This window comes from Desulfosporosinus lacus DSM 15449, assembly GCF_900129935.1.
GTDB classification, from domain to species: Bacteria; Bacillota; Desulfitobacteriia; order Desulfitobacteriales; family Desulfitobacteriaceae; genus Desulfosporosinus; species Desulfosporosinus lacus.
In genome coordinates, this window is the sequence record NZ_FQXJ01000016.1 from 1 (window position 1) to 57,671 (window position 57,671).

Consider the following 57,671-nt stretch of genomic DNA (forward strand, 5'->3'; position numbering starts at 1 on the left):
CCTGACAGTGGCAGCAATCCAAAATCGACACTGGTGTCGATTTTGACCTACACTCAGGCACTCATCCTCCTCGGAATCCCGGAAGAGGAGCGGGAGGAATTTATCGAGAAACATGATGTCGAGAGCATGACCAAATCGGAACTGCAGCAGGCTGTCAAGGACAGGGATCAAGTCATTCAGGAAAAGAAAGACCTCCAAAAGGACCTGGACGTGAAAAGCAGCGAAATCACCCAATTAAGCGCTCAGGCCAAAAGTCTCGAAGAACAGGTGAACGACTGCCAAGCCAAATACTTGACTGAGCAGGAAAAAGTCACGTTAAAACTAAAGGAACTGGAAACCGCCAAGGAAGAGGCCCCCTCCGCTAAAGAAATCGCCGAACTGGAAAACAAGCTCCAAGCTGAGAAAAGCCAATCCTCCATCTCGAAGGCTGATGCACAATTCACCATTCACCGCGATATCATTCTCAATGCTTACAAAGAGCTTTCACAAATACTTTCCGCTTTAAACAGAATAGATCCTGAGATAAAGGAAAATTACCGAGAGAAATTGCATACCATGCTTCAAAACCTGGCTAAGCATGTGGAAGTGTGGCCTCCCATTATCACTTCAAATTTATCGATTAATACCACCCATTCCAGAAGGAGTTAACTTATCCACCTCTTGTGCAGGTAATGTTTCAGTTTCAAGGGCTATAGTATGTTATAGCCTTCCCTCCACAGGAATTACCCCGCTTCACAGGTACTATTCTATAATCCGACTTCCTAGAGCCATCCGCTTCCTCACTTTATTATCGCTTGTTACGCGTACCTCAGATAGACTCTGAGGAGCAACTAGGATCTCATGTGTTGCCGTAAAATATCAATGTATAGCATGCTGAGTTCTACGACCCCGGGGAAGCTGCGGTTTTCTTACCATAACGTTAACCGCAGTATTGCTTTCTGTTCTGACAACTACATCAGCCTTCCCGTTTTCCAGTATTTCGGAGCTCAATCGCTTCAACCTTTCGGCTTTCAGCCTACTATCTCGTTTGCCTACGCTTAAAGAAGTGAGTTACCCCACTTCCTCCAAGGCTAATTACGGGCGGTTGGTCTACCTTACCCGATGGGATTCCCACCCACTATATTTTACGACCTGGCACATCCGCACTGTCAGGCACCGGTAGCCTCCAAACCGACATATAGAGACTCAACTTTCACCTTACCAATACTCCTCCGCATAAAGTTTAATGCAGTTCAAATACTTCAAACTATATGGCACTATTAGAACGTGTTGATTATTTTGATTAGTGCCTTTGCTATTTTCATAACTTCATCCTCTGTATTGGAAGCACCAAGGGAAATACGGATAGTCCCTTTTGCATATTCATCGGGAACATCAATAGCTTGGATAACATGTGATTTTTGCGTTTTAACCGAATCACACGCAGACCCCATTGACACGCAAATTCCCATTAAATCAAGACGATGTAGCATTGCTTCACCTTCTACATTCTTAAAAGAAAGATTGATGTTTCCATGAAGCCTTTCTTCGCTACCATTTCTGATGTAGTCTATATTAGCAGCTGAGAGCATATTGATCAGAAGATTTTCCATGTGTAACAGTTTTTCTGTAAATATTGAGATGTTTTCGACGTTTTTCTTCAAGGCCGTAGCCATAGCTACAATTGCTGCTATATTCTCGGTGCCCGCTCGCATTCCAAACTCTTGAGAACCCCCGTCTGCATATGGATGAATTGCTGTACCCTTTCTAACATAAAGAAATCCAATTCCTTTAGGTCCGTTAAATTTATGGGCTGATGCTGAAAGCATATCTATGTCAAGTTCCCGCACATTAATTGGAATGTGCCCAACGGCCTGAACAGCATCTGTATGGAATAGAGCCCCAGACTTATGAGCAACCATTGCAAGTTCTTTGATAGGTTGGACTGTTCCTATTTCGTTATTAGCAAACATTATGGTCACTAATTTTGTATTATCACAAATATATTTTTGCAACGATTTCGCATGGACGATACCTTTTTTGTCAACAGGGAGATATACTACTGGGTAACCCATGCGTTCAATTGCTGCGCAAGCATTGAGGACGGCATGGTGTTCAATTGTAGAGGTAATAGTTGCTCGCGTATCTCCATACACCAACATAGTCCCTTTAATTGCCCAATTATTGCTTTCAGTTCCACCTGAGGTAAAGTATATTTCTTCTGGATAAGCGCCGATGCAATCAGCGATTATTGAACGAGATAGTTTCAGTGCCTTCTTTACCGTGCGCGAAAAGGAATATGGCTGAGACGCATTTCCAAATTCTTCGAGCAAAAAAGGTTTCATTGCTTCAAAGGCATCTATGTCAAGTTTTGTTGTCGCAGCATTATCAGCATAAATCATTTATTTTTACCTCGGTTCTTATTTAAACAAAGCACATCCTTCTTCTATGAATTCCTCGATTTTTTCTAAAAGTTCTTCAATTGTTGCATCCAGATAACCGGCAAGGCAATCCATGCAGTAGAAGGTAGTAACCTCTGTGCCAAGCATTTTTTTGTTTATTCCAATTGTGTTCTTATCCAAGTCTTTCTTTCCGCAAGATACGCATTCAATCTTCATTGCTTGTCTTCCTTACGGAGAATACAGGAACGTCCTTGCCTTTGAATTCTATATCTAAAATTCCCAACTGCTTCTTAATAATCTGACGCATTTTGGCAGCAGGACGAAGGCAGTACATTTGAAACTCTCTAATATCGACATCTTCGGCAGAGCGAACTTGGGGGAAAAGAAGCTTTAGGTATGAGGTTGTAATTCGTTTTACAGCCTCCGTGTCTCTGGTGTCAGCATGATCCGGAACAACTATCAGCTGATCAACAATTGCGCGATAACTGGCATCCTCGCGAAGCAGATGCATAATTGTACAAAAGTATTCTGAATTCAATGCCCACCCGGAAATCTTCAAGTCATCGTGCATACGAGGAATATCCCAGCCCTTGATGAAACCATGGAAACGGTCAATCAAGGCACTTTCGTGAAAAGCGCTTGGAAGTTCTGAAAACATACTCTTGTATTCATCCATGTTGCCTTTACTGATATTTCCAAGCAGAATGATTCCAGAATCAGCTGTACCCTCGTAGTTCCCTACGGTAAATACTCCGGATTCCATATATCCCTTTAGAGCCGCTCGCATTTCATCAACATCTGTAAAAGAAATGGTCTGAACCTCATCAAGTGCGATAAAGTCATTTCCACACACAAGTCCAGGTGTTCTCTTGCTTATATCATAAAACATTTTGGCTCGTGACATGACACCGCCAGAAGAGAGCCAACCAAATTTACTAACTCGCCCAAACAAATACGACTTGCCCGTGCCTTTCGGCGCAAGCTCAATCAAGTTTAAGCGTTTTTCAACAAACGGCAACAGACGAGTGAGCATAGTAAGCTTTTCATGCTCATCAGCATAACCATCGGCATTGTAGTCTATTGCTCCGAGGATTATGTCAATCCACTCTTTGATATTAAACTGTGCACGGGTCTCTTTGTAATAATCAAGGTCTACACTGTATGGGCAGAAATCGGTAAAGCTAACCAATTTGATACGCCCCGGTATTTTTAATTCCTCATCCGGCAGGCGATATCCAAGTTCAACTACGCCCCATGTCTCTTTTCCCTTTACCAACTCATCCTTACATTGGTACCATACATCAGATTCGATGATTGTTTCTCTATTTGTCAGCCCAAAATCTGGAAGTGCAAATGTTATCTCTTGATTTTTAATATTAATATCAACCGAAATTTTCGTAAGAAACTTCACACGTTCATTTTCAACAATGATCCGATTTTTGATGCTGATCCACTCATCCTTTTTTGGCAAATACTCGTGAATAAAGCTGGATACTTCTTCTATGTCAAATTTTCCATCTTCATTTTCAAATTTTTTCAAAAGCCAGTCTCTCAAAAAAGAAGGAAGACTGAGGGCAGAAAAGAAATTGCTCTTTTTTAAATCTTTATACACGACCATTTCATCAAAGTATTCTCTAAGCTTTTCTATCATGACTCAACCTCCTTACAATATCTTATTTTCCTTGAAGCCTTCTTTATTGGCAGTAAACTTCAAGTTTGATGCAACCTTATTGTTGTTTGAGTATACATCAACAGTATAATCACCAATTTTTCTTAGATCTGGCAATTTGACAATGAATGTCTGTCCGTCAGAAGTTTCAACATCATAATCTTTCTTGTAATCTTTTCCGCTAACGGAAACTGTAATATGACCCAGTTTGCTTTTTGAAAACAATCGGATCAGTGCATTCTTTTTCATTGTGCTGAATTCGATAGAAGGAGTACGCAATTGAACTTCAATTTCGACAGCACTATAAGTGATTTCAATAATCGGAACCGCGACTTCCTCCAATGTTGCTCCTCCGTGAACCTCAACATTGGCTTTTCTACTTCCCCTAAAGCGGTCATAATTAGCAAGAACCCAGTAGCCATTTTCTTCTGTTGCGCAAGTCGGACATTCGTTAATTTCGTTTTTCGGGCAACATCTGCCGGAATGCTTACCCTTTGTCGCCATTTCCCACTTGTTTTCACGATTACTAATCACTGAAAGTCGGCTTGCCCCATGGTCTGAAATCATAACAGCCTTCGAGCATTTACCAGTGATGAGTTTTGTTTGAATCTTTGCCAAGACCTCATCTATAATTTCGAGTTCTCGTGCCAAATGTAATGGCAACGGACTAACACGGTAATCGAAATCGTCTTGTCCGTGGTGCTTAATATCGTCCAAGGATTTGATACCGTTTTTGTCAGGAACAAGAGTTGCTCCAGCACTTTCAAACACTTCAATAAATTCTTTGTTGCAGGATGTTATGGACGGCAATTCACATCTGCAAACCGTAACAAATGCCAGCAGTCCTCTTTGACGGCATTTTTCCATAATAAAGCCAAGATACTCAACACCCATTGCATCCATAAAATACAAGTGTGTATCGGTCTTATCAATAGCTTCAGTCTTTTCAGTTCGGGACGGCAGTAGCAGGTTGAATTCTCGCTTTTCCGCCTGTTCTTCAACAAGGGCTTCGAATTCTGGGAAAATCTTGTTTATTACTTTCTCATACTTGTATGTCTGAAAATAATCAATTAGCAATTCGCTTTTGAAACGAAATGGAAGCAAATAAGCATAGATGTCAGGATAGACATTCTTTAATATGCTTACAATTTCATCTTTTTCGAATTCAAGCGCAAAGATATCCAAATTTTCAAAAATCAATGCCCGTTCCGCTAATGTGCTGTCAGTAAGGTAATAGATTGCATATTTATCTTTGCTTTTTACCATCGTACAGTAGTCAAGGACTTCTGCCGCAGGATTACCAAATGACCGAAGGAGGACTTTACGTTCTCTGTATTTACTCCAAAAATCAGTGTCATTCCATTCGACAGTTAATATGCTTCTGAACAAGCATCTGACCAGTCCCACTACGGATTTTGCTTCTTTCACAGAGGTATTTAGGCACCAACTATTGGGAGCGCCGTATAGTTTTAAAGCGATAAAGTACAACCATTTTTTGCTGTCATCAAAAATATGCCAGTTGCTTGCCGCCAATTCCAGATTTGAGCAGATTCCAAAAATACGTGTGAAATATGCAGTCCAAGAAGTGCATTTTGTCACTTCTCTTAATGCAGCGGCCCACTGATCATCTGTTCCAAAGGCAGCACTTAATTGGTTTGTGGCGGGATCTATCTTGCAAAGCACTTCAAATGCACTATTTTGCTCTGTAAGATGATATAGAGACAATGGGTATGCGGATTTACGCTTACGGGTTCTAACATATAACACATCTACTGTGACCGTTTCAATGGCCGTCGATACATGATGAACTCCATCAATCATGCTTCCATTCGTTGGCGATGGCATTTCAGGCGGAAAGAAAACCAATTTGGGTATAGGCGTCTTTTCGCCGTCTACCATATAAATAATTCTGTCAAGACGAATATCGGAAGTGACAAGCTGTTTTTCACACTGATAGCAAAGAATAACAATATGACAGGTGGTTGTCGTAGAGTGGATCAGCTGTGAAAGCTGTTTTCTCAACTCGACTTCACCAAGCAACCTTAGGTGAGATGTGAATCCAGCAAGAAACACTATGCCCTGTCTGTTACGAAGGTCGTTGAGAAGGGAATCCACACTCGGATTTTCATCCTTTTTGGCGTAATCCTCCATCTGAATAAAAGCATTATTTCCCACATGAAAATGCTGCTTAATTCGGTCAAGGTCACTAGCGTTTTGTACATTTACAAAACGAGGCTGAGTGTCGGTAGAACGCAAATATCTATCGATTCTTTTTATACATTCTTCGATTTTCATTCCGCACCTCCTTAGTTACCTTTGATAATCTCCATACCTACAATCATGTTATCGCGGATAAGCTCCTTCAAGTAACGCTTTACATCAGCAACATCCATGCCATCAATCTTCTCTAACGCTTTTTCACAGCCATTCTGGTTATATTTAAATTCAGCCATCTGGCACAATTGTTTATCAACTTCCGGCAATCCGAACCAATCGTATGACCTTGGTGTCATAACATCACTTAAATATTTTCTGACTTCATCAACAGCATCCAGCATCACATTGTACGATTTAATGATAGTAGCACAGAATGCTTTGTCTCGCTCTTCTTTGCTGCTTAATCTGTCAAAGAAATCTGCGTGTTCAAAAAACTCCATCGTTTTCTCGATAGAGGCTTTATCCGGCTGCTTTTTGCTGACTGTTCCAAAGGCCAGTCTTGCAGCCTGGACATCTTTATCAGGAACCATACAGAGAATAGGAGTAAGGTATTTATCAGACCAATCACGAGGGTTCTCTGTTCCGGTCTTTTCTTTCCAGAACTTCTTCAATTTAGCTGATCCCTGTTCACTAACAAATTTTTCAACGGTTGTTTGCACAGTGTTTTGATATGCAGCCTTTTCTGCCGTAAACATACCGGATGGCAACAGCATGAAAATGTCTTTAACTTCTTCATCTGTAAACTGGCCAACAAAGAAAGCACACGCTTTCTTAAATGTTTCAGTTTGGTTATTATAAAATGCGTTAAATGCAGAGCCATTTACCGAAACCTGTTCCAGAAATCTTTGTCTTTGAGCATCCAAGAGTTGCCCTGACTTTTTCATGTTGTATAAGAGTTCCATGAATTCAGACAATTCATCCCAGTTATTCTTCGCATACATATACGAGATACGAATGAGATTGCAACGGTCGCACCATTCGTGTATGGTTGCGTCAAAAGATATATTTTTAGGCAGCACCTTATTGCTGGCAACAATTATCTGGTATTCCAAAATCACTTCAGCAATCTTTTGATTTGCAGTATCGGTGTTCCATACCCAGTTTGCTGCATCGGCATCAAATTTCTTTTTTAACCGATTTATATACTGACCACCATCACCAATTTCACTCGCCAACGAAATAAGAATACCTTCGGCGTAAGTATGCAAATATGAGTCCATGCCTTCCGTGCATTTTTCCTTGGAAATCAGAGTAGTTGCGTCCTCAACAAGATTGACATTTTCAATGCAGAGTCTGCCAATATCCAGAGCGATGTCACTGTCTGACTTTGACGCACTGCTGTTGTTTGCGATAGCGGTGAAATTGTCAATCAGCTCTACAACTTTCTGCTTGTCCGTTTTTAAAGTTGTGGTATCCACAATGGATTTCAAGCACCAAATTGGGAATGACAGTTCCTTCATCTTCTGACGAATCCGCTCTCTTGTTTGCTCAACAGAGCTGCAAAGATTAAGCGAGATATCAAATATTTTAGATGACGACTCATTAAAAGCCTTTTCATTGGCAGTCATGGTGACAATGTATTTGTCCTTGTATCGCGGAATTGGCGTACCATTATGCTTAATGACTTCAACTATCATTTCTTTTAGTTTGTGAACAGAAAGCGCATCATTCGTAATTCCGTCACTCCAGCTAAAAGAACCATTCGTGTATTCCTTCAAAACAAATCCCATCACAAAAGCCGTGAGGTTACAAGGCATAAAGCCATACGGCTCTTCCTTAAGTGCATCGTAAATCTGCGCAATTGAGATTTTACGATCCATCTTGAATGCCGTTGCAATAATGTCCTCTACATATTGTTTAATTCTTGAGATTGGTAAATAAGGCTTGTCAGTCCAGTAATTTTCTTTCTGCCAAGCCTCATCACCGATATAGCTCTCCAATTTTGTTTGCGGGTTGCCGGAGCGATACTGACCAGAGGTGGTCTGATTAGCACCGCAATCAACACCTGCAGGGAGAGAAGTTGCCTGCCACATTGTTTCCGTTACAGCTTTGCCGGTCTCCAAGCCATTTGGATACAGTTTCTTGTTTATTGCAGACAGTTCACTGTAAAGCAAATCAAGCGTAGTTGCTCTTTCACCAACGGGCTTATCTTCTGTGTAAACGACAAACTCTCCACCGGTAATTTTGTTTTTCCACTTTTTCAGAACTTCTTTGGCATTGGCTTCATACTGTGCTGCCAGTCCTCTATCCTGCTTCAGGTTAATAACAGCATTGGCCATTGCCTCAACATACTGCTCCATAAGATCTCCGCCCAGAGGCGTGATAGAGGCATCAATAAACACCATATGGTAACTGCCATCTGCAATTGCTTCTTTGATTTGCTTTCCTATAATGGCGCTTTCTGCCTCATCCTTTGCAAACGTAACCACAGCCGCAATTCTATTTCCCAGAGTACCTTCCTGGTTTCGCAATAAATTGATAGTAGACTTAAAATCGCTTGCTGCAACATATTTTATGAAATAACGTGAACGCAGTGCGCCACCGAGGGAAATCGCAGAAGCAATATCGCCCTCGTTGATAAGCGCAGATATTGACTTCTTGCGTTGGTTTTCTTTTTCTTTGTCCAATTCCACAGCGTTTCCGGCATTTATCAATGCTGAATACTGGAACTTGCCACCGCTCATCTGTTTTCTAAAAAGGACATCAGGAATCAGGCTGTCCGCAATGCGGGCAGCCTCGTCATTTTCCAAGTCAGAGCCTTCAAAGGCGTTATTCACATTTTTCTCATTAGGGATAAACAGTTCAACGGTATCGCCTGTTTTTTGCGAAATCGCCTGCAAAAGCAATACGGTTTTAAGAACTCGCTGTTCATCTCGACCAAGATTCTTTGTGAATGCAAATGAGAAACAATCCAAAATCGAACGAATGTCGTGAGACAGATACTCCTTGCCTTTTTCGTAGAAGAAATCCCACAACATATCAATAGTTAGCAGAGGATTGGTGTCAAAAGGCCCGCAGTTGTCAATGAACCACTGGAATCCCTTGATTTCATCGCCACGATCGTTTTTGATGAAGTCAAACATACTGCGTTGGTTGGAATCAAACGCAGATGAAATGTGTTTCAAAAGCAGGGCGGTGTATGGATGAATCGGAAGAATTTTTTTCAGTTCATCGTCAGATATGTGAGCCTTATCTTTTACAAGCTGCCGGGAGTCATGTGTTCTTTCATACAACTCGTCAGCAGTTTCAATCCAGTCTGCCTGTACCTGTGTATCCTCGTTTTTTTCCATTGCTGCACCCATCAGTTGAAACGCCATATTTTCAGGCAATTCAATATTACAGATAGGGCTAATAAAACGACCAAGGATTTTCTTCCAATCATTGTCGGTTTCAGGGAAGATATGCGTAACATTGTGTGTTACCACAATTAGATAAAATGGGTCGCTGCCGCTGAGGTCTGCAATCTTTTGGAAGCCCGTCAAGGCTCTCATGTTGTTTCTGAAGTATTCAGTGAATTCATCCCAAATAAACACAATTGCTTTCAGGTTGTTTTCTTTTATGACTGCCTTAATCCATTCCACAAGGCCATCTATATCAAGCGTCAGTGCTTTGAACTGCTTTTCATCACCAACCTTCATAATCTTGCCCATGAGTTCCTGCAAGCTGTCTCCAGTGTATGTATTCAGTTTTTTGATAATGGCGTCAACGTCATCTCCAGAGAATAGCTCGGCATATTCAGTAGTGATCAGCGCATCAAAGGCATTCATTGCCCAAGGTTCGGACAGCCACTTAATAGAAGCATTCTTCAATGTGGCCTGTGCATTGCTTTTAATGCCCGCCTCTTTTAATGCATGAATAATACTGTCCTGCATAGCAGAAACCAGATTTCCGTCCCCACGAATGCTGGAAGAACCGTAGCGATGCACTGTTAGAATTCTCTGCTCACCGCTCTTAATCTGCTGAAACTGATTAAAAAGATCGTTGCTCAACTGATCCTTGTACTTATCAAAATACTCACGAGTATCCGCTTCGGATGCATCCAGCAGCTTCTTCAAGGTAAGCACTGCATGGGATTTGCCTGTTCCGTATGCACCTTCCACCCAAATGGAAACACGCTGCTTTCTGGATATAACACTTACTGTATCCTTCACAAGCTTAATGAATGTCTCATGAGGATAGAATGTTTTCCAAAGGTCAGGCTTATCATTTATGATTGCTTCATTAACCTGGGGAAAATATTCTGGGTTAATGTCAAAATAGTCACGATATTTATCTAACATTTCTCTTCCTCCTAAAACAGACTTAACACATCCTGCGACGATTTGTCGCTGCGGAGTGTTATATTATCAAGATCAAGTGTAAAGGATGCATTGATGAATTCCGGGTAGTTGATGCTCAGGCCATTCAGAATCTTTTCCATCTGCTCTCTGTCCAAGCCAAAAATCTCGCTTGGGCTGACACCATCACCGTCAATTTCGTGATTGAGTAATCTACTCAATGTGAATTGATAATAGTCACCGCAAGCCTCTGCAAATTTGAAGAGGGCATAGAGAACAACGCGAGGGTCTGGATTCTGCCATGGGGTACGGGTTATTGAAACAACGCGATTTTTCTCTTTCGTCGAAAAGCCCATTCCTACTTCACCGAATGGAAGTTCAACAAATCTTGAGAACGATCTGAAAATATCTACAGCAGCTCTCTCATTCGTGCCACTTTCAATCAATAGTGATGCTATATATTCTTTTTTAAGAACTTCATTCATGCTCAAATTTTTAACAAACCAGTTGATTTGAGGAGAATACGTAAGGTTGGTAAGAATGATAGCCCAGCTTGATGAATTATCTAATCCGATGTTTTCTATGATTTGTGCAGTAGGTGTAAATGTTTCACCGTTTATCAATTCAGCATCCCTTAAAAATTTCTTAAAAAAGCTGAACATTTGGGAACCAAGAGAGTTGTTAATAACAAAATCATTTTTCAATTCAAAATATTGGTTAATCCATTCGAGCTTCGGTGCATGAGTTGAGTAACGATTTAAACTTTTACTTTCCATTTTAGAACCTCCTTTAGGCATTTCCAAGGATTTATAAATAAGGCAACCTTTATCAACTTTGTGGCACTGTGAGCAATGTACACATTTATCACTGATGTGAAGTATTCCATTTTTCATGCTGATGCAGCCATTCTGGCAGTCAACCTCACACTCACGGCAACCAATGCAGCATGATGATTTATGAAAAACATTCTTCAGCAACTTTACAAAAAGCGGATCTGATTTTGCAAGGTGGCCCTCAATGTAAACATCATATCCATTTTGAACATCGACCACAGCAAATGAATACTCCTTATCCTTGAAAACCATTTTATAAGGTGATTCATCATTCAGTAAAACACCTACAGTTTTCATCCATTCTTTCCAATCTGTTTTAGGATTGCGTACTTTTAATATTTGATTATTTCCATCAGTTGTTTCTTTACATCCAATATTTAAAGATACATCGCGTCCATTCATCCTTGCTTTCCATCCCGTGTTTGATAAAAACTCTTTTAATCTTTCAGGTGATTGGATGCTCTCTTCATACATTGATGAAATCATGTCCATGTATACGTCAACATCTTTGGTGTAGCAAGCTCTTCTAAAAAAAGCGTTCTTTTCGGACACATTGGGGCAAACTAAGCAACCTGCTCTGTTATTCCCCTTTTTGTATGCCTCGTTTAAAATCAAATTTTCGGAATAAACGTAAAGATATAATTCGGCTGAATTCCATTCTAAGATTGGATTACAACCGTACTGTCCTTTATGCTTTTCGCCTAAACTGACATAGTCGTATTCGCCGCGAGAGGCACTCTCGCTTGCGCGAACTCCGATAAAAGCCATTCCGGTAAAATTAGTCTTACCCGTTTTCTCTCTAAGTGCAAGAATCTGTGGTGCTGTCTTATGAACGCTGCAACACCATCTTGTGACCTTTGCTGGCGGGCCAAACTGTCTCCATGTGTACTCCGGCGTAAAATCTGATTTTGCTCTAATAAAATCTATTCCGCACGAACTACAATTTTTCTCCGTGGAGTCGACAACTGTATATGTGTCTGGAAATTCCATGCCTGTATCGCCAAACAGCACCTTGAATACATTGTGCGGCAAAGCCCGCTGGACAATATCCAATGTAACGACGCTGTCTTTGCCACCACTGAATGCGACATAGAACACATCAACTTTGTTCTGGTAATCAATGTATGTGTTGTAAACCTTCTTGATGGTTTCCTGAACAAGTCCTTCTAATATAGTCTTATTCTTTTCCACCATACCTTGTATATCCACAAAGCTAAGCGGTTCTCCATTTGGTTCAGGTTCTTCCAAAATCACAATTTTCGGGGCAGTATAAAGTGATCCGCCTTTGGTTTGTGCCACTTTTCGTCCCCTATAATAGTAGCTGTTTGCTTCTGCCCACATATAGGGGAAAGTATCATTTTTTTCGTAGTTCCAATACTGGTCAAGGCCCAGAATATCGAGTTCCTTATAGTAGACGGGGCGAGGCTCCTTACTGAATCCAAGCGGTGAGCTGTTCAGCAAAAGTCCGCCCGTTGATTCATCAAATTCATATGAGTACATGGTGAGTTATCCTTTCTGTGATCTTTGCGCGTTAGCATTAACAAGGATTTGCTCGATGGCTGCGTAGCTTCTTCGTACCAAAAATCCATTGTCGCAAAGATATTGCAAAGCATCCTGCTTATTGAGAGAAATCGTACTGTCCGCCAATGCACTTGTGATAAGTTCATCGAAGTTCTCAAATTTCGAGGTGCGTTTGACAATCGCTCCTACAGGCGTTCCAGCGTTAAAGCCGGCATGCAAAAGTTTATAGGTTTTACTGTAATCTGATACATAGTGTTCCAATAAAAATCCATTCCATGGAAAGCAAGCGTATGGAAAAGAACCGAAGAGCCTAATTTCACTAATGGTTATATAATCGCCTACGCAAAAACGGTCAATTGCAGCGTCGGTTGCAATGCTGTCAAAATTTGCTTGCTCTTTAGATACGAAATTCTCTTTGTCAATACGCAGAGAATTGCGATAGACAGAATCAAAGTAAATGGGAGTATCCAATTCTGTTTTCAACGCATTAAGCTGTGTGATGGTGAAATGCGCATGCGATTTTGCGTAATCTGCGAACACATCGGACATCGACAAATCTTCACCAAGAGCGCTGATGATTTTTCCCTTAAAGGAAAAGACGTCCCGCAATTTATAGCCAATTACATCTCTCATACCAAGTTGTGTGAGATACGGATAGCGCTCCAAAATAGACGGATACTTGGCAGAGATTGTCTCAATTAGTTCATTGCCGCCTATAAAATCTTTTTCATTTATGGCGTTCTGAATCAGATCAGTGATATTGTCAAGCTCTGCTGTAGTCAAATCAACAATATCGGCGTGAAAATACTCCCCCTTCTGATTTCGTACAAATTCGGCGCTGTTGCTACCTGCAACTGCCCAGATGATTTTATCTCTCGGAATCTGCGAGAGGGCTTTCAACAAATCGTCCGTCTGCATAGGTGCCCCATAAGTGATAACATAGTCACGAACTTCATCAGTGGGATCAACTTCCACACTACGGTCAGTAGCAAGGTAACCTCTGTTGATTACATAGTTACCTTCGTTGGTATAATCCAGGTATGTTTTCAGCATATCAGCGTTGTTAACACGCTGCCTTTGAAATTCGATTTCAAACTCTTTGTACAGGGCGTCATAATAAATAGCGTTTTTTCCATTGGAGAAACAATGTTCAATATAGGCAAGTAAGCGCTGTTGTGTTTCAGCGTCAACCATTGCTTCTGGAAGGTAAACAAAGTCTTTGTGTTGAATGGTTAGCCGCCTGATGTATTTGCGCATAGTCTCATCAGTTTCTTCCAGCGGTGCGCTGTATTTAATCTCCCAAAAGTTTCTGAAACGCCGCATTTCAAGACTGGACTCAATACGAAAGCCCTTCTGGTATTTTTCAAAAAGCAGTTCTTCATACTGAGTCAAGTCGACTTGGGGTTCATCTTTCGCAGTGCAAATGGTGTCTTTGTCACCCGATATGAATTCCACATATTTTTTCATAGCAGCGCGGAAACGATTGCGTTGCTGATCGTTATAGTCTCGAAAAGCCGCATTACTCATTAAAACCTCTGACGCTTCTTTTACCACTCTGAAATCATTAGCTCCATAGAATTGCCCAACGTCCAGATTGTGTTCTTTTGAGAAGCTCTCACAGTTGTTAATTGCAGAGCAGTAGCTACGGGCAGTGGTAGTCGCCATCCCTTGTACTTGCGTCAGCCAAGTATAGAATTCGTTGCTCGCTGAATTATTTCTTCTACAATGGATAATCCCTTTTGAATAAGAATTTGTTTGTGCAGTGACCAATGGTTCTCCAGTGTGATACTCTAAAAATCTTCTCAATGCAGCGCTAAACCGATTGTGTTGTTGCGCATTATACGAGCAAAAATCATCGTCACCCATCAAGGTGCTAACAACAGTTTTAACCACTTCTGCGTCATCCGTTTTATATAGTTGCCAAGGTTCAATGTGATGCTCTTTTGCATATTTTTCACAACCAGCTACAGCAGATACATAGTTATGTCCGGTATTCTTGGACATCCCTTGCACAGTTGTCAGCCAATCAAAGAAATCTGCACCGTCTGCTGAATTTGCCCGTCGGCGAGTTGGAACAACTGATTCGTCTTTTTGAGCAGAATCTTTTTTAGCAGTGTATGCAATTACGATGTTATCATAATCAACATTGCATTTATCTAAAATCAGTCTGATTTTATCAACAATATTTGATGCACTAAGATTTGTCTCAACGTACAAGCCATCAGCAAACTGTTTTGGCGCAGCCATTCGGCATATACCAGCGGATCCAGAAATATCTACACGGCCACGCTCGCTAAGGCTACACCCTTTCAAATCATATATAATGTTTGAGTAATTTTTTAAAAGACATTGTAGTAGCTGGATATAAAGATGCGTCCAGTTATTTATTTCATCATATCTTTCGCCGAAGTATTGAAAGTATTCAGTGCTGGTGAAAGCATAAGATGTGGGCTTTCTAAAATCAACAAATAACAAATATTCGACGTTTGTCGATTTCAAAGGATCATTTTTATCAGAGATATTCTCCTGCCTATTCTGGATAGGTACAATAATTTCAGTGTCATCTGGAAGCGTGGATGTTACGGCTTCTTCACTAAGCGGATTCTGATTATCTTTAATCCAGCTATAGTAATACTTCATTGCAGAAGACATTTTTTGCAGCTGGCTTTTGTGCTTAAAGCGGAAAACCATGTTTGATTCAATAGTTTGTTTTACTGCTGCTACAGTCTTAATATCAGTAGTTTCAAATAATGGCTTTTTAAGTACTTTTATATGCCGACAGAAAGATTCAACCTCCGAATAGGTAAAATATAGTTCTGACATTTGATCTGGAGACACCTGAGTTGATAACCATGAAATATATTGATTTTGCATTGAGCTTTCATTGTCAGCCATATTTTTTGCCTCCATAAGTATTTTATCAAATGCGAGTCTGTCGTTATTATAAAGTTCAGCCATATCTTTAAAAAGTTTTGAAGCCCCATGCAAACCGCTTTTTTGGTGATGTATTAAGCTACTAATTATAGAAAACTGCATTGCGATGCCATTTTCATTTCGGAAAACATCATCAATCTCAATGCCTTTTTGAGCAGCCCGATTTCTAAGGGTGGTTGATAAGCCTCGGATGACTTCTTTTTTAGTGATAACACCGGAGTCGTATTTTTGACAGGATTCAATTAAGAGTGCTGTTTCATGTTCATCCCAAGGAACTCGGATTGCCATCCATCCACCTTCTCACATTTTCATCGGACACACTTAATTTTTGTGATGATGTTTTTGCAGCAGTACCGTCTAATTTTAGAATATAGCCTGTCTAACAAAACTGACTTACTGCTCTCCACATTGTCCATCGTGAATGTTGACTGGTAAACATGAACTTTCTCAAATTCATCTTCCCAAACCTCAACTACCTCTAACTTATTCACCTTTGTTTTTGCCAATCGCAAACTCTTATTATTATTGTTTTTAGCTCGGACCACAACATCTAGTCCATGAGTTATGCAGTGGTTAATCCATACGGAATTACAGGCCAGAGCATCATAAACGACAACATCGATTAAGGTCTTATGACTCTTCCCTACGCCAGAAATCAGCCTCTTCCCGATGTTTAACTCTCCTTCGTCCTTTGAAGCAGAATCTTGTTCTGGCTTGTACATTTCAAAGTCGATTACCAATTTGGGACCCAACCCAATCGTGGACATGACAGCTCCACTATGGAAAGAATGAGTCATTTTACCTTTGGTGTTTTTCAAACATTCTGAACAGCTTTTCTTATGGCTTCCGAAGAATTTGGTTCCATCGATCGCAACCACAGTATATCCATCAATGGTTCCGTGATCAAAACCTTGTTCTCCACTGCCTTTTTGATAATTTGTCGATTGACTTGTTTAAGTCCGTCGAGATCAATGACTTTGAGTGTATCTCTGAAGGCATCAACTTTAGGCAACTTCGTTCCTCTGGAACAACTTGACTAAATTCATGATTCTTGATCATAACATTCAGTTTATTAAAACTTCTTATCCTAAGTAAAAACCCAAATAACACAGGCAAAATAACTTGACCCGTTCTGTACGTTGGGTTTACTCTTTGGTCAGTTTGTCTGCACAAACCACGATTAATACTGTAGGCATCCTTCATGTACTTAACTAATTTTGCAAAGTAGTTTTTCTCATTTCAACCTCTCTCCCATACTTATTTTAGCGGAAGGAGAGGACTGATTGAAGATTAAAAACTCCGAATTTGATACACTTTTGAAATCGGATGAAATACAGCTATTATCAACGGATTGACTATGATTGAGGCTAAAGTTCTGGATACTTGAGGCATTTGCGCAAATACTATTGTCCCATATGTCAGCTAATGCAATTTCTAACGTATAACTAACGTCCCTTAGAGAATTCACAAAGTTCCTTTAATTATTTTAACAATCTCCCATTCTCCATCTACTCCGATTTAAATAAATTTCTCATAAGATTGCAAATGTATCTACTTTTTCAGTAGGATACTGAATTTAACTTCCCATAAGTATTCGACATTTAATAACACAGACCTCTTTTTTTACAAATAATGTGATTAATTTTCCATCCCTTACTTTTTTAATTCTAAAAAATATTGATAGAAAAATAGATTCTTCCTCTATTCTATAATCTTCTAAGATTAGAATAACAGATGCATTAGACAAAAAATTGCATCACTTCTCAAAATCTTTAAGTGTTCCTTTGTTCATAATTGTTCACCTTATCTATACAATAGCTGCTTTACCTATAGATAATTCTCCATTCAACCTTACAGATCTAAGAAATGGGTTTAACCCGATTCAATAGACATATTAAACGCACAATAGCTAGCTCTTTCGTATTCTTGCTTAATGTTTTATTGTTTTTCCACCCAGGTCTATCTCACTTCCTATTTACCTGATTGTCAAGGGCTTGGCGAAGCGTACCCTTGATTATTAGGTAAATAGGAAGTACACTCACTGGCGGTGGAATAACATTGATCCATCATGCTGCCTTAATTACTTCCATTGGTACTTCATATTCATTGCTCGAATGCGAGCGCTGTCGATTATAAAATACCTCGATGTACTCAAATACTGCATCTTTGGCCTCGGCACGAGTTTTAAATCTTCGTCCATAGAGCCATTCTTGTTTTAACTTGCCCCAAAACGATTCCATAGGGGCATTGTCGTAACAGTTTCCTTTACGACTCATACTGCAAATAAATTGGTTCTTTTGTAGTATCGATTGATATTCATGACTAGCGTATTGAACCGCCGCGATCTGAATGAACTAAAAGTCCTTCTTTGGACCCAGTTATGACGAGGGATTTTCTCATATGTTCTGCCATAGAAAAACCAACAATGGCCCTGCCACATAAATCCATGACACCTGCTAGATACAGCCATCCTTCATCAGTAGAGATATAGGTAATGTCGCTTACCCACTTCTGGTTAGGTTTATCTGCGGAAAAGTTACGGTTTAATAAATTCTCAGCAACAGGAAGATTATGATTTGAATTCGTAGTAGCTTTATATTTTTTAACCGTTTTGGATCGGATTCCGTTTTCCCTCATAAGCCTATAGACCCGATTCTTGCTAGGTGAACCATCTGTTCTAAAAGCTTTTGTTGTACTAAACCGCTGCGCGGTGGCTTTTGGACGCTCTAATTAGTTTCATGATATCATCTTTTCTGTTTAATTCTATTAAATTTGAAAGGATGATTTTTCATGTCTCAGACTGCTCAACCACTTTCCTCTCATCTCCAAAAGATGAAGATTGAAATGGAACTTCGAGGCTATTCACCACAGACCCAAAGACATTATCTCTGTCATTTAAGGCAACTTGAAAAGCATACCAACAAGCTGCCCTCCAAGTCTCTCCTGACGAACTCAAAATTTTTCTTCATTACCGTATTAAGTCCGGCATCAGCTACAGTAATACCAACATTTCTTGTAATGCGTTTAAACTCTTTTTTAACAAAGTGCTCAATTACAACTGGTCCGACGATGTTATTATCCGTCCTAAACGTCCTAAAAAGCTTCCTCATGTACTTTCCAAAGACGAAATTCTCTCTATTATCGATCAGGTGGTTAATCTTAAACACAAAACAATTCTACTGACGACGTATTCGTCTGGCCTACGGATTAGCGAGACGCTTAATCTCCGCATCTCAGATATTGATTCTAAGAACATGTTGCTCCGGGTTAATCATGGTAAAGGCAACAAGGATCGTTTAACGGTTCTATCGCATGAAAACCTTAAACTGCTCAGGCTCTACTGGCACCATTACAGACCCGCTGATCTTCTTTTTCCCGGTCTTGTTGAAGGCAAACCTATCGTTGCCAGAAATATTCAACACGTCTTTCAAGTGGCTAAAGATAAGGTTGGCATTACCAAACCTGCTACCGTCCATACGCTTCGTCACAGCTTCGCAACCCATCTCCTTGAAGATAATGCTGATCTTCGGACAATTCAAGTTCTTATGGGACATAGCGATATTTCTACGACTTCTAACTATATCCACCTATCAACTCCAGCATATTTCCTCTGTAAGAAGTCCTCTCGACGGACGTGATTCGGATGCCTGAACTTCAGGATATTTTTAAACACATTCAACTTAAGCGTCTTTCTCCGACTCAGGCCAAAGCGTTTCATATGATTCGACTTTGTCGAACCTCCACCCTTGGTTCCCACGCCCAGGTTTGCACGGAATGTGGTGTTAAGGAGGTCTCTTTTAATTCCTGTCGTAACAGACATTGCCCTAAATGCCAACATTCTGTCCAACAGGAATGGGTTGAGGCTCAGATGTCCAAGCTTTTACCGGTCGGTTACTTCCACGTCGTGTTTACGATTCCTCAGGAACTTAACACCCTTGTCTTACAAAATCAGAGGCTTCTTTATTCCCTCTTAATTAAATCGGCAGGCCATACCTTGATGGAACTTTCTAAAGACCCTAAATTTCTCGGAGCTACGATCGGCGCTACATCAGTCCTTCATACATGCGGACAAAACCTCTCGTTTCATCCCCATGTTCATTGTATCGTCCCTGGCGGGGGACTTTCCAATGACGGACTTCGCTTCGTCCGTTCTCGTAAGAAGTTTTTTATTCCTGTTAAGGTTATTTCAAAGAAGTTCAAAGGTAAGTTCCTCAACCTTCTTAAACAGGCCTATAACCAGGGGGAACTTGCTTTCTTTAACGAGGCTACCAAACTTGCGTTAAGAAGCAACTTCCTATCCCTTGTCGACAATTTATATGGCATGAATTGGGTTGTCTTTTGTAAAAAACCATTTAAATCCCCGGTGCATGTTGTTCGCTATCTTGGCCGCTATACTCACAAAGTTGCGATTAGCAATTCTAGGATTCAAGCCTTAGATGGTCAATCTGTAAGTTTTGCTTGGAGAGATTATAAGGATGGTAATAAGTCCAAAGTTATGACTCTTGATGCTGCTGAGTTTTGCAGACGGTTTCTTCTTCATGTTCTGCCTAATCGTTTCATTAAGATCAGACATTATGGTCTTCTTTCCAGCCGAAATATTAAGACAAAGCTTTTTAGATGCTTTAGGCTTACTGGGAACAATTTGCCCCCTCCATCCACGATTGCTCCCAAAAATACTAAAACCTGCCCTAGCTGTGGCAGTCCTTGTCTTATACAATTTTTACCTATTTGTTCGAAGGCAAGTCCCTAATAGTGTTAAAACTGAATCGTTCTAGAAATCGACCTAGTACGGGGAGGGGGAAAGTATACCCTTTTTTGGGGCTTTACGTTGCTGTTTTTCAACATGGGATGGAAATTCTTTCTTGTGACATCTATACCTGGAGATTTTTTGCCCAGTTAGAAAACATTGAATCCCCATAGGTACACAGACTGTCGATCTGCAGACGGTTCAGTACAACAGGAGATTCATAAGGGTCTATTTTCTCTATTGAATTATTACTTTCCTTTTAGCTATTGATTTTAATTAATAGCTTTTTCTCTTTCTATGACCCTCATAAATCTCTAGAAGTTATGCGAGGATATCCATAAATTCAATGACTTCGCTTAAATATTGATTTAATCTTTTCTAGAAGCTGTTCATTAGCTATTGCTCGATTGCTTTTAGGTCTGTTTAAGTAGGCATAAAATCCGCTCTTGGACACATCGAGAACTTCTGCCATCTTCACAACCCGAAATTTCGAGCGGTGTGCTTCCATAAATTTAAAGCGTTCTATTTCTGGTTTTTTGCGAAGTAGGCTGCCGCCTTTTTTAAGATAGCATTTTCTTCTCTCAAATCCATGATTTCCTTACGTAACTTGCGAAGCTCATCATCGGCTTCATACAGGTGACCGCTGCCAGGAAATGCGTCACTACCATGCTTACCGAACTTGTTTATCCACCCATGCAACGTATTAGAACTTAAATCCAATTCGCGGGCTACCTCAGTAACAGTCTTTCCGCTTTCCTTCACTCGATTGACAGCCATTAACTTATAGTCCTTATCTAACGTATTCTTCATTATGAACACCCCCGTGATTTTATTTTATCACACGTTCAATGTGTCCATAAAACCGCGGTAAGGTCATTTGCTTGATAATACGTCTCAAATAATATCATCGTTTATAGGCAAATTAGTATTATATGTCTATAATCGAACCTTTAACGATGCCTATACTTTTTAACTAAAGGTTGGGTTTGTACTCAAGGGGGGTGTATCTCTTAACGATAGGCTGCCAAAAACAAAAAAAGCACCGTACAAAACGATGCTATATTACCTCTATAACGCTGAAAAGCCCGACGATAGCGGATACAGCCGTTATCTATTCTGTCAACTCAACCCTGCCTACTCTTGGTATTGTTGATATGTTTCCTTGACATAAAAAACAGGGATCCCCCAGCATGGTAGTCACCGATTTCAAACTGGCAACATATCTCAAATACTCAGAAACACCTTGATTAAAGGCTTTTCTATCCTATTTATTTTCTTCACGTGACATCAAGACAACACTCTCAACGTGCGTGGTTCAAGAGATACGGGATCCTCATATCACGTTCAGATTTTCGGAGTATTACTTTGTCTCAATTGTGTTCAGCAGCAGACTGTCACTCTTGAATTCTCATTTATACAATTAATTAACTTTAATTAACCTCTTCCTAAAGTACTCCTCCAACCTCTGATCACACGACCCAACAATCCAATCCTTCTCTTCCTGCGTCATCCTCTTCCAAACATGCCGATTAAGCTCAACATGCTCAATATCCCTGCCGATTCATAAATGCATATCCTTAAACCGCTTAAAGGGATAGCTGCGAGAGGTTTAGTTGGCGCTTAGCCATCGGATGAACTTATCTTTCATATTGGCAGGATTGATCATCTCCCAGCCGTACTGTTTAGCATAGCTCTCTGCGGTTGCTTCCTTAAAATATTTAAAGCTCCTTCTATCCCCCAAGGGCATCTCTAAATCTGGCGTTATCTTACCTTCACGCAGATACCGTTCAATGGTTTCCGATTGCACATCGGCCATTTCTCACGAACTCAAGCTGAGATATCATCCCCCTTTCACTTCATCCTGCCAATTGAATGGATCAATCAGCTCATAATCCGCAGCATTCACTGGAAAATCCAGATAAACAGACGGTTTTTCCCCTCTGGCGATTAAATCACTGTCCAGCTCAAACTGTTTCTGAGAAGCAACTACGTACTCTTCCGCTCTATAATCCTTCAGGTTAAACATCCTGTTCAGAGAGTAAGGCATGTTAAACAAACCAGCATTATCAATAAAATCATAGACCATTAGGTAATCCTTACCTGCACAATGCGTATCCCTCAACCCAGTTGCTGAACATAAAGTGTCTTGGAAAGCGGCGGTCTGCCATAACAAGACTTTTGTTTACCTAAATAAATATCTTGTTATTTAAATATCTGTTGTTCACCCTGTTGACGAAGAAATTCGATATAATCTAAATACTCCAAAGCCTTTTTTGCTTGCTTATTTTTGCTTTGTCCTTTTTTATATGCTAGTGCTATTAGTGCATATTCATTTTCTAACAAGGTGTCAAAGACACCTTGGTCATCAGTGTTAATGGATACACTAAGCGATACGCTATTTCCAGGTGGTGGATTAAATTTGAAAATAGGATGCTCCTCGTATCGATCGATAGTGCCAATCAAATAATTAGATGAGGGATTGGCTTCTATAGCAATGCCTTTTGCTGCAATTTCTTCCATCATCTTATTCTGCACATGACTTACCAGGTCATCGTACTGTTGTGGAACATGAAAGATTTCCAGTTCGTTTCCTTTTTGCCGTACATCATAATTATAATAGTACAGATAATTTAGAGATCGATATAGCTCATTATCCCGAAGCGTTTTATCTATATGCTGGTTTAAACGATATTGATCCTTCGGAAGAAAGGAATTCCCTCTTAACAAATCGTCTTCAAATTCCTTATTGCTCAGTAAATAAATTTCAGGGCGATCCCCTCGAAGTTGCCAACTATTATAATAATCGCAAATTTTAACCTTTTTCTGATCCTTATTGCAGTAAATTATTTGATAAATTTCCTTAAAAAGTTTCTCTAATTCAATGCGTAATTTGGACGCAATATGAATCTTATATGACTTTGCCTTTTCTAATAGCCAACAAATATTATCCAACAGATCTTGCCTTTTTAAAATAAGTTTCCCGTTTTTTAAATAATAATATCTTTGCGGATTGACACCAAGTGCAAGTGCATGCCCGAGTCGGCTTCCTTTTCCAAGACCACAGAATAACATAACTTCATCAATCGCTCGAAGTCCGTCAACAATGTCAAGAAAATCCTCGCCAACATGATAGGTGGTGTGCAATTTACGAGGGGGAGGAGCCTGAAGTGTTGGGAAAGCATATTCGTAATTACAATGAAGGTCTGTAAGCCTTCGAAAACTTTCAGCAAACACTTCAGGTCTGCAGTCAATTTCATTAGCACAAGCATCAATACCCTTGACGCGATCACGGCAAAAGTGATCTCTTAGCATCAAATCCATAATCCCCTTCGTTCTTATATATACATCACTACGAATATCCCTACCACGTACACTAGGAAAATTAAATTTTTTCTCTAATCCTACGGCGGCTTTTGGAAAATGAAGCACATAGAAAAGTTCTTTTGGAGGGGTGGGCTTTGGAGGCGATTGTTTGCTCCATATATCTTGAATCCCTTCTTTTGCTTTAATAGAAGCATAATTATCTATACTTTGAATTACTTTGCAATTATCGGCTCCGGTTTTCTTAGGGCAGATACGCGCTTCCAGTGATATAATTTTCTGATAATCAAGAGTGGCGTTTACGGCGAGACGGACAAGTTCATATTCATATTTAGGCGATTCAAGAAAAATCTCTTTCCTCTTTTGATAATTATCAAAATTTTTAAACCCTCTTTGCCCATTAACTTGGACAAGTACACTTCGGAACCGAGTGCGCAGCAACAAATATGCGTAGAAGAGATTTTTCTCACATTCGGAGAAACTTCCGTTAAATGCGCAAGTATAACAGTCATACAGTAGCTTACGCTCTCCGGCTAATACCCGGTTATTTCCATCATTATGGTGTGCAATTGAATCTGTTGTATATGCATAATCCAGCACACCATTTTGAGATTTATGCCCGAAAAGACCAATGCCCGCGTTTATACGGTTTTGTAATTCATTCAAGTTAGAGGCGGCATCTAAATCTGGAATACCTGGCTTGCCCAGACCAAAGAACTCACCTAGTTCTTGGCTTAACTTTCGATCTTGTATTCTTAAAAAGAAATAATACCGCAGTAGGGCAGCATATTTACAACGATATAGATGAACGTCCTGGCAATTGAGCGCCTTGAACTGTTTTGAGCGACCGAAGATATGATTCATTAGAGAGATCCAATTCAAAGTGAAAATTTGTGTGGAACCGTTCAAATGAAAGTGATTTTCCGCTATTCCTCTAGCCAGGATCTCGTGTAATTCATGATTATCGGTTTTAATAATAGCTGGCCAACTGAAATTTGTTCTTTCTATACCTTTTTTATAATCCCACCTAGCAAGAAAAGCTGTAGTAAGTAAATCCTGTCCCAAATGAAAAGATAAGTCCCTCCACCGTAATAGTTCCTTGAATTGGCAAAGTATTTCTCCTTTGTTTATAACTAGCCATTGTTTTGATATTTTGTAAATTATCCCAAAAACCCCATGAGGATTATACAATTTATCACGAAGTTGTATACAAATGTTATCCCATTCATTTTGTGTATAGTTATGGAATACTTCATTTGCATTTCCTATGAATGTTTCATCACTTATAGTCTTATAACTATCGAAAATTGACTGTTCTGATGGTTGAGGCTCTCGACAAGCAGTCTCTATTATTTGCTCGGGGTTAACTTTTGTAAATAAAAGTTTGAGGCAACTTCTTTCAATATCCATTGCATACTTCCCTTTATTTCCTACTATTGTCAATAGTATTAAGTATTTCTCTTGCACAACCGTTATATCTACCTAACATTGCAGAACTAATGATCTCGCTATTTCCTTTCTCCATAACCATAAGTGCACTTTCTACGTAGAGATCCTGAACCTCTATCTTAATACTACTGGAGAATTGAATTGGTGAAGTTTTTGATTGTTCATGGAACGCAATATTTCTTGCTAGGTTTAAATCGTGGTTTCTCAGATAAAGTACGGTACATTCTTTGGTGATAACTCTTATATCTTGTAATTTTCCGGTATATGGATTTTCCAATATGCTATTAATTTTATTTATATATTTCCTCTTAGATACATCTAACTTTTGTGATTCTAGATCACCTTTTTTCGCATCAAATTCTTCAAATTTCGAGCAAATTTGTTCTCTAATATCTCCATCTATTATAAGGTGTTGGATTTCTGAGCCATTAGAATAATAAGGTAGTTTGGAAAAACAACTGTCCAATATATCAAGATTTGTACGCATGTATTCCGAAGCACTTTTTACCTCAGACTTAATATCCTTTCCTTGAGCACATACAGACTGGATGTACTCCATTACCTCGAAATTTATGATAATATGCTCAGCCATTTTGCGATTAAAAGATTGCTTGATCCTGTTGCATGCATCCAAGTATTTCCCACTTAAGTGAGTAGCATCAATTTTCTGAGGTAGATAATCCGTATCGATACACGTAATTAATAGGTTATCAATATGAAAATATGCACTTTCTTTTTTCTGATTGTTTCTTGGATTTAATGGTTGTTCGTAAATGATATCCCCTGCTTTTGAATCTTTATTAGGGAAATCACACATAGCAGCCATCAGGATTATATCATCTGTATTGTAGGATTTATCAATGGAAAAGGAAAAAGCACCTCGGTCATCCCTCAAAGTGGATGCAGTTTTATAACCCCAGAGACTATCTCCCACGAATTTATGAATTTTATTGGATTCAAGCGATAGTGCGTTTGTATCTTGAGTTAGCAATAGTTTATGCATGATAAGAGTGTAGCTCGTCTTAATCGCAAAAACCAACTTTACTGCCTGCTCGTTGACAAAGCGGTGTGAGAGTACATTTAATAATGACAAAATATCTCCGACACTATGGCTGAGTGGATTAACTTTTTTTCTTGACAAGGTGTCTTTCCAAACTTCTATTGTATCCTTTGTAGGCATTAACGGCGAACGAGGGTCCAACGTATACATGGTTTTGGAATCGGTATTCTCTATAATATCCATAATCCGATTAGTAATATATAAGTGTTTACGAAAAGTATTTTCTTGGTAAAGCTCAAGAATAATTTTACTATTTCCATAATCTAAATAATTTGGCACCCAAGTATTAATAAGGAACGTCTCAAATGTATTGAGATTGTCAAGTCGTGCATTTGGGTCTTCTTGGCTAGTCAAATCCTTCATTTTACCCAATACGCATAGCAGGCTAACTAGCTCGCGCAAAGTCTGAGGAATTATGGGATGAAGGCCTCTACCTTTCTGGGGAGGAATAAAAGCAATTCCTGTTTGATCATATATAAACCTAAGAATAGTTTCCTGTATTCCTTTGCCAGCATATTTCTGCAGAATGTTATGTATTGTACCATCTTTCTTAGGGCCGTAAATAAGTAACACAGGATCCACGAAATTTTCTTCCATTATCTGTACATTCGGAAGTGCTATTTTTCTACCGTCCGGAATGAGTTTGTCCACGTACTTTGCAGCCATCGTTGCCGTTTCTGTCGGATTAAGCCGGTCAGATCCGCGCATTTCACTTAAGTCACTCCAATATTTTTTTTCCACACACATTTTTAGCTGTTCAATCCGCATAGCCATAATGATAATGACATGAGGAATCATTAAGTATTTACGAATTTGCTCCGCCATCTGGAAGGCATGGTCAATATTAATATCCAAATCGTCAATGGGCACGACTAGGAAGTACTCATTTAAATAATCTTTTTCGCTTTTAGTTGTCTTTTTACAAAGATTCAAGTAATGTTTAATCAACTCCAGCATATTATCACGAAGACTGGTTCCATCACTCATACAAGAGAGTTCTTGTAAGTTGCTCTCGTAGTCCTGCTCAATATTACGACGCATTTCGATGTTTCGGCTTAGACATAGGTTCTGGTAAACCCGACCAAACAGCTGGAACATTTGGTTTTTATCTTCAATTGTTACATTGCTATCGCTAAATTTGCACAGTATTTCAAATTCTTTAAATAAGCGTGCAACAATGACTTCCAGAATGTTGCTTATTGAGTCAAATGACGAGGGGTCAATTTGTCCAATCTGTTTAAAAACGCATTTTCTAGTTTTTGAATGAAATTTAAAATAATCGGATACTTTATCGGGATTAGTCAAAGTGTTTGTAAAGGAGACCATCGCACTGCTTTTTCCCTGTCCACGTTCACCAGTAAATGCAATAATGTTGTTTAAATAATCCACAACCCCTGCTTTGTCTTCTTTGTCTGCTTGAAGTGAAGCAATAACAATTTCTTCTACAATTTGTGCTGCTTGATGATAAGCTTTTATGAAAATATCTTTTGGTAATATTGTGTAGTTGTAAATTCTGAATTCATTTCCTTGTTCTACAATAATCTCGGACAAATCCATACCTTCTTTCATTTATGAAACTATTTATTATGTGTTAATTTCTTCTTTATTGCTATACCCTTCCATGATTCCTTGATTATTTACATGTCTGCATCAGTACAATCATGGAAACCTGTGGAAGTATCAAAATACAGATAACCTAAATTCTCTATAACTATATTTGCTTTTTAAAAAGATACAACCAGAAAAACAGCAAGGATCTTTTGATATTTATCGATTGCGTACAAGCTGAGAAACGATATTATTTAATCGTTCTAAAAGGTCGTCATATGTCATAATATCAACAATGTTTTTATATTGCCTCTTTACTATTTCAAAATCATACTTTTGTTTTTTTGTTAAATTGCTACTTCGCCCCAATATAAGCATACCTTGAGGATTTACAATGTGTATGCCTACGCCTTTTGGTAAATCTTTTTCAAATTTTATGGTTAGCGTTTTTTCTCCTGCATCTCCCCAATGGCTCAAACAATAGACATATTTTTCGATTTGTACAATCGCTCCGGATAAATCACGATCTGGCACATAGTTATTTCGATACTGCCCAGTGGTTATGACACGTTGTTTATCAGGTTTTTTAATTTCCAATATATCTACAAATCCTCCTGCATCTATTAGAGTAAAGTCGGGACGTTTATCATGATTTCCAACCCCTCTTATGGTCACTTCTCTTTTGGCTAAAATATATTTGGGGTAAATTAGCCGAACAATGTCGCAAACCATCACTTGCCATTGTTTTTCAGCGTATGCTTCTGAACTATTTAACATTTCTACCATAAGTTCTAGAGAGGATTTATATATAGCAAGGTTAATTGGAACAATATCTCTATAAAGATGTGGTGCTTGTAGTATTGTCTTTTTATTTAGATAGCGTTGAAAATCATAGTCTACATTCCCTACCTCATCAAAATAGTTGCGTAAAACTTGTGCAACGCGTGCATGTGCATACTTATTTAGTTCAGTTGAATTAGGGAACTGACTTAATAAACGCTCGAATGCTTCAAGCGGAAAGAATCCTTCTTGGCTTTCGTCGCCACCGATGTATATATCTCTTGAGATCAATTTATCAATTTTGTTAAGAATAGAAATATTACGGTGCGCCACAAACATTTGAGGGCTAATTGTTATATCTTTAGCAATATAAAATGTATGTTCTGTGTTAATGATTTGCTTATCAAGCATATAGTAACTGCCGCTCTCTGAACCAATGATAAAAGAAAACATTTCATCAGAATAATCGTCATCTTCCTCATGTTTGTCAGATCTTTCTGTGACTTCATTTGCTTTCTTCACCCAAAAGCTATGCTTAATTAGCATATCCCCATCTTTATCTAATTTGGATCGAAGGCCCTCAAATCCGTAGTCTGGAGTATAATCTAATATTAATTGTGAATTTTTCTTTCGAAATGAGATATTCATTTGTTTCTCCCCTATGCCTTAAATAAAGGCTCCTTAGATCTTTTATCATTAGCTTTACAATATTCTCAATATTTTTATAATACACATTCCGGGAATTGGGTTAAACTTCGCTGATCTAGAAAATACTCAAGTGTTGGGGTTTTATCACAGATCGCGTATATATAAAATTTTGTAGTTTCACCTGCTCTGATAAGGCGATGGTGTCCTTCGCTTTTCCAGTTTTCTGAACATATTGATATAGCTGTTTGATTGGGTTGTCATCGTCTGAGACCTGGATATCCCCATTTTCATAAAGATCTAAAATTTGTGACATTTCCGCTGACTTCATTGAACCGGATACTACACCTCACAATTGATTCCCTGCTGTTTAAACAAGGCAGAAATCTCCTGAGCGTGGTGTACGGAAGCGCAGAATACCACGGTTTTTTTATCACTTACATAGTTCAGATAGGTTTCTGCAATGAGCTTATTTCTCTCCGGCACAAAGAGTTTGCTTTCTAAGTCCTGAGCGTAATATTTAATGCCATTGATCCTCACCGTAGAAAGATCAACATTGGTCTTGACCCGGATACACCTAATAGGAACAAGTTCCCCTAATTCCACGGCTTGCTGCAAATCAAGTTTATGGGCCACATTCTTAAAGTCCTCAAGAATACTCTCCCCATCTGCTCTGTCCGGGGTAGCCGTAAGCCCCAGAGTGAACTCAGGTTTAAAATAACTCAAAACCTTCCTATAAGTATCTGCCGTTCCATGATGGCATTCATCGACAATGATATACCCAAAGTCTTCCGGCTTAAACAGTTCAAGATTTCTGGCAACACTCTGAATGCTACTGCAAACAACATAAGCGTCTTTAGCTTTTCTTCAGCTACATAAAGGCCTGTCTCCACCTGATCCCAAAGTTCTTCAAATGTGCCTTTAGCCTGGGTTATTAGTTCTTTGGTATGAGCCAAAAACAGGGTTCTTTTTCCCAGACGTTTGGCATCACTGACTGCAGTCACAGTTTTTCCGGTTCCCGTGGCATGATAAAGCAGAGCGATACTCTCCCCTTGCTCACGCATGGTCTCTAGGCTGTCTAAAGCAGCTTGTTGATGCTCACGCAGTTCAATGACCTTGCCCTTTTGCTTAGGCAGATAATCCTCCAGCATTCTAAAGGAGGGTATTTCCCCGACAAAAATCCGCAGCTCGTCCTTGACCTTCTCAGGATGGTGCTTCAGTTGGTTGTATACCCAGCGGTAAACCTTCCAGTTATGATAGATCAGGCTGTTTTGCTTGGTAAGGTCATCATAATATTTATTGGAAGAAACCTTATTGGGATTATGATAGGTTTCACCATCGATCTCGATGGCTATTTTTAAGTCTTCACTTTCCAGCGCAAAGTCAATGGAGCGTCTATGTCCATAAATATCTGTGACGGGATACTGAAGAAATAGATACTCCGCTTGATCCGGACCAAAGGTATCACAGAACAGCTCGACAAAGAGATCTTCGGCGACACTACCCAGGCTTCCCTTCTGCTTGATCTTTTCTGTCAATTTGAATTCAACCCCTCAATCGTCGATTACTTCTTTAAGCAGGAGCTTATCCCGGAAAGCACCTCTTTCCTCGACCTTTTGCTTTCTGACATCCTCGAATTCCTGTCGAGAGACCCCTTTATAATCCAAGATGGCGTAAACGACTTCAACTAAATCCGCCAGTTCTTCAACCCTTTGGGTGTCCAGATATTCCTGAAGCTCTTCCCCTAACTTGGCGTTTAATAAATCCAGGTATTCTGGGCCTGAAACCTTTTCAATAATAGCTTTCTTACCGCTGTCTTCGATGATCTGGGGTATCTTGTCGCGAATCAGTTTATTGTATACTTTTACCTTCTCTGATTTGCCGTCACGGACTTCATTCTCGTCTTTTACTGGAATGGTAATGAACCCATCCTGATCATCACCGAAAACCTTCCCCTTATGATTGGCGAGCCAATACGAGGCGTAAGCACATAAAAAAGCATCCAGCTTGTCTTCAAGGTTCTTATACCCCTTCTTTGACATAGCCTGAATGCCTAATGAATCACTGAAAAAATCTTCTATATTATGGACGGGGGGATTGAAATCACTCAACCTCTTTAAAAGGTTAACCATCCGACCCATCTCCGTTTTAGTTGTTTCAAATTTGATCTTATGTTTGATTTTATATTTAACAGGAAAAGCATCGGGAAAAAGACCTAAAGTTATTCCCGTGGGAAAGGTTTCGATAATCACGTGCTTTTTATTGGTTAAGTGACCCGAGAGAGAAAAAGCCGGCATCCGCTTTTTAATAGCTTTTACGACCTCTTCTCCTCTAACTACTCCGTAGTGGTTTAGCATAAAGCTTTTACTACAATTGAAAACAGACAGATTTTTACCATGAATTTTCTCTCTCATAATAGCTCCGTCACAGTATCTGGAACCTGTTTCGTTATTCACGATTAAGGGAGCATCAATCCCCACGATAGCTCCTTCTTGAGCATGCTCTGCAACGATGGCAGCAATCATTTCGTCGCTGAAAACTTGGGACTCACAATAGACGATTTCCCCATTGTCAGCGATCACACAAATTCCCGATTCATTGGCATAGGTCCATGCTAAGTCGATTCCGATATAGTGCATTGATTAACCTCCAAAAGCCCTTGGCTTTAAATCCATCTTATATCACAAGATATCCTACAGATCTTCATTGAACCGAATTCGAATTAGTCAACGTTAGACTTATACATTCCTTTTTCGCCGAACTTCTCGTTTTTCCTTCCACCAATCGCCAAATCTTTCAAAAACTATGCATAGAGCGCCAGTCAGTCTAAAATCTGATTGGCGCCCTTTTTTATTTTTAAGCCTTGGTGTATTCTTTCTCAGTATAACCGAGTAGGCTTAATAGATTTTGGTTTTATTGACTCAATCCTTCGGTGCTTCTCCTTAACAGCACACAACGGCCCCGTCGAGTTGATTCAGTTTGTTTTTCTTTTCTCATAATGTTTTAAAACTTTAGCGATGATCTTAACGAACAAATTAAAAAAAATAATACCTATTAAAATGTATATCCAAACATCAATGACTAGCTCATAATCTCCATGCATATCCTTGGGCAATAATAACAATGTTAGCCATGCAATAAATTTTCCACCTACATGAACTGAGGATATAAGACCAAATACAAATGGTACATAAGAGGGTACCGTCTTATTGTTTTGAAACAGTTCATACATGAAATATATGATACACTGTACTGCTGTGATTATGAGAGTTATATTCAGATAATCTGTCATCCAATTTAGAGGAATAGCCGTTACTATAAGAATAGCAATGCGTATTTTCAACACAGTGACCCCCCTACTTATGGTATTGTTAAGAAGAGGATGCTTTTTGCATCATCCTCTTCTTCATTTATTTTAATTATACACGCCTTCAGTTCTGAAAAACGCATCTATTACAGGTGTAAGGGTAAGTATTTTATCGCGAATTAGTTTATTGTAGACTTTTATCCTCTCTGATTTGCCGTCACGGACTTCATTCTCGTCAATTATTGGAATGGTAATGAACCCATCCTGATCATCGCCAAAAACCTTCCCCTTATGATTGAAGAACCAATAAGCAGCGTAAGCACATATAAAAAACCCGGCTTCCGCCCAAAGACACTGTCTTCGCACGAGTTAACCATCTTGCAGCCTCAGCGCGAGCGAAACCGTTGGTTGCACTTATGCTTAGAAAGTATATAACGCAAGTTTATACTTTTCTGCTGAAGATTTTGTATCTGTTATGAAGGATTAGTAAAATAATCAGGTATTTGAAGGGAAAGGCCTCTACCAAGGGGTCTTTTAGAGTTTTTGAGTTTTATAGCGATTATAAAAAGGCTAACGCGAGATAACAAAAGCTGTCTCGCGTTACTTCATTTTTCTATGTTCAATCGTGATATTAAAAATTAATCCTTACTCATGGATTTCAGCAACTTCTGTAGATATTCTATTTGTTCCGGCGAAAGCTTTCGTGCTGTATCCACCAGACGGCGAAGTTCCGGCTCAAGCTGCGGGCGTTCCTCGGCAAAAAATTCTGTAAGCGTAATATTGAGAGCCAAACATATCTTTTCAATCGTGATAGCGTTTGGTGATTTTTTCCCAGCTTCTATGTCGCTAATTGTAGTTTGCCCAATCTCCGCAATATTGGCCAAATCTTTTTGACTTAACTTATTCTTTTTTCTTAATTCCAAAAATTTAGAGCCATAATCGATTCCCATTATTTCACTCCTATCGCTAAAGCAATTATAACAAATAAAAAAGCCACTCCATAGCACGCTAAAGCGGTTGAAGTATATCGCAAAAGCAATTATAATTGTTGATAAAAGGAAGTATGGTGTATGCAAAATCTAAACTATCTTCGAACCAAACAAAAATTGTCTCAGTCTGAGCTTTCCAGACGTTCGAGTGTTTCCCAAACCTATATTTCTGAACTGGAAGCCAACAGAAAACAGCCTACCTATCCTATCCTGAAGAAACTCGCTGCCGCTCTCGGTGTTAGTATTGCCGAACTGATCGGAGAACAATCCCCTGAACAGCGGGAGGAAGACGATGTCCAGACAAGACCTCAGTGATTTTGAGATTGGCTATGAATATGTCCGTAAGCGCTATTCTTTTTTGGCCAAACATAGCTCCCAAGATTTATGGAAACTGGGAACCGCTTATCTGCAGACAAGGGGGGCTAATGCGGAGCTTTCCCGAGGCATGGGCTTCTATTTCCTGGAGTTAGGAATTAAAACCCGCCTTGCTGAGATTATCCCGGACAATTAGATAACTTGGCTGCGCCCACACAGGCGCTACCATAACATCCCCCGGCTGCAACCGATTTCCTTCAGCCGGATGACGGATCAAGCGAGCTGAACCGGAGGCCTGTTTGACAGAATATAAATAGACTTTTAGTCACAAAAAGAAACAAGCCCTCCCCATGGGCCTGCTTCGCATTTTCCTTTCCTCAATGATCCGTTTTAGTTCTTCAATTTCGTCTTAGAAAGTTTTTCCTCCTTAAGAAAAACCACTAACATGGGTTGAAGGGCTCTGCCAAAATTCTTTTCACAAAGTAGTCTTTACAACTCCAGACTATTCTAGTAGTATGTATTTATACTATTAGAATAGTCTGGGGGTTTTAATTTTGGCATCTCTAAAACTTTTTGACAGCGAACTCAAAATCATGGACATTGTGTGGGATAAGGAGCCCGTATCGGCCAAGGAAATTTCTCTTATCGCTGCCGAAACAATCGGCTGGAATAAGAATACAACCTATACGATTATTAAAAAACTGATGGATAAACATGCCCTTCAACGGACTGAACCAAATTTTATCTGTACTTCCCTGGTCCCAAAAGCAGAGGTGCGCAAGGCTGAGACCCAAAGCCTTATCGACAAGTTATATAACGGCTCGAAAAAAGCCTTTTTCGCCTCCTTCATAGAAAATGACCTTACTGAGGATGAGCTGGAGATGTTGAAAAAAATGATAGAAAAGAGGTAGTCCATGCTCGCTGAACTGTTTTACTGGGTACTTAATATGAGTATCCTCGGCAGTGTTGCCGGATTGCTTGTTTTGTCCTTGCGCAAACTCAAAATTCTGCCGCGTTTTGCTGTCTATGTCTTATGGCTTCTTCCTCTGATCAGGTTCTGGCTGCCTTTTGGCATTGCTAATCAATACAGCCTGCTAAACTTGATTTCTAAATTCACCACCAAAACAGTGCTTATCCGCCAGGAACTGCCTCAGATCACAACCACCAACAGTATAATGGCAGCCAAAAACTATTTCCCTCTGGAATACAAAACCGACCTGCTTAAAAACCTGCTTAATGTGGCATCGCTGATTTGGATTATCGTTTCCTGTGCTGTCATGCTGAGCTTGGTGCTGCTCTACTTCTTGACCAAATCAGAGTTGAAGACGGCGCAGCTGATAAGCGGCAAGATCTATCAATCGGACAGAATTACCGCTCCCGCTGTCTATGGTATTATTCAGCCCAAAATCATGATCCCTGCCCAAATAGCTGCCGGGGATCTGGACTATATCCTGCTCCATGAACAGGTGCATATTGCACGCCGAGACAATCTCTTGCGGGTCATAGCCTTGCTGACGGCCTGCGTTCATTGGTTCAATCCCCTATCCTGGGTATTCCTAAAATACTTTTTTGCCGATATGGAACTGGCCTGTGATGCCAAGGTTATCAAAAACCTCGATGAACACCAGACCAAGGAGTATGCCCTCGCCCTACTCACCTGCGCTTCCGGCAAGGCTTTCTTCGCCTCGGAATTTGGCGGAACCAAAACAAAGCTGCGCCTTGAAACTATTCTTTCCTATAAAAAGCTTACTCTCTTTTCTTCGCTCTGCCTTGCTGCCTTGCTAATCTCCCTTGCTGTCATCATGATCACCAACGCCACTGTCTAGGAGGTGCTGCTGTGAAACGAGTTTTCTTAATCATGCTGATTCTTTTCTTGCTGCTGACGGGTTGTACAACGCCGAACAGCCACAACAGGCTTAAGGCAGACAATGTTACCCTAGGTATGGTTTTTCCAGTTATGTAATGTTTGGAGCGGATCAAAGGATCGTCGATAACTTCCTTAGTCACTTCAACTCTCTCAGCTTTGAAAGAACTGCTAAGCAAATGGATCTGTCAACTGCCTTTCATGTCTATTTTTCCTATAAGGGGAAGGGGGTTAAAAGCTTCTGGGTTGATTTCCGCTCTGTTGTTCATTAGTCTTTGCATTTTCGCCTGTTTTACCGCCTTTTACAGAAACGGCACCCTCCATATTTCTTCTTTATCTGCCCTGCTAATGTCTGGATTCTTTACAGTGTTCGGCATTACCGTCGGTATTTATACCGCTCGCTGTTTTATGGAAAAAGCCCGCTGTTTTCCAAGACCATACCTGCCTTATCTGCTTCCTTGACAACACTCCTCATGTATATGGGAGAGCTGGTATTGATGGATGGGGTTCTCTTTATTTATGGCCAGGGGTTCTTCTATGAATCCTTAGAGACAATTCCTTTCTCCCCCGTCGACCTTGTGATTATTCTGGGCTCCGGTGCAATTACCTATATCTTTATGCATACAATAATTCTATATAGCAAAGAATAATGTTCCCCTTTTTCGCCAAATTTCTCGCTTTTCCTTCTACAGATCACCAAATATTTCAGCAAGCCATCGTATGCTGGGTGTCGGTCAAATTCGTCACCGGTGACGAATTTGGATTATCGTAACTGTCAGGGAAGGCAAGTAGTATTGTCAGCGGGGCAACGGAAATATCAAATATCTTCACAAAGAATGGGACAATGTTTAGTAGTTTTGGCCCGGAGATTTTAATCTCCGGGCTAATCGTTTGACAAAATGATGGATGTTGGACTTTAGAGGAAATGATGGATGAGATATGTTTGGGGGAGGTTAACCTTGCCATGGGCTGTTATTTCTCTTTCTTATCTCAACAATGAGTTGTTGCATATGCAATACCGAAATAGTGACTCTGAGCATTTGGCTTCCCCATTCATCTGAATCTCGCTAAAATTTCATACATAATACTTAGCACCGAGTCTGAAACTACCGCCTGTCCGCCAAGTGCCATAACCCCACCTATTTTACGTTGGTTTGTAAGCAAAAGGTCGTTTGTTGAAAACGATAAATCTTGATTCACCAATAAAATTGGGCTATTTGTACGGGCCGCCAGCACAGACCCCGCTAATGCATCAGAAAAGTTTTCTCCGGTTGCTACAAAAACAGTGGCTATATTGGCATTCATCCCTCTGGCTACTTCAATCGCAGTATCATACTTAGTGTCCCCATAAAAACGTCTTACCCCCGGAAGTTGTTCTTCGACTTCCGGACCGATTACAGCGGAACCACCCACAATCGTTGTTTCCTTCACTTGCAAATCATTGAGCGCATTCTGGGTATAAATAGGAAGATTGTGAGTTCTGGTCAATAAAATTGGTATATGCTGGTTGGCAGCAAGCGGTGAAACAGACAGTGCATCCGGAAAATTTTCGCCATAGGCAATGACTGCCTTACCTGGTGATACCAGGTTGTTTTCCGATAAATAACCGGCTATTTCAGCGGCTGTCTCATATTGATCATACCCCCCGATCCGAATAACATTCTCATATTTATCCCTTAATTGTTGCTCAACCTTAGACGACACTACTCCCGTACCGCCCAGAATATAGATTGTCTTAGGGTTAAGTCTTTTCAGTTCATTATTTGTTGAAGAGGGCAAAGTATTAACCTCAGTGAGGAGAATAGGAGCATTAAATGCGGCAGCCAGCACACTTCCCGGTAAAGCATCTGCATAGGCGTTTTCATTGACAATGACTGCCGACAAGGCGCCAAAATTCCATCCTTCCTCAGAAATCGCAACTGCTGTATCCAGTTTGGTCTGTCCTGCCAAACGATAAAAATACGGTTCGTGCATCAACGATGTTGGTTCAAATACGTGAGAAGTCAGGCCGTTGCCAACCTGTCCAAATTCATTGTACCCCCATCCGTATGCGTGAATTACATCTTTATATACACCACTCACTAAGGTATGTCCGACTCCTGCCGAAATTTTCATAGCGTAAATATTCAGCACAGTAGGAGTTGCAATAAACTGAGCGGGACTGTCATTAATTTGTTTAAATGAATTATCTCCCCATCCATAAGTGGCATTTTTAATGCCCGCAAAACTTTGATTATAACCTGCGGTAATTTGCCATGCACCCTGCATCCCCTTAGCCGGTTGAGGGAATGGGGTATATCCCGTAGTCTGACCGTTGCCAAGCTGACCATGATCATTATTTCCCCATGAAAAGACACTCCCGTCCGAGGTCAAAGCGAGACTGTGTTCCCATCCGGCAGCAATTTCAGTTACATTATTCAGTTGAGCCACTTGAACCGGAACAAGGTGACCGGTGGTTGTGCCATCCCCTAATTGACCTCGATTATTATTTCCCCAGGCCCAGATTGTATGATCCGCCTTGAGGGCAAGAGCATGTTGGCCGCCTGCGGCAATCGCCACAATTCCACTTAGGCCTTTAACCTGAACAGGAACATTTTGGTTTTCGGTAGATCCATCACCCAATTGCCATTTATCGTTATCACCAAAAGACCAAACCGTTCCATCATTTTTAAGAACCAGACTAAAGTTGTAACCTGCTGCAATTGCAACTGCATCTTGAATTCCCGGAATTTGGATTGGGGTTAGACTATCCAAATTATTTGCAATACCTAGTTGACCGGACTCATTCCCCCCCCATGCTAATACATTTTGGCTTCCGGTGAGAGCCAGACTATGCCCTCCACCTGCAGATACCGCTAAAGGATAATTGGTCATCAAGGGAAATACGGATACCGGACTCATATCTGTGGTGCCATTGCCGAGTTGTCCATGAGAATTGTCTCCCCATGCAGCCACTTGGCCATTACTATTGACCCAGAGGGAATGAAAGGCGCCGGCACTAAAATAATTGAGAGTTCCAGCTTGGGCTCCAATAGGTTTAGACTGAACTGCCAGAAGAGTAATAGTATAAGGAGTCTGCATAATCTCCCCACTCTTTGAACTTAAGATTACCTGCACGTAGTGAATAAGTCATGCCTGGGATCAATTCGGGCAGGGTCAATAAGGAACTAACCCCATACGTTGATGGAAATGTTATACCATCTACTGGGTGTCCTTCATTATCATATAAAGTAACGGTTTGATTATTTACTGAGGATAAATCGACATTGTACATAGACAAATTGATTTTTGCGTCTTTTGTTGGAATCGTTGAACCATTAAAAAGTCTCTTATATGTGTTAACATTATCCACCAAATAAACGGATGAAACACTCGGTGCATTATCATTTGCAGCTAATAGCACGCCACTGGGGATTAAGAGTAAGTTAACCATCATTAAACTTAATACCAAAGTTGACAGACGAATTAATTTCATGATGTTCCTCCTGGTTTTTAGCAGTTTTACCTATACAGCGTAATTAATAGTTCGTTTTTAATTTAATTACATCCTTTAGGTAATTATTTCCCAACCGAAGGAACGAAATCTGATTGGAATAAAGAGGTATGAAAAAGAAGATTAGGATTGTAGTTAATACAAATATCTTTATTAATTCGTGGTTTTCTAATAAGTACTTATACTGTGATGCAGTCATTGATTTGATCAGGAGTTAGGAATTAAAAACCGCCTTGCTGAGATTATCCCTGACAATTAGATAACTTGGATGCCCCCACACACACACGAAGACACTGTCTTCGCACGAATTAGCCCTTCTTGCAGACACTGTAACTATCTATCCCTTTGTTCCTTTATTTATAGAATATGTGTCCAGACTCATAAAGGGGATAAACCTCATATAAAATGCCTATTCCAAATTGGACTTCGCCGTCCATTTTAGAATAGGCATCGTCTTCTGCCATTCTTATATCTTTAGCAGCATAAAAGTCAAACCCCTTAAGCTTCTTTTCGACTTCTACATTTATAACTTTCCAGCTTCCTCTATTACATCTTGCTTTGCCTTGACTTGCATATACAGATACATTCTGATATCCCTTACGAAAGAAATATTCTTGTACCGCCTTATCAACACCGGCCGCATCACCAACAATAACGTTCATTTGCATGGAATAAATATTATGAAGTCTTTCCTCAACACGCTTATTAAGCTTAGAAATTGCCCTAGGTCCAGCAATAAATAATTTACCTTTTTAGGGTCTGTTACGTATATTTTCTATACCAAGAGAGAACCTACAAATTAGTGCGTTTCTTCCTCTCTCGGCATATCAGCTCAGCTAGCCAAAGGACATTGGTGCCAACTATTTGAACAGGAAGCTCGCCAACCCATTCTAACTGATAACGGCCCACAATTTATATGTAATGCGTTTGAAACAGCATGTGAGACCCTGAGAGTAGAGCATGAAGGTATATTTAGCACTAGTAATGGAATGAGGTATCGCCTAAATATATGAACTACTTTTGGACTAACACAATATGGTATGTTTTATTAGGTATTTTGACTTTAATCGAATTAATTTTTGTTATGGTTAGAGTGGAAAACCGCAAGCTAACGATTGCCTTTTACCTGACTTTATTGGGTATTGTTTCTTAATTTTGAAACGATAATCTTTATTTTTATGGATGCGTATGCCGCAAATATAATATACCAATAATACTTTAAATTAAGAACTGCAACCAAAAGTGCTGTCGCTGATACGGAAGTCTGAGAAAAAAGATTTCCCATAAGCATATCATCAATTGGCATTGGTGGGTTTTTGATTATCATAGGATAATACGTAATGTATGGTATTATCGAAGAATTGTTTTTGTCTTTAGGCATCTATAGTCATAATTGGTATCAAACCTGGATGACTGTCGTTTCGTTGCCTATATATTTCTGGGTAGCAAAAAAAATGTATGAGAAAATCATCAGAGGTATAAAGCCGTTATTTTACTATGGATATATTTATTTGGGGTTATTTCTCCTTAGTAGTGCTACCCTAACACATATGTTTTTTATATTGACCAGACATCAGGATTTCAATGCAACATTATTCCCCAATCCAGTTACTAGCCGATTCCTGTTATTCTTGGTACATTTTCATCTGTTATCTATTCCAATAATGCTTATATATTTTTTAAGATTTAATTTCATTTGGAAATCATTGGTAATAATAGCGCTTTACATACTATATTATATTGGTTACAAACTAAATCTGATTTGGATTAAGGAAGGCTGGTTTCTGCCAGTTTCTACAGCAAATATTTTTGGGATGTACCTATCTGTGGTTATCTTGGATAAATTATATGATTCAAACAGAAAACAGAAGCATGACCGAAAATCCAAGATAAATTAATAATAGTGTCATGATCGAGGGTTACAATTCACACGATTCCAGAATGACCTTATTTTGCTTCATACTCCCGATGACAATTCCCAAGGTGGTGAAAATAAGGGCCAGAATATGTATCCAACCAATTGTCTCATTTAAAAAGACGACACCACCGATCATACCCGCAAAAGGCAGACCGTTTAAAAACATAGCCGTTCTGTTGGCACCCAAATGTTTAATACCATCATTCCAGCCCAATGTACCTAATGCTGTAGCTCCCCAGGCTGATAATAATAAGATAAGTATAGCCGTTGAGGATAAATGAATCTGTCCATAAACCGAAGGCCCCACGGAAGCCAGCGTTCCAATATTTAATAATACTCCTCCTATTAAGGTAGAATAGGCGGTTACTACTAAGGTTGGAATCGTCGTTTCCAACAATTTTTTGATCAGCAAACCCCCAATGACATAGGTCAACATGGCTAACAACATAATGACATCTCCGATTAACGAAAATTCGAAAGAGCCATTTGGGGATTTCGAGAATACTACTAAAACAACCCCTGCAAATCCTAAGAGAATTCCGAGTCCTAAATTCCTTGTAAATTTTTCGCCAACAAATATGGATGCCAGAAGCGCAGTCGTCAGAGGATTTAAGCCAAGAATAAGGGAAGCATTTGTGGATGACGTTACAGAAACTCCATAGCCCAACAGCAACTGATGTATGCAAACAGAGATTAATCCAATCCATAAAAGCAATCCCCACTGTTGTTTAGTTGGATTATACACCCCATATTTTTTAAAAACGAAAGCTAACAAAATAATTCCCGCAAGGGGCATTCTTATTGCGGCTACCAATATTGGCGACATCTGCTGTGTTAGGAACTTAATCATTACAACATTCAAACCCCACGACATGACAACTAACACCAATGTCAGATAAATTAGCTTCTTTCCTGTTGGCATAGTGATTATCTCCATCCTTTAAGTAACTTCAACATGCAGAGTCCATACAATCCTTTTGGCTCTTCTGCAATTCTAGATCCGGATGAACATTATCGAGCTCTTCCCCAGGCACGTCAAACACGGCATTCTCAGCCGCGGGGTTAGGGGTCTCGGTAAAGTGTTCCGGCAAACGGTCATTAACCTTTGTAAAGCCAGCAGCTTGATTAAACCCTCGTTCCCACTGGATTGTGTTCCTGGCAATTGCCTGCAGATCCTCAAACACATAGTCCGTGCCTAATTGAGCGTTAACCAATTGACAGAGGATTTCCGGATGAGCTCCTAAGACCCCCATGGAAAATAAGCACAACCCTAAATCGTCATAAATTGGCACAGTATGCTGCGCCTTCTGAGAAAATGCTGCCTGTCCCTCACGGGAGTTATGTTTTAAACCCGCTCGGATGGAATTTCCGGCAGTATGATCGGCACCCATTGGGGAGGTGGCATAGGTCACTCCTGTCCCTTTAATGGCCCGCGGCTCATACGCGGCCATCGCCTGCCCTTTGACGACTGGGACTTCAAGCACCCCTAAAACCTTGCCTGCCAGCATTGCCCCATTACCCAAAACTCTTCCTGTCAAGGTTGCCTTGCCGATTTCTTCCACCATGCGGATGGCCCCCTCCTGGTCCCCAAAAGGAAGAAGTCCGCCTGCCATAGCCACACCAAGCGCCGCGCCTGTTTCGATGGTATCCAGTCCATAGTCGTTACACAAATAATTAAGGCGAGCGATGACATCGAGATCCTCAATTTCCAGATTTGACCCCATAAGAGCAATGGTCTCATATTCTAAAGGGGCCACTAGGTCTTTCCCTTGCTCGTCCACATAAACATTCGAACACTTGATCAAACAGCCCGGCATGCAAGCATGCTCGGGCTTTCCTTTGCGGACGAGGATTGTTTCACGCAGGGTTTCCCCACTAATTTTGTCCGCTCCTGAAAATCGCCCCGTCGAAAAGTTGCGCGTTGGCAGGCCCCCGATGGCGTTGGTCAGATTGACTAAAGCTGCTGTCCCAAAGTCCGTATAATTCTTAATCACGGGAGATGTTTTAAGCAGCTGTGCATATTCTTGAATCACACGTTTAAAAGCCTCAGGTCGTTTGGGCTCGATGCTTCCCAGGCCTGTATCATCAATGACCAAAGCCTTTAGCCCTTTGGAGCCCATAACCGCCCCAAGACCACCGCGACCACTGTACCTGCTTGGTACTCCTTCCGTGTCCGTATTGGCAATTCCCGCAGCCAGCAGGCGATTTTCACCGGCCGGTCCTATACAAGAAACGGCGACCTTTTCGCCAAAATCTTGTCTCAAACGGGCCGCGGTCTCATACACCCCACAGCCCCAGTAACCCTCGGCGGAAAGGAGTTCGGCCCCGGTTGCCGTAATCTTTAAGATGTATTTTTGAGCATCCTTAGGAAGGCCCTCGATAATCACCGCTTGATAGCCGAGCCGTGCCAGCTTTATGCCGACAACCCCTCCTCCGTTACTCTCTTTAATCCCGCCTGTTAATGGACTTTTACCGCCAATTGAAATTCGCCCGGAACTGAAAACTTTACTGCCGCCAAGCAACCCTGGGGTAAAAATTAACGAATTATGCCGCCCTAAAGGCTCACAGGTTGCCTTCACTTCGGTCAACATATATTTAGCGATAAACGCGCGACCGCTCAGCAGGCGATACTCTTCTTTGGGCTCCTCAGTCACGACGCTTAAAGTTGACATATTAACTCGTAAGATTTTGCTCATCTGCATACCCTCCTGTCGTCTTTGTTGTGCCAATTTCTATCTTGTTTAGCACATATCCTACAATAAGCAATCAGTTCATCATCAAAATTTATTGAAATTTTTTAAAAAAACCTCACCCTCAAATGTCTGACCTAGGTCCTATAATATAGACCCTATTATAACGCTTTTTTAATTATGAAATCAAAAAGTTTTTGTATTCCTCAGCTTTGCATGTTACAACAACAAAAAAATAAGGCATCGATTTGTTCAACCGATGCCACCATGACTATTTTTTCTTACCGTCCATGTCTGTAAATCAGTGAAAAAGCTTTCTCTTCTATATTGTCAATGTTACGCGGGATGTAAAGTTATGCTTCAGAGCTGACCAAAGGCAAAAGCCAATGCTTTAAGTACGCCCATCTCGGTGTTCTTAGCCGTAACCCAATCGGCCTTCTGCTGAACAGGTTCCGGTGCATTGCCCATAGCAACCCCAAAGCCTGCATACTCTAGCATAGACACATCATTATAATGGTCACCAACCGCCATAATTTCGCTCCTTGAAATTCCAAGATGCTGAGCAACAGCTTTCAAGGCCAGTCCCTTAGTGGCATGCTTGTCGACGACTTCAAGAAACCCTTCTCCACTCAGAACAAATTGATAATAATGTGAAAAGTTCTCTTTATAGTATCCCAATAACTCACCAATACTTTCTGGCTGACCCGCTATAAGTATTTTCATGAGAAGTCCCAGCCCGCCGGTCTCGCTGCCGGAGCTGGAAGAAATCACTGACCAAGATTTCACCGCCTGAACAGGAACCTTTTCCATCCGTCTGAGGAACTCTGCCCATAGGTTTTGTTCTTTATTTTTAAGATTCTTTTTAATGACTATGCAGTTGGCGTAGTAGAGAGTTATCTCCATTCCTTTTTGTTCTGCACATTCAATAATCGATCGAATATGATCCCATTTGAGTGGCCAGAATCGCCCATTCTTTTGTCCGTCTTGCTTATAACATTGGATCCAGGCTCCATTGAAGGCGATGAGCGGCGCTTTTGTCCCAATGAGACGAGCATATTCTTGCAGAGAAGGAATATGTCTTCCTGAAGCAAGGGTTATTAGAGTTCCTCGCGCTTGAAGACGTCTTAATGCTTCAACAACCTGAGGAGGAATCAGCATATTTGTATCAACTAATGTGCCGTCAACATCAAGACAAACTAATCGAAACAAGATGTAACACCTCCAATGTCATTCATCATTTATATTTCTGAAGCTCTTTTAATTGGCATAGTTTTTCTTTTGTTAGCCGGCCGTCATGCAGAGCGCTCGCCACAATTGCTCCCGAAACGCCCTCCAGCATCAGCCAACGCAAGTCCTCATATCCGGAGACTCCTCCGCCTAAAATTAAAGAACCTGTCATTTTCGTTTTCTTTGGCTGTACACCCAAAACGGCTAAGCATTCTTTGATTAGAGTTTTATTCAGGCCTGCACCTGTACCCACCCTGCTTAGTTCCAACAAAATAAACTGTTGAATCCCTAATTTCATTAGTTCTCTCATAGCTTGTGGAGGGGTAAGACGGGTAAGTTCCACAGCAGCACTCATAATTTTACCATCCTTAATATCAAGGCTAACCACAAGCCGCTCCCTTCCATAGTGGTTTATGATCTCTTGTAACATTGCTAGTGAAGGCAAAGTCTCCGTACCAATAATGACCTGGTCTGCTCCGGCTGCCAATACTTTCCCAACGCCATCAACGTCATAAACTCCCGCATCAATCATAAACGAAAGGGGTTTATGGTTATTTACTCTTTCCGCATTTTTCTGTGCCACGAAATTCAAATGATCCTTTTTCATGGAAGACATGATGGCGTCAAGATCTGCGACATAAAACTCGCGCAACCCCAACTGCTGAACGAATCCGTCCACAAGGGGAGATAACTCTGGCGACATGCTTAAAATACTTTCGATAGGTTGGTATTTTTCCCGCTCGCCTCGAATCCCGTGAACAACCACTCCATTCTTGAGGTCCAAAGCGGGAATGACTCGGAATAATTTTTTATTCATAACCCTCCGCCCCTTCTTTTAATTAACCTCCAATTGGCCGGCTAATAGCCAAGCCACCGCATAGGCTGTTAAGGCATAGCCTTCCTTGGCGCCCGGAATGCACTCCCACCACGGGATTGCTTCCCATTCTAAACGTCTGGCCACTTCTCTGAGAAGAAATGAACCCTGACTGGCCATGATCAGCCGTTTTGGCCATGGTTGCTCCAACCGTGAAAGGAGTTGCCAAACCGCATCGAGAACTTGCTGAAGTTGCTTTTCTTGGATGAATCGAGCAAGTGCATAAACCCCATTCTGACCGAATTCCTCGGGGTCAGAAGCAACCACACGCGCCAGCCGTTGAACACATGCCGCGATATCCCGCCCCGCTCCATCAGGGGTAGCGACATCATAATCCTCTTCCCTTATCAAGTTCAACAGCCGGTAAACATCAGCGGTGATCGAAAAGTATTCACTCGTCACCTTGCAGGGCAGGCCCTTTATATGAACATAATCGACAATCGCTTGCACTTGGGTTCGCAGAACCCCTGTGTAGACCAGTTCTCCATATAATAAACGCTCTAGATCCGTACGCCCTTTGACCACAACCTCCCCTTGAAAGAGGGGCAAAATATCTGTTGTGGTGCTGCCCATATCTACAAGAAACGCCGCCTCATCATGATTGACCAGCGGACTGCGGGCCAAGGCGGTTGCACTGGCTAACCAATTCGCTGCCGCCGCATCCAGTGGTTTCTCTCTCGTTTGAGACGGACTAACAAAAACCCCGCGGGTTGTCCAAACATAGAGGGGAATATCCCTAAAAACCTGCTCAACCAAATCCAGAATTGCCCTAACTCCTTCGGATTTGGACTTGAAAATGTCACACAGTTCGGCCGTCATAGTCAGAGCAACCCCTTGAAGAGTCTGGTCATCCCCCATTTCCCGGTTGTACTTGAAGGTTTCTAATACCCCTTGCAATCCTTCAGGATCTCTCCACACCTCATGATATACAGATTCCCCTTCGGCTCGCACAACCCGGCCATTTTGCATCTCCACCCAACACACCTTGGTATTAGCTCCGCCAATGTCCAAACCCATAAAAACAGACATTCTTTACCCCTCTCCTTCACAATGGGTTTTCGGATTTGCGCAGGTTGTTTTGCCTTATTAACCCACTCGATAGGTATAAGTTCCGCTTATCTCAAGGGGCGCCGGTAAGCGCTGCTCCATACAGGTAAGCCAAAGATCCTGTGCTAGATTTCGTTTAACGACTTCTCTCAACGCGACATAGGCCACTGAAACTCGAGAATTGATCTCCATGATCACGGGCCCGGTTTGGCCGAGGACCAGATCAACCCCCACAAATCCTGAAAGTCCATCCACCGCCTGGCAGGCACCCTTGGCAATATCAAGAGCTTCCTGGGCCTGTGGATGCTGATAAGGAATCGTAATCCCCTGGAAATAGAGTTCTTCATCCTCAGCTATGTGTTGACGATTCAAACTTAATGTTAACACCTGGCCGGCCGTGACAAAGCAACTGACGCTCACAGCTTCTCCTGAGATATACTCTTGTACCAGAAAAGGTGCGGGGCCTGAAACACCTTTAAATTGTTTCACTGCAAGGTCTAGGCGGGCAGAATCTTTGATAACCATAACCCCCTGCCCTCCGGCCCCAGACACTGGCTTAAGCACCATCGGCATGGGAAAACCTTCGATAATCCTGGTCTGCCAGTGAGGAGGTAAAGGATGTGTCAACGTTGCAGTGGAGGGAACAGGTAAGCCCTGGCTTGCCAATAACTTAATAGTTTCCGCTTTATCACCGACCAGCGCCACCGCTTTGGCCGATGAACCCAAGACCTGCTTTCCTTTCCCTTCGGCTGCGCCGATCAGCCTGGCAGAAAGCCCGTCCGTTTCAGGCGCGATCACTAAGACAGTGTCACACTCTTCCAACCTTGCCTCATATTGCTCAAGCCAGGTTCCGGTCCCCTCCTCACTCCAAGCAATATGTACCCCTTCGGCATATGGGACTTGGACCATGAGATCCTTAACTCGAGGATGAAGGATCGTAGAAATTTCCAAGCCCGGGATCTCCATAAAATCACTCAGAACTGCGTTGAGCATAGAAAATCCCAAAACGGATAAATCTCCGTTATCGTCCATTCCGCCGGCAGAAAAAAACTCATAGATTAAAACTCGCAAAAATCCCTGCCTCCTTAAACCTTTTAGCTTTGGCATAAGCTTTGGCAAATCACACGAATTCCTTTACAATAAGATTAGAAGAAAGATTGAGTGAATCAAGTCTAAAGAAACCATGGCCGGCGCCAAAGGGGGGCCGCCTTAGTTTAAATGACTGCATTTTTAAATAAAATGGCAAGGGCTGATTGTAATGCAAAAACCCATCATCATCAAACTGGGTGGCAGTTTGATTTATAACGAAGGGGGCCAAGCGCTCCAGGAACTTGGAAACATCCTGCAAAGTTTGTCCGCCCAACATTCTCTGGTTATTATACCCGGCGGAGGACCCTTTGCCGACAGTGTCCGCGACTATGGAGAACGCTTAAACCTCAGTGACCCGACCTGTCACTTTATGGCTTTGTTAGCCATGGATCAGTTTGCTTATGTCCTTCAGTCCTTTATTCCCGGCAGCAGATTAACTTACCTGACTGACCCATTATCTTTTCAGCAGGCAAGTATTCCCTCGAGTCCCCAGATCCTACTGTGCTCTCATTACCTAAGCCTTGTTCCACCGGAAGACCTGCCTCGCTCATGGGACGTCACTTCAGATTCGATCTCAGCCTATCTGGCCAAACAGCTGGATGCTTCCCTCCTTGTCTTGTTAAAGAGCGTTGATATTGATCCGGCGGTCAAAGAACCGGACGTTGATGCCTATTTTCATGAAGCTCTTTCACCAAATCTACCGGTTTGGTTTCTCAATGGTCTTCATCCCCAACGACTGGCCGAACTTTTAGAGAGCGGTTACACCCAGGGCGTCCATCTGGGTCCGAAGAGGTCTGCCTTTTTTGGCTGAAAAGAGACTTTAGAACATTGACCCGCTGAGGAGTCACTTCCCCCCGCAAGCGATCCCCTCCACAGGCGGCCGAACGGACCCCAATAATATCGGCGCCAAAAGTCAGCAGAGATTCTATTTCTTCATGCTTCAAGGATCCGGCTAAACCGCTAAAAAGCTGACGATTATGACAGCTGACTATGAATTCTGCGATTTGCTGCCTGGATAAAACATTTGGCAGAGAAGTCCCGTTTTTCACAAACGTATCTATAAGGCATCCCTGAGCACCGCCTTCCTGAGCGAAAGCGGTAAATTCTTCTAAGGTCCAAGACTCAGAAGACAGGGTGTCTGCATAAGCCACGGCAACCACAGGTATCCTTTCCCGCTGAACATAGGTGATCCCTTGCCTTATTTCCTGAAGGGTTGAGACGATCTCTGCCCGCGTTGCCCCTGAGAAAAATGCTATTTTCAGGTAATCCGGTTGGAACTGGGCGGCTCCCATAGCGACTAAGGCCGCAGCACTGGGTTTTCTCGGAAATTCGCCCAGAGCCACACTGATTGGCTTTTTGCCTTTGTATTCCCGGCATATATCCGCAATGACCCCGGGGCGTGGAGCCCCTAAAGCCCCTTCTGCGGGGTTCTTAATATCAATGAAATCCGTGCCTCCCTCGAAGGCGGCATTCGCCTCTGCCAGATTAACCACACTGACCAAGAGCGCAGGGGCCGAAGCAAAAAAGGGGGAGGATGATAATCTGCCCATGGAAACCCACTCCTTATGATTTATTCAATTCTAAGATTCCCTCTTCTCGAAACCAACCCGAAGGTTCCTTGATAACCTGCTCCTATAAGTAGGGATTTCACTTTCTCGTTTACATAGTCCCTCTGTCCCGGCGGTTTTTCCCCCAAAACCCCAGCCCATTTTCCAGAAACAAAACAAAAAGGATCACCGCTATCAGGTCTGCCGTCGAGCCGGGGTTTAAGTGATGCCCATCTTCTCTTAACCAGGCATCAAACTCTGCGGCTTGTGTCCGTCCGGCATCTGTCCGGAACCCTCCCGCTTCCCAAACCCTTTGAGCTCTCGCTTGAACTTGTCTGCTCAAACTTTCCCCTCCTTTGCGGGCAATCAGCGTATCCGGAAATTGGCTTAAAAGGAAGAGGTGTGTACCTGCGGTGGCATCGGGTAAAGACAGACCTACCTTCAGCGCCTGTTCCAAGGCTGGAAGCCCGACCTTGAAGACCGTCTGAAACTGGTTCGCATATTCCAGGGCTACCATGTCCCGGTTAGCGGCTAAACTCATCGCTTCTAATAAAGTGATATTCGGGGGATTTTCCTTGTAAATATCATGCTCTCCCGTGTGCCCCATGCCCGAAGGATTGGCGAGACGAATAGCCTCATAGACGTGGCGAGTATCTTCTGCCGTAAGTCCTGTGAGGACATGGGCTATCTCCCTTGCCCATCCTGCACGTTGGGACTCTTTTTTTTCCTCATCGCCCACCTTTTCCTGGCAGCAACTTTGTTCCATCCGGCTCCAGGCCATTGCCAAAGGAACCAAGAGTAAAACCATCCCTAAATTCGTATTCGTCGGAACCGCCTGGCGGGTTGCTTGGATCGCCGCTCGGATAGTTTTTCCTACCCCAAGCGTTCTGACCCGGCCTAACGGTTCCGCAATAGCCACTGCACTCAAATGGAAATCTTCAAGAGTACAGTCCTCAAAGTCATTTAAGCGGTTTACATTTCCCACTTTAGGCGCATTGGCTTCCAGAATGCAGGCCGCTTGGGCCGCCCCTGCAATATCCCAACGAAAATCTTCATAGGGCATTCTTTCTCTCACCCTCTAATCTTTATTGATCCCCGATTGCAGCTGACGAACCGTATAGTCTGCCAAGACGTCGGCAATCTTGACGGGAGTCACGGATTGCAGACCGGTCCAGCCCGGAATCCCATTGGCTTCAATAATATAGGGCTGTCCGTTGCTGATCAGAATATCCACGCCAAGGTAGTCTGCTCCTAAGAGCTCCGCCGTTTTAAGGGCTAGCCGGCTCAGGACGGGATCAGGTTCCACGTATTCCGCGACTGCACCGCAGGCGATGTTGGTCTTCCAAGTTTCTCCGCGGCGACGCATCGTACTGATTACTTCCCCACCGACAACAAAAAGCCGGTAATCTTCATTATTATGCGGAAGAAATTCCTGTAAATAATACACATACCGCCCCAATTCCAGGGCTCGAAAAACACGGTAAGCCACTTCCTGATCCTCAACCAAGACCATGCCGGTTCCGAGGGAGCCAAACAGAGGTTTCACAACCACCCTCCCCATCTTCTTCACACCCTCCATCGCCTGCTCGAAGCTTTCGGTCACGACGGTTCTGGGTACCGGCAAGCCCGCGTCGCCCAGCAAAGCTGAGGTATAGAATTTATCAACTGTTTTTTCTAAGACCACAGCCCGATTAATCACTTTCAAACCAAGTTTTTCTAAGCGGTGCAGGACATCGACCCGATAAATGACTTGTTCCAAGGATCCGCCAGGCAGCGAACGAACAAGCAGAGCATCCAACTCCCTGAGGTTCTCTCGATACCCATCCGAACCCGTGATGATGGTTGCCGGCTCCGGGATGAACGATGTCAGCCGTTGAGGGGGGACTAAGATAACCTCCGCGCCTGTGTTTTGCAGAGCTTTAGCTAAGGCCTGTATATGGGGGCCTTTTGCTGTTCCCATAATTCCAATCCGAAACCTTTGACGCATATTGTTATCTCCTATTGCTAGTATTCTTGAGGTTATCGATATTCAAGTCCGAAGGATGAGGTTAGCAGATCAGGGCGGAGAGACCCGGCATGGAAGGAAGAACCGCTCTGTATATTGCTGAGCCACACTTCCGCCGGACTGAATAAGAGGGGATCAATGTCATAGAAATTGCCATACTGTTTAAATAATTTTCCAAACAGGTCACCATAATCGCGCGAAGCCATTGACGGAATCTGTCCCACTAAAGAGCTTAGCTTATCATCGTCATCTCGCAGATTATAATGAACGGTAGCGCCATAGAGTACTGCATCATTGGTTCGACCTATGGCACTAAGATCATCCGCCGCCACCGGCGGAATCGGGCAAATACCCCAGCCGCTTTCAATCGTTCCCAAATCGTATCCCAGCTCCATGAGCTTATGCAAACCGGTTTCCACAGCCCGAGCCGCAATTTGCACCGAGCCGGCCGCCGATGCTGTGGGGGCCACTAAAATATAGAGATCGGACGGTTCACACCTGCATTTCTCAACGATCATATCCACGGCAGCTTCAGTAGGGAGTTTGCGGCTTTCTAAGCAAAAAATGGCGACGGGGGAAGAATCCCTATAGCCTAGCTTGGTGAACAGCTCCTCTGTCTGAACCAGAGCACGCCCAGGCCCTGATCCCATTGCCGAGAACTTGTCTTTTTTAATAAACCAGCCGGCATATTGGGATGCCAGGCAAGCACGAATGGGATGATCAGTGACTACTTCAATCCCAGGCCAGCGTAACCCGCCGAAGTCAGCCCACTGCAGCTTAACCTGAGCCAGACCCCCTAGACAGATCGAAGCAAAGGCCAGCCCTGCTTCCCACCCTCCGGGAACTTCTATACCACAATCAATCACCGTGGCCCCCCTGACCCTATGGACAGCCACTTGAAGCTGTTCACGGCGAGCGATGAGGTCACGAACGATAGGGAGCGCTTGTTGATTAGGGCTAAGTTCTGGCTTTGTTATTAAGGGCAATGACATATTAGAATTTCCCCCTTTCCTCCTTCGTTGGCGTCACCGCTGTAGCGACGAAAGGACACGTCTTGATATGAAGCAGGCAACGAGAAGCCAGCCTGAATAAGTTGGTTGTACAATAATCTCCAAAAGGGCAACTCATAAGTACAATTATAATAAAACGTGGGAAGCAGTTTTTTTGACTGCAGAAGAATCACGGTGCCGCGGCGCATGTTCGCTCCGACCCGAATCCCCGAGGTCCCTTGAATCAGAATCGTGCCTGCCATCATACCAAAGCCTGGCACGTCTCCGCAATCTCCTTCGACCGCGATCAGCCCTCGGCCCATCCGCGCTCCGAGCATTTGCCCGGCATCCCCCCCAATCAAAATCCTGCCGCCCGTCATTCCTTTAGTTTTACCCCGATAAGCAGAGCCCACAAAATGACCCGCTGAACCCTTAACTAGGATCTGCCCGCCTTCCATATGGGCACCCAGCCAATCACCGGCATTCTCTTCTATTAAAAGGGTTCCCCCACGCATAAGCGCTCCGGCGTGAAACCCTGCTGACCCCTGAATCAGCATTTCCCCCGCGGCCATGCCCTGCCCAAGGCGCTTAAACTTGGAAAGGTCTCCCTGTAATACCAGCCTCGCCAAATTCCCTTCCCCTTTGTTTACTGAATTCAGCACAGGATCAGCAACTCCGTTTTTAGACTCTTCCAATGATGTAATCTCGACCTCAAAGTAGTCGCCAACCCTTTCTTGGCGGTTTCCACACCAAAGGAGCATACTCTTGATCTCCGGAATTCCTTTTTCGGTGACATTCTCGGGGTTAATAAGTTCTGCTTCAACCGGCAAAGAGGGGATTTCTTTCAGAACCAGTGTAACCTGTGTTTTCATGCCTAACCCCCTATCCCTCTTCTTTATTCCCTACCTTAAAATCTCTTGGAGATGAAAATGGTGTTTACCCAAACGTCCTCCGTAATTTCCTGCAGTTATCCTCTTTACGCCCTGCACTTGGGATGCAGCAATGATCCCCACCTGCATCGCCCGACTCACACTCTCGAAGGTCAGACCATCGATCACAATCTCCAGCACAGAATTGACTCCTGCGGGAAGCAGGCTGTCCAGACGTCCCCGAATCGTTGGACAATAAGCTGTATTCGTCGAGGCAGAAAGAAATTTATAGTTTGACCCAACCTGACTCCCACTGCGAACCACCCCGCCCGGAAAGGGAAGAATAACACCGCGAACAGCACGCATAGCTTCTACTGCGGCTTCCGAGGCCAAAAGGGCGGCCCCTGCGCTTTCAGCCAAGATAAGAAAATTCCCACCGCCAATCCCTTTGACCACCGAGAAATCTTCTTGAATCAGAAATTCTCCTTCCATAACCGGAATCCGCCAATAGCGAACATTCCCAATGACCTTGCTCGCTTGATATCCATCCCCGAAAAAACGCAGTTTCCCTCCGATATTGAGTTTGCTTACAGCGTCATCTTGCCCCTGAAACTCTGGCAATTCCCCGTCGAAACAAGCTGAAGTAGGGGCGGTCATAATCGCCTGTCCGATACGTTTGATCAAGTGTTTTTCCATGTCTTCTTTAGAGAAGGCAAAAAATAAGCAATCCAAGCCGAACCGGCCATCCGGCGTACTCACTGCAGGTCCCTCAATCCCAGCTTCAACTCCACACCCGATAACTGAGGTGGCAAAGCCGGTGGCCGCCAGGGCGGCGTGGCGAGCCCATCGTTCATTGACCGCGGTGACTGTTAATCTTGTGCCCCGCATGGTAAACGCCTCGGCGAAGGTTTCTTCGATTTCTACCCCATTTAAATACAAGGGATCACCTCCTGACGCTCTACATACTCTTCTTGGACGGCAAAATTGGAGAGTGCAATCGAGTAGAATCTGGCAAAATCATCCGCCAGATCCGGAGGCAATTTCTGTGCGCCCTCAGGTTGAACAAACAATGTCCGGCCCATAACATTCTTAATCACTTGTCCGTCGCGAACAATAACCTGCCCATCTTTTAAGACATACGCCGGTCGGGAAAACATCGCTTCCTTATCCTGTTGAAGGGGATAAATGGCAACGTCCGCATCAGCCCCAACTCCCAAGTGGCCTTTATTGGAAAGTCTCAGAGCTTTGGCCGGACCGGCACGGGTAATGATGGCGATTTCATCGAGGGTGTATTCTCTGTCTAATTCTGCCAAGCAAGTATAACGAACTGCTTTCGGGTTCAGTTCTGCCAGCCGTGCCCTGCGATAGTCGGCATCCATAAGTAAACGAATGATTTGTGGATAGGCTGTAAACGGCCCGGCATTGGGATGATCCGTGGTTAGGAAAATCTGCCACGGATTCTTGACCAACAGGAGAAGTTCTAAACCAATCGACCATTGGATGGCATTGACCAGATTGCTCGGGCGGTAGATTAAGGGAACGATGCCTGCCCCCGTCTCCATCTCAACGTCTGCATTCGCCCACTTGTTGCCGGTTAACTGATGCAGATGAAATTGCATGGGAGAATCCGCGGTCATCGTGGTCACGGGGCCGAAAACAATCTGCCCCGCGTCACAGGTAAACTCAGGGTGTTGGTTTAAATACTCGGCTATCCGGGGCGCTTCTGACGATATGCCCCCACTTTTTGTTGCACCATAGGAGTGAAACTGCATATGGGTCAAATGTAAGCGGTGCCCTTCCAACGTACGCATAGTTTCCAAGGTGGTTTGCACATTTCCGGCTTCGCCGAGGTGGTTGGAATGCAGGTGCAGCGAGTGTGGCAAATGCAACTCCTCTACCACATCCACCAATTCCAGGAGCATCCGTCGTGGTGTCACACCGAAGGGTGGAACAGGGGTATCGAGATTGACCGAACCCTGACTCCATTTCCAGCTTTCCACGCCACCCGGGTTGACCACTTTCACAGCGTACCCTTTACTGCTGCGTAAAAGCCAAGCCACCAGATCCCTTAGTCGCTCTTTTCGTTTCTTAGAATCAGGCTCACCCAGGACTTTCATCATCATGTAGTTATTGCCCATGAGGGTATAAAATCCAGCGTCAAGCAGGGGCGTATCCTGCAGTTCTTCGTGTACATGACGGGCCAGCAAGGCAGGAACCGCCGCTTCAAAGACGGTCGTATAACCGAGCCTCGAGTATAACTGGCCCGTTAAAAATGTACTTGGAATGGTCAATCCCGTTCCTGAGCGCGACACTGACGTCTTGGTATGAAAATGGTCATAGTGATCTTCCGGACACATCATGCGTGCGGTATTTACCTTCGGGCCCGCCAAGTGGCTGTGAATCTCGACCCCACCCGGCATAACGACACAGCCAGCGGCATCGATCAGGTCCGGAACAGCGTTGTTTTGAGGAAATCCAGGCTCTGCTATGATTTTACCGTCCTCAATATAGACGTCTTTCAGCTCTCCGCTAACCCCGTTTGCCGGATCATAAACTTGCCCGTTGATAATCTTTAACATCCGCTATTCTCTCCTTTATGGATTTCACCACCTCAAGATCGGAAGGAAACGGGAAATCCGCCAACTTCTTAACCTGCAAAGCCACGTTATCCATCCGATAAAATGTGCCTGATACCCCCACCCCTGCTGGTGCTACCGGAATCACTACATTGGCCCATGAGGTTGTCAAATTTTCGTGAGGTTCCAAGACGATGGTGGGAATGTTTTTAAGATGCTCAACCGCAACTTTAGGCAGATGAGCCCCCGGGTCAGTCGCAATGATCAGGGCGGCATCCACCTCTCGGCGAATTAACAGATCCATAACACTGAATTCTCCCGGATTGTAACGCGGATAACCACGGCTCAAATTTACGGCAAAGGGATAGCCGGTTTGCCAGGTCAAAACCTGATTGCTGCCATTGACATTCCCGTGCCCCCGCATCGGTATGGCATAGAAGCGAGTGAACTCGTTCATTTCCCCGACCAGTTTAATGATCTGCTCCAAGTTTAAATCTTTTCCCCGACTCTCCGTCACCCCAATTCCGAACATCACAACCCCATAATGGCAAGCCTTCATTAAACTAACCAATTCCCGCCACTTGGACAAAGGCACACCCCCGACGGTACTGTCTTCAGGAAGCTCCGGTAAAGGTAAACCTTTGATTATAGCACGCAAGACTGTGGCAATCTCGAAGTCCTGTCCGGGAGTAATCTCTAAAAATTCATCAGCCTGTTTTGAAGTTGCAGTCGGTCGTACATCAATTACCACGACCTTCCTGCCTTTGCGGCCTTCCGCAACAAAGAGCCCTTTGGCTAAGGCAGAATAGCGGCTGAGATGACGCATATGGGATTCCATAGGGTTGCAGCCCCAATATATTAAGAGGTCTGCCCGATTCTTTACTTCCCCTAGGGTACATGAAGCCAGCCCAACGGACTGGCGGGCGACAACGCCCGGACCGTGTCAATAGGAAGAAGGGTTATCCACAATTCCCCCGATCAGCTCGGTCAAGGCAACAGCCTCACGCTGGGCCTCGGTTGTCGTACTGCATAAACCGTAGACAAGGGGGGCTTTGGCTTTCCCTAATATGCCTGCCGCCTCATTCAAGGCTTCCTCAAGGGTAGCGGCTTGACCGTTAATCCGAACCGAAGCCAAATCAGATTGGGCATGCATTAGTTTGTTTCGACCAATCGTGCAAGCCCTTTTTACCTTGGTAATTTGATTGTCCGCCACTTCGACTTCAAGATCGTCGCAAAGACATCCGCAAAAAGTACATACTACATCCTGATGACTACTCATCGACATGCCCTCCCAGATCAGTCTGCTGAGAAAATTTCAGTTCCGGTTCTAGGGTAACGGGCAATCCCTTAAAATCCGGGACTCCCGTTCCATGTGTTTCTCCACTGATTAACTGACTGGCTGTCGGCCCCAATGGCAGAAAGAATAATCCTCTCGGACCCGTCGTGGGCCGACAAGTGACGATGACCTCACCATCCGGACTTTTTAACCG

At 42.4% G+C, this 57,671-nt stretch carries 50 protein-coding genes and 2 pseudogenes (1 of these 52 running past the window's edge); 10 read left to right on the forward strand and 42 right to left on the reverse strand.

Annotated elements, in window-relative coordinates; genetic code table 11:
* A partial coding sequence (locus tag BUB11_RS18730; RefSeq protein WP_073031284.1) for a DUF3102 domain-containing protein occupies window positions 1–648 on the forward strand: 648 nt, incomplete at its 5' end.
* A gap of 611 nt (window positions 649–1,259) precedes the next feature.
* On the opposite strand, the gene BUB11_RS18735 is transcribed toward BUB11_RS18730, so the two are convergent.
* From BUB11_RS18735 to BUB11_RS28420, 10 genes and pseudogenes are all read right to left on the reverse strand, one after another.
* Window positions 1,260–2,381, reverse strand: coding sequence for a cysteine desulfurase family protein (locus tag BUB11_RS18735; protein WP_073031285.1), 1,122 nt, complete (start codon window positions 2,379–2,381; stop codon window positions 1,260–1,262).
* Window positions 2,382–2,399: 18 nt separating this feature from the next.
* On the reverse strand, window positions 2,400–2,597 hold the full coding sequence (locus tag BUB11_RS18740; RefSeq protein WP_073031286.1) for a hypothetical protein: 198 nt from the start codon (window positions 2,595–2,597) through the stop codon (window positions 2,400–2,402).
* Window positions 2,587–4,032 (reverse strand): BREX system Lon protease-like protein BrxL, encoded by a 1,446-nt coding sequence (gene brxL / locus BUB11_RS18745; protein ID WP_073031287.1) that lies wholly within the window; start codon window positions 4,030–4,032, stop codon window positions 2,587–2,589. The genes BUB11_RS18740 and brxL overlap by 11 nt, the downstream gene beginning before the upstream one ends.
* Window positions 4,033–4,044: 12 nt before the next feature.
* Window positions 4,045–6,345 (reverse strand): BREX-4 system phosphatase PglZ, encoded by a 2,301-nt coding sequence (gene pglZ / locus BUB11_RS18750; protein ID WP_073031288.1) that lies wholly within the window; start codon window positions 6,343–6,345, stop codon window positions 4,045–4,047.
* Window positions 6,346–6,356: 11 nt separating this feature from the next.
* Window positions 6,357–10,547 carry a hypothetical protein gene (locus tag BUB11_RS18755; protein WP_073031289.1) on the reverse strand — a complete coding sequence of 1,397 codons (4,191 nt, stop codon included), beginning with the start codon at window positions 10,545–10,547 and terminating at the stop codon, window positions 6,357–6,359.
* A gap of 11 nt (window positions 10,548–10,558) precedes the next feature.
* Window positions 10,559–12,877 (reverse strand): phosphoadenosine phosphosulfate reductase domain-containing protein, encoded by a 2,319-nt coding sequence (locus BUB11_RS18760; RefSeq protein WP_073031290.1) that lies wholly within the window; start codon window positions 12,875–12,877, stop codon window positions 10,559–10,561.
* A 6-nt stretch (window positions 12,878–12,883) separates the two neighbouring features.
* Complete coding sequence (locus tag BUB11_RS18765) at window positions 12,884–16,120, reverse strand: site-specific integrase (RefSeq protein WP_073031291.1); 3,237 nt, start codon at window positions 16,118–16,120, stop codon at window positions 12,884–12,886.
* Between the two features lie 20 nt (window positions 16,121–16,140).
* The gene (locus BUB11_RS18770) at window positions 16,141–16,650 is read right to left on the reverse strand and encodes a hypothetical protein (protein ID WP_242947610.1); all 510 of its coding nucleotides are present in this window, start codon (window positions 16,648–16,650) and stop codon (window positions 16,141–16,143) included.
* The gene (locus tag BUB11_RS27640) at window positions 16,647–16,844 is read right to left on the reverse strand and encodes a hypothetical protein (RefSeq protein ID WP_073031292.1); all 198 of its coding nucleotides are present in this window, start codon (window positions 16,842–16,844) and stop codon (window positions 16,647–16,649) included. The genes BUB11_RS18770 and BUB11_RS27640 overlap by 4 nt, the downstream gene beginning before the upstream one ends.
* 1,054 nt (window positions 16,845–17,898) lie before the next feature.
* Window positions 17,899–18,523: pseudogene (locus BUB11_RS28420) on the reverse strand (IS3 family transposase); the annotation flags it as partial.
* A gap of 353 nt (window positions 18,524–18,876) precedes the next feature.
* Here BUB11_RS28420 and BUB11_RS18790 point away from each other — a divergent pair.
* Together BUB11_RS18790 and BUB11_RS18795 are read left to right on the forward strand one after the other, a co-directional pair.
* Window positions 18,877–19,470 carry a tyrosine-type recombinase/integrase gene (locus tag BUB11_RS18790; protein WP_159436956.1) on the forward strand — a complete coding sequence of 198 codons (594 nt, stop codon included), beginning with the start codon at window positions 18,877–18,879 and terminating at the stop codon, window positions 19,468–19,470.
* A 5-nt stretch (window positions 19,471–19,475) separates the two neighbouring features.
* Window positions 19,476–20,582 carry an IS91 family transposase gene (locus BUB11_RS18795; RefSeq protein ID WP_073031462.1) on the forward strand — a complete coding sequence of 369 codons (1,107 nt, stop codon included), beginning with the start codon at window positions 19,476–19,478 and terminating at the stop codon, window positions 20,580–20,582.
* Window positions 20,583–21,101: 519 nt separating this feature from the next.
* Here BUB11_RS18795 and BUB11_RS18800 read toward each other — a convergent pair.
* From BUB11_RS18800 to BUB11_RS18850, 12 genes are all read right to left on the reverse strand, one after another.
* Window positions 21,102–21,389 carry a transposase gene (locus tag BUB11_RS18800; RefSeq protein WP_084110394.1) on the reverse strand — a complete coding sequence of 96 codons (288 nt, stop codon included), beginning with the start codon at window positions 21,387–21,389 and terminating at the stop codon, window positions 21,102–21,104.
* Window positions 21,390–22,188: 799 nt separating this feature from the next.
* Window positions 22,189–22,395 (reverse strand): hypothetical protein, encoded by a 207-nt coding sequence (locus tag BUB11_RS29175; protein ID WP_073031295.1) that lies wholly within the window; start codon window positions 22,393–22,395, stop codon window positions 22,189–22,191.
* A gap of 24 nt (window positions 22,396–22,419) precedes the next feature.
* On the reverse strand, window positions 22,420–22,752 hold the full coding sequence (locus tag BUB11_RS29180) for a hypothetical protein (RefSeq protein WP_242947611.1): 333 nt from the start codon (window positions 22,750–22,752) through the stop codon (window positions 22,420–22,422).
* A gap of 29 nt (window positions 22,753–22,781) precedes the next feature.
* Window positions 22,782–25,310 (reverse strand): hypothetical protein, encoded by a 2,529-nt coding sequence (locus BUB11_RS18815; protein ID WP_073031464.1) that lies wholly within the window; start codon window positions 25,308–25,310, stop codon window positions 22,782–22,784.
* 13 nt (window positions 25,311–25,323) lie between these two features.
* Window positions 25,324–27,978 carry a hypothetical protein gene (locus BUB11_RS18820; RefSeq protein WP_143187656.1) on the reverse strand — a complete coding sequence of 885 codons (2,655 nt, stop codon included), beginning with the start codon at window positions 27,976–27,978 and terminating at the stop codon, window positions 25,324–25,326.
* Between the two features lie 198 nt (window positions 27,979–28,176).
* Window positions 28,177–29,385 carry a Shedu immune nuclease family protein gene (locus BUB11_RS18825; protein WP_073031298.1) on the reverse strand — a complete coding sequence of 403 codons (1,209 nt, stop codon included), beginning with the start codon at window positions 29,383–29,385 and terminating at the stop codon, window positions 28,177–28,179.
* Window positions 29,386–29,724: 339 nt separating this feature from the next.
* Window positions 29,725–30,213, reverse strand: coding sequence for a DEAD/DEAH box helicase (locus BUB11_RS29185; RefSeq protein WP_486598920.1), 489 nt, complete (start codon window positions 30,211–30,213; stop codon window positions 29,725–29,727).
* The gene (locus BUB11_RS29190) at window positions 30,105–30,920 is read right to left on the reverse strand and encodes a DEAD/DEAH box helicase family protein (protein WP_282434024.1); all 816 of its coding nucleotides are present in this window, start codon (window positions 30,918–30,920) and stop codon (window positions 30,105–30,107) included. Before BUB11_RS29190 ends, BUB11_RS29185 begins: the two co-directional genes overlap by 109 nt.
* Window positions 30,921–30,935: 15 nt before the next feature.
* Window positions 30,936–32,021 carry a DUF429 domain-containing protein gene (locus tag BUB11_RS18835; RefSeq protein WP_073031299.1) on the reverse strand — a complete coding sequence of 362 codons (1,086 nt, stop codon included), beginning with the start codon at window positions 32,019–32,021 and terminating at the stop codon, window positions 30,936–30,938.
* A 335-nt stretch (window positions 32,022–32,356) separates the two neighbouring features.
* Window positions 32,357–32,725 (reverse strand): hypothetical protein, encoded by a 369-nt coding sequence (locus BUB11_RS18840; protein ID WP_073031300.1) that lies wholly within the window; start codon window positions 32,723–32,725, stop codon window positions 32,357–32,359.
* Between the two features lie 72 nt (window positions 32,726–32,797).
* Window positions 32,798–33,055 carry a hypothetical protein gene (locus BUB11_RS28440; protein WP_073031301.1) on the reverse strand — a complete coding sequence of 86 codons (258 nt, stop codon included), beginning with the start codon at window positions 33,053–33,055 and terminating at the stop codon, window positions 32,798–32,800.
* 272 nt (window positions 33,056–33,327) lie between these two features.
* A complete protein-coding gene (locus tag BUB11_RS18850) occupies window positions 33,328–33,639 on the reverse strand; it encodes a helix-turn-helix domain-containing protein (RefSeq protein ID WP_073031302.1) in 312 nt (103 codons plus the stop codon).
* 120 nt (window positions 33,640–33,759) lie between these two features.
* On the opposite strand from BUB11_RS18850, the gene BUB11_RS18855 reads away from it, so the two are divergent.
* The 6 genes from BUB11_RS18855 to BUB11_RS28445 all read left to right on the forward strand — a co-directional run bounded on the left by BUB11_RS18855 (window position 33,760) and on the right by BUB11_RS28445 (window position 36,507).
* Entirely contained in the window at window positions 33,760–33,993 is a 234-nt protein-coding gene (locus tag BUB11_RS18855; RefSeq protein ID WP_073031303.1) for a helix-turn-helix domain-containing protein, read from the forward strand.
* Window positions 33,971–34,189, forward strand: a complete 219-nt coding sequence (locus tag BUB11_RS18860; protein ID WP_073031304.1) for a hypothetical protein — start codon at window positions 33,971–33,973, stop codon at window positions 34,187–34,189. The genes BUB11_RS18855 and BUB11_RS18860 overlap by 23 nt, the downstream gene beginning before the upstream one ends.
* 358 nt (window positions 34,190–34,547) lie before the next feature.
* Window positions 34,548–34,904, forward strand: coding sequence for a BlaI/MecI/CopY family transcriptional regulator (locus BUB11_RS18870; protein ID WP_073031305.1), 357 nt, complete (start codon window positions 34,548–34,550; stop codon window positions 34,902–34,904).
* 3 nt (window positions 34,905–34,907) lie between these two features.
* Window positions 34,908–35,819, forward strand: a complete 912-nt coding sequence (locus BUB11_RS18875; protein ID WP_073031306.1) for a M56 family metallopeptidase — start codon at window positions 34,908–34,910, stop codon at window positions 35,817–35,819.
* Window positions 35,820–35,830: 11 nt separating this feature from the next.
* On the forward strand, window positions 35,831–35,956 hold the full coding sequence (locus tag BUB11_RS28850; RefSeq protein WP_282434025.1) for a hypothetical protein: 126 nt from the start codon (window positions 35,831–35,833) through the stop codon (window positions 35,954–35,956).
* 380 nt (window positions 35,957–36,336) lie between these two features.
* Window positions 36,337–36,507 (forward strand): hypothetical protein, encoded by a 171-nt coding sequence (locus BUB11_RS28445; RefSeq protein WP_242947612.1) that lies wholly within the window; start codon window positions 36,337–36,339, stop codon window positions 36,505–36,507.
* 403 nt (window positions 36,508–36,910) lie between these two features.
* Here the strand turns inward: BUB11_RS28445 and BUB11_RS18885 are convergent, their stop codons facing one another.
* The 10 genes from BUB11_RS18885 to BUB11_RS18930 form a co-directional block, all read right to left on the reverse strand.
* Window positions 36,911–38,938 (reverse strand): RCC1 domain-containing protein, encoded by a 2,028-nt coding sequence (locus BUB11_RS18885; protein ID WP_073031307.1) that lies wholly within the window; start codon window positions 38,936–38,938, stop codon window positions 36,911–36,913.
* Window positions 38,895–39,332, reverse strand: coding sequence for a hypothetical protein (locus BUB11_RS18890; protein ID WP_073031308.1), 438 nt, complete (start codon window positions 39,330–39,332; stop codon window positions 38,895–38,897). The genes BUB11_RS18885 and BUB11_RS18890 overlap by 44 nt, the downstream gene beginning before the upstream one ends.
* Before the next feature lie 371 nt (window positions 39,333–39,703).
* A complete protein-coding gene (locus BUB11_RS18895) occupies window positions 39,704–40,012 on the reverse strand; it encodes a hypothetical protein (protein ID WP_143187658.1) in 309 nt (102 codons plus the stop codon).
* A 470-nt stretch (window positions 40,013–40,482) separates the two neighbouring features.
* Window positions 40,483–40,731, reverse strand: coding sequence for a hypothetical protein (locus BUB11_RS27170; RefSeq protein WP_143187659.1), 249 nt, complete (start codon window positions 40,729–40,731; stop codon window positions 40,483–40,485).
* A 538-nt stretch (window positions 40,732–41,269) separates the two neighbouring features.
* Window positions 41,270–42,190, reverse strand: coding sequence for a DMT family transporter (locus BUB11_RS18905; RefSeq protein ID WP_073031311.1), 921 nt, complete (start codon window positions 42,188–42,190; stop codon window positions 41,270–41,272).
* 28 nt (window positions 42,191–42,218) lie between these two features.
* Window positions 42,219–43,964, reverse strand: a complete 1,746-nt coding sequence (locus BUB11_RS18910; RefSeq protein ID WP_073031312.1) for an aldehyde ferredoxin oxidoreductase family protein — start codon at window positions 43,962–43,964, stop codon at window positions 42,219–42,221.
* A 354-nt stretch (window positions 43,965–44,318) separates the two neighbouring features.
* On the reverse strand, window positions 44,319–45,167 hold the full coding sequence (locus BUB11_RS18915; protein ID WP_073031313.1) for a Cof-type HAD-IIB family hydrolase: 849 nt from the start codon (window positions 45,165–45,167) through the stop codon (window positions 44,319–44,321).
* Between the two features lie 25 nt (window positions 45,168–45,192).
* The gene (locus tag BUB11_RS18920; RefSeq protein ID WP_073031314.1) at window positions 45,193–46,002 is read right to left on the reverse strand and encodes a HisA/HisF-related TIM barrel protein; all 810 of its coding nucleotides are present in this window, start codon (window positions 46,000–46,002) and stop codon (window positions 45,193–45,195) included.
* 18 nt (window positions 46,003–46,020) lie between these two features.
* The gene (locus BUB11_RS18925) at window positions 46,021–47,088 is read right to left on the reverse strand and encodes a hydantoinase/oxoprolinase family protein (protein ID WP_073031315.1); all 1,068 of its coding nucleotides are present in this window, start codon (window positions 47,086–47,088) and stop codon (window positions 46,021–46,023) included.
* 57 nt (window positions 47,089–47,145) lie between these two features.
* On the reverse strand, window positions 47,146–48,213 hold the full coding sequence (locus BUB11_RS18930) for an ATP-grasp domain-containing protein (protein WP_207650049.1): 1,068 nt from the start codon (window positions 48,211–48,213) through the stop codon (window positions 47,146–47,148).
* Window positions 48,214–48,364: 151 nt separating this feature from the next.
* Here BUB11_RS18930 and BUB11_RS18935 point away from each other — a divergent pair, with 151 nt between their 5' ends.
* Complete coding sequence (locus tag BUB11_RS18935) at window positions 48,365–49,006, forward strand: amino acid kinase family protein (protein WP_073031317.1); 642 nt, start codon at window positions 48,365–48,367, stop codon at window positions 49,004–49,006.
* On the opposite strand, the gene BUB11_RS18940 is transcribed toward BUB11_RS18935, so the two are convergent.
* The 10 genes and pseudogenes from BUB11_RS18940 to BUB11_RS18980 all read right to left on the reverse strand — a co-directional run.
* Window positions 48,909–49,745, reverse strand: coding sequence for a (5-formylfuran-3-yl)methyl phosphate synthase (locus tag BUB11_RS18940; RefSeq protein ID WP_073031318.1), 837 nt, complete (start codon window positions 49,743–49,745; stop codon window positions 48,909–48,911). The genes BUB11_RS18935 and BUB11_RS18940 overlap by 98 nt on opposite strands.
* A 109-nt stretch (window positions 49,746–49,854) precedes the next feature.
* The gene (locus BUB11_RS18945) at window positions 49,855–50,805 is read right to left on the reverse strand and encodes a triphosphoribosyl-dephospho-CoA synthase (RefSeq protein WP_073031320.1); all 951 of its coding nucleotides are present in this window, start codon (window positions 50,803–50,805) and stop codon (window positions 49,855–49,857) included.
* 15 nt (window positions 50,806–50,820) lie between these two features.
* Window positions 50,821–51,729, reverse strand: coding sequence for an ATP-grasp domain-containing protein (locus BUB11_RS18950; protein WP_073031322.1), 909 nt, complete (start codon window positions 51,727–51,729; stop codon window positions 50,821–50,823).
* Window positions 51,730–51,761: 32 nt separating this feature from the next.
* Window positions 51,762–52,739 carry a methenyltetrahydromethanopterin cyclohydrolase gene (mch, locus tag BUB11_RS18955; protein WP_073031324.1) on the reverse strand — a complete coding sequence of 326 codons (978 nt, stop codon included), beginning with the start codon at window positions 52,737–52,739 and terminating at the stop codon, window positions 51,762–51,764.
* Window positions 52,724–53,608: a formylmethanofuran dehydrogenase subunit C gene (locus tag BUB11_RS18960; RefSeq protein WP_073031327.1), complete on the reverse strand. Its 885-nt coding sequence runs from the start codon at window positions 53,606–53,608 to the stop codon at window positions 52,724–52,726. The genes mch and BUB11_RS18960 overlap by 16 nt, the downstream gene beginning before the upstream one ends.
* 30 nt (window positions 53,609–53,638) lie before the next feature.
* Window positions 53,639–54,544: a formylmethanofuran--tetrahydromethanopterin N-formyltransferase gene (gene fhcD / locus BUB11_RS18965; protein WP_073031330.1), complete on the reverse strand. Its 906-nt coding sequence runs from the start codon at window positions 54,542–54,544 to the stop codon at window positions 53,639–53,641.
* Window positions 54,535–56,184, reverse strand: coding sequence for a formylmethanofuran dehydrogenase subunit A (locus tag BUB11_RS18970; protein ID WP_073031332.1), 1,650 nt, complete (start codon window positions 56,182–56,184; stop codon window positions 54,535–54,537). The genes fhcD and BUB11_RS18970 overlap by 10 nt, the downstream gene beginning before the upstream one ends.
* A pseudogene (locus BUB11_RS18975) lies at window positions 56,153–57,112 on the reverse strand (formylmethanofuran dehydrogenase subunit B); the annotation flags it as partial. The gene BUB11_RS18970 and the pseudogene BUB11_RS18975, both read right to left, overlap by 32 nt.
* Window positions 57,113–57,124: 12 nt before the next feature.
* The gene (locus BUB11_RS27890; RefSeq protein WP_200797955.1) at window positions 57,125–57,460 is read right to left on the reverse strand and encodes a molybdopterin-binding domain-containing protein; all 336 of its coding nucleotides are present in this window, start codon (window positions 57,458–57,460) and stop codon (window positions 57,125–57,127) included.
* A protein-coding gene (locus tag BUB11_RS18980; protein WP_073031334.1) for a molybdopterin dinucleotide binding domain-containing protein crosses the window boundary here: on the reverse strand, window positions 57,453–57,671 show its 3' portion. 162 nt of this gene lie beyond the right edge of the window; the window shows 219 of its 381 coding nt (coding positions 163–381); its start codon lies beyond the right edge, outside the window; the stop codon is at window positions 57,453–57,455. The genes BUB11_RS27890 and BUB11_RS18980 overlap by 8 nt, the downstream gene beginning before the upstream one ends.

Coding starts and splice junctions, on each gene's coding strand:
- BUB11_RS18850 (WP_073031302.1), bottom strand. CDS start 33,639: ATGGGAATCGATTATGGCTCTAAATTTTTGGAATTAAGAAAAAAGAAT.
- BUB11_RS18815 (WP_073031464.1), bottom strand. CDS start 25,310: ATGGATATTGAAAGAAGTTGCCTCAAACTTTTATTTACAAAAGTTAAC.
- BUB11_RS18910 (WP_073031312.1), bottom strand. CDS start 43,964: ATGAGCAAAATCTTACGAGTTAATATGTCAACTTTAAGCGTCGTGACT.
- mch (WP_073031324.1), bottom strand. CDS start 52,739: ATGTCATTGCCCTTAATAACAAAGCCAGAACTTAGCCCTAATCAACAA.
- brxL (WP_073031287.1), bottom strand. CDS start 4,032: ATGATAGAAAAGCTTAGAGAATACTTTGATGAAATGGTCGTGTATAAA.
- BUB11_RS18885 (WP_073031307.1), bottom strand. CDS start 38,938: ATGCAGACTCCTTATACTATTACTCTTCTGGCAGTTCAGTCTAAACCT.
- BUB11_RS28445 (WP_242947612.1), top strand. CDS start 36,337: ATGGGAGAGCTGGTATTGATGGATGGGGTTCTCTTTATTTATGGCCAG.
- BUB11_RS18765 (WP_073031291.1), bottom strand. CDS start 16,120: ATGGCAATCCGAGTTCCTTGGGATGAACATGAAACAGCACTCTTAATT.
- BUB11_RS18755 (WP_073031289.1), bottom strand. CDS start 10,547: ATGTTAGATAAATATCGTGACTATTTTGACATTAACCCAGAATATTTT.
- BUB11_RS18820 (WP_143187656.1), bottom strand. CDS start 27,978: ATGAAAGAAGGTATGGATTTGTCCGAGATTATTGTAGAACAAGGAAAT.
- BUB11_RS18795 (WP_073031462.1), top strand. CDS start 19,476: ATGCCTGAACTTCAGGATATTTTTAAACACATTCAACTTAAGCGTCTT.
- BUB11_RS18940 (WP_073031318.1), bottom strand. CDS start 49,745: ATGGGCAGATTATCATCCTCCCCCTTTTTTGCTTCGGCCCCTGCGCTC.
- BUB11_RS18920 (WP_073031314.1), bottom strand. CDS start 46,002: ATGAATAAAAAATTATTCCGAGTCATTCCCGCTTTGGACCTCAAGAAT.
- BUB11_RS18960 (WP_073031327.1), bottom strand. CDS start 53,608: ATGAAAACACAGGTTACACTGGTTCTGAAAGAAATCCCCTCTTTGCCG.
- BUB11_RS18905 (WP_073031311.1), bottom strand. CDS start 42,190: ATGCCAACAGGAAAGAAGCTAATTTATCTGACATTGGTGTTAGTTGTC.
- BUB11_RS18970 (WP_073031332.1), bottom strand. CDS start 56,184: ATGTTAAAGATTATCAACGGGCAAGTTTATGATCCGGCAAACGGGGTT.
- pglZ (WP_073031288.1), bottom strand. CDS start 6,345: ATGAAAATCGAAGAATGTATAAAAAGAATCGATAGATATTTGCGTTCT.
- BUB11_RS27890 (WP_200797955.1), bottom strand. CDS start 57,460: ATGAGTAGTCATCAGGATGTAGTATGTACTTTTTGCGGATGTCTTTGC.
- BUB11_RS18860 (WP_073031304.1), top strand. CDS start 33,971: ATGTCCAGACAAGACCTCAGTGATTTTGAGATTGGCTATGAATATGTC.
- BUB11_RS18740 (WP_073031286.1), bottom strand. CDS start 2,597: ATGAAGATTGAATGCGTATCTTGCGGAAAGAAAGACTTGGATAAGAAC.
- BUB11_RS18760 (WP_073031290.1), bottom strand. CDS start 12,877: ATGTACTCATATGAATTTGATGAATCAACGGGCGGACTTTTGCTGAAC.
- BUB11_RS18875 (WP_073031306.1), top strand. CDS start 34,908: ATGCTCGCTGAACTGTTTTACTGGGTACTTAATATGAGTATCCTCGGC.
- BUB11_RS18735 (WP_073031285.1), bottom strand. CDS start 2,381: ATGATTTATGCTGATAATGCTGCGACAACAAAACTTGACATAGATGCC.
- BUB11_RS29175 (WP_073031295.1), bottom strand. CDS start 22,395: ATGGCCGATGTGCAATCGGAAACCATTGAACGGTATCTGCGTGAAGGT.
- BUB11_RS27170 (WP_143187659.1), bottom strand. CDS start 40,731: ATGCCTAAAGACAAAAACAATTCTTCGATAATACCATACATTACGTAT.
- BUB11_RS18925 (WP_073031315.1), bottom strand. CDS start 47,088: ATGTCTGTTTTTATGGGTTTGGACATTGGCGGAGCTAATACCAAGGTG.
- BUB11_RS18800 (WP_084110394.1), bottom strand. CDS start 21,389: ATGAAGAATACGTTAGATAAGGACTATAAGTTAATGGCTGTCAATCGA.
- BUB11_RS18895 (WP_143187658.1), bottom strand. CDS start 40,012: ATGAACGTTATTGTTGGTGATGCGGCCGGTGTTGATAAGGCGGTACAA.
- BUB11_RS18930 (WP_207650049.1), bottom strand. CDS start 48,213: ATGCCAAAGCTAAAAGGTTTAAGGAGGCAGGGATTTTTGCGAGTTTTA.
- BUB11_RS18835 (WP_073031299.1), bottom strand. CDS start 32,021: ATGCACTATATCGGAATCGACTTAGCATGGACCTATGCCAATGAATCG.
- BUB11_RS18935 (WP_073031317.1), top strand. CDS start 48,365: ATGCAAAAACCCATCATCATCAAACTGGGTGGCAGTTTGATTTATAAC.
- BUB11_RS18855 (WP_073031303.1), top strand. CDS start 33,760: ATGCAAAATCTAAACTATCTTCGAACCAAACAAAAATTGTCTCAGTCT.
- BUB11_RS18890 (WP_073031308.1), bottom strand. CDS start 39,332: ATGAAATTAATTCGTCTGTCAACTTTGGTATTAAGTTTAATGATGGTT.
- BUB11_RS18945 (WP_073031320.1), bottom strand. CDS start 50,805: ATGCCCTATGAAGATTTTCGTTGGGATATTGCAGGGGCGGCCCAAGCG.
- BUB11_RS18950 (WP_073031322.1), bottom strand. CDS start 51,729: ATGCGTCAAAGGTTTCGGATTGGAATTATGGGAACAGCAAAAGGCCCC.
- BUB11_RS18825 (WP_073031298.1), bottom strand. CDS start 29,385: ATGAATATCTCATTTCGAAAGAAAAATTCACAATTAATATTAGATTAT.